The sequence below is a fragment of the Rhizobium sp. AN6A genome (assembly GCF_900215635.1).
Lineage (GTDB): Bacteria > Pseudomonadota > Alphaproteobacteria > Rhizobiales > Rhizobiaceae > Agrobacterium > Agrobacterium tumefaciens.
Genome location: NZ_OCNC01000004.1, coordinates 1969137 through 2024601 on the forward strand (window position 1 = coordinate 1969137; position 55465 = coordinate 2024601).

The 55465-nt window shown below is 61.4% G+C and carries 59 protein-coding genes (2 of these 59 only partly in view); 44 read left to right on the forward strand and 15 right to left on the reverse strand.

Going from position 1 to position 55465, the window contains the following annotated elements:
- A protein-coding gene (locus CRO62_RS22230) for a DUF2336 domain-containing protein (RefSeq protein ID WP_179784596.1) crosses the window boundary here: on the reverse strand, positions 1 to 335 show its start. It extends 574 nt beyond the left edge of the window; only the first 335 of its 909 coding nucleotides appear in the window; its start codon is at positions 333 to 335; its stop codon lies off the left edge, out of view.
- A gap of 555 nt (positions 336 to 890) precedes the next feature.
- Here CRO62_RS22230 and CRO62_RS22235 point away from each other — a divergent pair.
- Entirely contained in the window at positions 891 to 1079 is a 189-nt protein-coding gene (locus CRO62_RS22235) for a hypothetical protein (RefSeq protein ID WP_013635714.1), read from the forward strand.
- A 20-nt stretch (positions 1080 to 1099) separates the two neighbouring features.
- Here the strand turns inward: CRO62_RS22235 and CRO62_RS22240 are convergent, their stop codons facing one another.
- Positions 1100 to 1648, reverse strand: coding sequence for a DUF1254 domain-containing protein (locus CRO62_RS22240; protein ID WP_097101931.1), 549 nt, complete (start codon positions 1646 to 1648; stop codon positions 1100 to 1102).
- A complete protein-coding gene (locus CRO62_RS22245) occupies positions 1641 to 2228 on the reverse strand; it encodes a DUF1214 domain-containing protein (protein ID WP_097101933.1) in 588 nt (195 codons plus the stop codon). The genes CRO62_RS22240 and CRO62_RS22245 overlap by 8 nt, the downstream gene beginning before the upstream one ends.
- A 108-nt stretch (positions 2229 to 2336) precedes the next feature.
- Between CRO62_RS22245 and CRO62_RS22250 the strand changes: the two genes are divergently transcribed.
- Positions 2337 to 3725, forward strand: coding sequence for a M20 family metallopeptidase (locus CRO62_RS22250; RefSeq protein WP_097101935.1), 1389 nt, complete (start codon positions 2337 to 2339; stop codon positions 3723 to 3725).
- Here CRO62_RS22250 and CRO62_RS22255 read toward each other — a convergent pair.
- Positions 3722 to 4330 (reverse strand): LysE/ArgO family amino acid transporter, encoded by a 609-nt coding sequence (locus CRO62_RS22255; RefSeq protein ID WP_097101937.1) that lies wholly within the window; start codon positions 4328 to 4330, stop codon positions 3722 to 3724. The genes CRO62_RS22250 and CRO62_RS22255 overlap by 4 nt on opposite strands.
- Before the next feature lie 385 nt (positions 4331 to 4715).
- Here CRO62_RS22255 and CRO62_RS22265 point away from each other — a divergent pair, with 385 nt between their 5' ends.
- Entirely contained in the window at positions 4716 to 5615 is a 900-nt protein-coding gene (locus CRO62_RS22265) for a LysR family transcriptional regulator ArgP (protein WP_097101939.1), read from the forward strand.
- 6 nt (positions 5616 to 5621) lie between these two features.
- Here CRO62_RS22265 and CRO62_RS22270 read toward each other — a convergent pair whose 3' ends face one another.
- Positions 5622 to 6080 carry a VOC family protein gene (locus tag CRO62_RS22270; RefSeq protein ID WP_097101941.1) on the reverse strand — a complete coding sequence of 153 codons (459 nt, stop codon included), beginning with the start codon at positions 6078 to 6080 and terminating at the stop codon, positions 5622 to 5624.
- A gap of 181 nt (positions 6081 to 6261) precedes the next feature.
- Positions 6262 to 8457 (reverse strand): transglycosylase domain-containing protein, encoded by a 2196-nt coding sequence (locus CRO62_RS22275; RefSeq protein WP_097101943.1) that lies wholly within the window; start codon positions 8455 to 8457, stop codon positions 6262 to 6264.
- A gap of 255 nt (positions 8458 to 8712) precedes the next feature.
- Here CRO62_RS22275 and CRO62_RS22280 point away from each other — a divergent pair, with 255 nt between their 5' ends.
- The 4 genes from CRO62_RS22280 to cueR all read left to right on the forward strand — a co-directional run bounded on the left by CRO62_RS22280 (position 8713) and on the right by cueR (position 11372).
- The gene (locus CRO62_RS22280) at positions 8713 to 9192 is read left to right on the forward strand and encodes a YcgN family cysteine cluster protein (protein ID WP_019564095.1); all 480 of its coding nucleotides are present in this window, start codon (positions 8713 to 8715) and stop codon (positions 9190 to 9192) included.
- Between the two features lie 150 nt (positions 9193 to 9342).
- On the forward strand, positions 9343 to 10164 hold the full coding sequence (gene blaOXA, locus CRO62_RS22285) for a class D beta-lactamase (RefSeq protein ID WP_003512067.1): 822 nt from the start codon (positions 9343 to 9345) through the stop codon (positions 10162 to 10164).
- 34 nt (positions 10165 to 10198) lie between these two features.
- A complete protein-coding gene (locus tag CRO62_RS22290) occupies positions 10199 to 10807 on the forward strand; it encodes a class I SAM-dependent DNA methyltransferase (RefSeq protein WP_097101945.1) in 609 nt (202 codons plus the stop codon).
- Positions 10808 to 10946: 139 nt separating this feature from the next.
- Positions 10947 to 11372: a Cu(I)-responsive transcriptional regulator gene (cueR, locus tag CRO62_RS22295; RefSeq protein WP_003512071.1), complete on the forward strand. Its 426-nt coding sequence runs from the start codon at positions 10947 to 10949 to the stop codon at positions 11370 to 11372.
- 28 nt (positions 11373 to 11400) lie between these two features.
- Here the strand turns inward: cueR and CRO62_RS22300 are convergent, their stop codons facing one another.
- Positions 11401 to 11649 carry a hypothetical protein gene (locus CRO62_RS22300; RefSeq protein ID WP_097101947.1) on the reverse strand — a complete coding sequence of 83 codons (249 nt, stop codon included), beginning with the start codon at positions 11647 to 11649 and terminating at the stop codon, positions 11401 to 11403.
- Between the two features lie 176 nt (positions 11650 to 11825).
- Between CRO62_RS22300 and CRO62_RS22305 the strand changes: the two genes are divergently transcribed.
- The gene (locus CRO62_RS22305) at positions 11826 to 13214 is read left to right on the forward strand and encodes an MFS transporter (RefSeq protein WP_179784657.1); all 1389 of its coding nucleotides are present in this window, start codon (positions 11826 to 11828) and stop codon (positions 13212 to 13214) included.
- A 22-nt stretch (positions 13215 to 13236) separates the two neighbouring features.
- Here CRO62_RS22305 and CRO62_RS22310 read toward each other — a convergent pair whose 3' ends face one another.
- The 3 genes from CRO62_RS22310 to CRO62_RS22320 all read right to left on the reverse strand — a co-directional run bounded on the left by CRO62_RS22310 (position 13237) and on the right by CRO62_RS22320 (position 16353).
- Positions 13237 to 13410 carry a hypothetical protein gene (locus tag CRO62_RS22310; protein WP_097101950.1) on the reverse strand — a complete coding sequence of 58 codons (174 nt, stop codon included), beginning with the start codon at positions 13408 to 13410 and terminating at the stop codon, positions 13237 to 13239.
- A gap of 57 nt (positions 13411 to 13467) precedes the next feature.
- Complete coding sequence (locus CRO62_RS22315; protein ID WP_097101952.1) at positions 13468 to 15186, reverse strand: glycoside hydrolase family 32 protein; 1719 nt, start codon at positions 15184 to 15186, stop codon at positions 13468 to 13470.
- A 63-nt stretch (positions 15187 to 15249) separates the two neighbouring features.
- Positions 15250 to 16353: an HWE histidine kinase domain-containing protein gene (locus CRO62_RS22320; RefSeq protein ID WP_097101955.1), complete on the reverse strand. Its 1104-nt coding sequence runs from the start codon at positions 16351 to 16353 to the stop codon at positions 15250 to 15252.
- 144 nt (positions 16354 to 16497) lie between these two features.
- Between CRO62_RS22320 and CRO62_RS22325 the strand changes: the two genes are divergently transcribed.
- Positions 16498 to 17958 (forward strand): protein adenylyltransferase SelO, encoded by a 1461-nt coding sequence (locus CRO62_RS22325; protein WP_097103211.1) that lies wholly within the window; start codon positions 16498 to 16500, stop codon positions 17956 to 17958.
- Positions 17959 to 18098: 140 nt separating this feature from the next.
- Here CRO62_RS22325 and CRO62_RS22330 read toward each other — a convergent pair whose 3' ends face one another.
- Positions 18099 to 19199 (reverse strand): saccharopine dehydrogenase family protein, encoded by a 1101-nt coding sequence (locus CRO62_RS22330; protein WP_097101957.1) that lies wholly within the window; start codon positions 19197 to 19199, stop codon positions 18099 to 18101.
- Positions 19200 to 19346: 147 nt separating this feature from the next.
- On the opposite strand from CRO62_RS22330, the gene CRO62_RS22335 reads away from it, so the two are divergent.
- The gene (locus CRO62_RS22335; protein WP_097101959.1) at positions 19347 to 19778 is read left to right on the forward strand and encodes an Lrp/AsnC family transcriptional regulator; all 432 of its coding nucleotides are present in this window, start codon (positions 19347 to 19349) and stop codon (positions 19776 to 19778) included.
- A gap of 103 nt (positions 19779 to 19881) precedes the next feature.
- Here the strand turns inward: CRO62_RS22335 and CRO62_RS22340 are convergent, their stop codons facing one another.
- Positions 19882 to 20253, reverse strand: a complete 372-nt coding sequence (locus CRO62_RS22340) for a winged helix-turn-helix transcriptional regulator (RefSeq protein WP_019564087.1) — start codon at positions 20251 to 20253, stop codon at positions 19882 to 19884.
- A gap of 143 nt (positions 20254 to 20396) precedes the next feature.
- On the opposite strand from CRO62_RS22340, the gene CRO62_RS22345 reads away from it, so the two are divergent.
- On the forward strand, positions 20397 to 21236 hold the full coding sequence (locus CRO62_RS22345; RefSeq protein ID WP_097101962.1) for an SDR family oxidoreductase: 840 nt from the start codon (positions 20397 to 20399) through the stop codon (positions 21234 to 21236).
- A gap of 26 nt (positions 21237 to 21262) precedes the next feature.
- On the opposite strand, the gene CRO62_RS22350 is transcribed toward CRO62_RS22345, so the two are convergent.
- Positions 21263 to 22903, reverse strand: a complete 1641-nt coding sequence (locus CRO62_RS22350; protein ID WP_179784658.1) for an alpha/beta hydrolase — start codon at positions 22901 to 22903, stop codon at positions 21263 to 21265.
- Between the two features lie 253 nt (positions 22904 to 23156).
- On the opposite strand from CRO62_RS22350, the gene CRO62_RS22355 reads away from it, so the two are divergent.
- The 11 genes from CRO62_RS22355 to CRO62_RS22405 all read left to right on the forward strand — a co-directional run bounded on the left by CRO62_RS22355 (position 23157) and on the right by CRO62_RS22405 (position 31607).
- Positions 23157 to 23684 carry a hypothetical protein gene (locus tag CRO62_RS22355; RefSeq protein WP_097101966.1) on the forward strand — a complete coding sequence of 176 codons (528 nt, stop codon included), beginning with the start codon at positions 23157 to 23159 and terminating at the stop codon, positions 23682 to 23684.
- Positions 23681 to 24940: a DNA-packaging protein gene (locus CRO62_RS22360; RefSeq protein ID WP_179784597.1), complete on the forward strand. Its 1260-nt coding sequence runs from the start codon at positions 23681 to 23683 to the stop codon at positions 24938 to 24940. Before CRO62_RS22355 ends, CRO62_RS22360 begins: the two co-directional genes overlap by 4 nt.
- Positions 24941 to 25389: 449 nt before the next feature.
- A complete protein-coding gene (locus CRO62_RS22365; protein WP_097103215.1) occupies positions 25390 to 26028 on the forward strand; it encodes a hypothetical protein in 639 nt (212 codons plus the stop codon).
- A 43-nt stretch (positions 26029 to 26071) separates the two neighbouring features.
- On the forward strand, positions 26072 to 26395 hold the full coding sequence (locus CRO62_RS22370) for a Dabb family protein (protein WP_003512096.1): 324 nt from the start codon (positions 26072 to 26074) through the stop codon (positions 26393 to 26395).
- A gap of 186 nt (positions 26396 to 26581) precedes the next feature.
- On the forward strand, positions 26582 to 27748 hold the full coding sequence (locus CRO62_RS22375) for a phage portal protein (protein WP_097101968.1): 1167 nt from the start codon (positions 26582 to 26584) through the stop codon (positions 27746 to 27748).
- A 187-nt stretch (positions 27749 to 27935) separates the two neighbouring features.
- A complete protein-coding gene (locus CRO62_RS22380) occupies positions 27936 to 28256 on the forward strand; it encodes a DUF6107 family protein (protein ID WP_003512100.1) in 321 nt (106 codons plus the stop codon).
- Between the two features lie 41 nt (positions 28257 to 28297).
- Positions 28298 to 28888, forward strand: a complete 591-nt coding sequence (locus CRO62_RS22385; protein WP_097101970.1) for an HK97 family phage prohead protease — start codon at positions 28298 to 28300, stop codon at positions 28886 to 28888.
- Between the two features lie 37 nt (positions 28889 to 28925).
- The gene (locus tag CRO62_RS22390; protein WP_097101972.1) at positions 28926 to 30194 is read left to right on the forward strand and encodes a phage major capsid protein; all 1269 of its coding nucleotides are present in this window, start codon (positions 28926 to 28928) and stop codon (positions 30192 to 30194) included.
- Positions 30195 to 30306: 112 nt separating this feature from the next.
- On the forward strand, positions 30307 to 30876 hold the full coding sequence (locus tag CRO62_RS22395; RefSeq protein ID WP_097101974.1) for a head-tail connector protein: 570 nt from the start codon (positions 30307 to 30309) through the stop codon (positions 30874 to 30876).
- Between the two features lie 3 nt (positions 30877 to 30879).
- Positions 30880 to 31215 carry a phage head closure protein gene (locus tag CRO62_RS22400; protein WP_097101976.1) on the forward strand — a complete coding sequence of 112 codons (336 nt, stop codon included), beginning with the start codon at positions 30880 to 30882 and terminating at the stop codon, positions 31213 to 31215.
- Entirely contained in the window at positions 31212 to 31607 is a 396-nt protein-coding gene (locus CRO62_RS22405; RefSeq protein ID WP_097101978.1) for a DUF3168 domain-containing protein, read from the forward strand. The genes CRO62_RS22400 and CRO62_RS22405 overlap by 4 nt, the downstream gene beginning before the upstream one ends.
- A gap of 7 nt (positions 31608 to 31614) precedes the next feature.
- On the opposite strand, the gene CRO62_RS22410 is transcribed toward CRO62_RS22405, so the two are convergent.
- Positions 31615 to 32814, reverse strand: coding sequence for an MFS transporter (locus CRO62_RS22410; RefSeq protein WP_179784598.1), 1200 nt, complete (start codon positions 32812 to 32814; stop codon positions 31615 to 31617).
- 107 nt (positions 32815 to 32921) lie between these two features.
- On the opposite strand from CRO62_RS22410, the gene CRO62_RS22415 reads away from it, so the two are divergent.
- The 21 genes from CRO62_RS22415 to CRO62_RS22515 all read left to right on the forward strand — a co-directional run bounded on the left by CRO62_RS22415 (position 32922) and on the right by CRO62_RS22515 (position 52927).
- Positions 32922 to 33329, forward strand: coding sequence for a phage major tail protein, TP901-1 family (locus CRO62_RS22415; protein WP_097103217.1), 408 nt, complete (start codon positions 32922 to 32924; stop codon positions 33327 to 33329).
- A complete protein-coding gene (locus CRO62_RS22420; protein ID WP_097101980.1) occupies positions 33329 to 33685 on the forward strand; it encodes a gene transfer agent family protein in 357 nt (118 codons plus the stop codon). Before CRO62_RS22415 ends, CRO62_RS22420 begins: the two co-directional genes overlap by 1 nt.
- Entirely contained in the window at positions 33682 to 33903 is a 222-nt protein-coding gene (locus CRO62_RS22425; protein ID WP_179784659.1) for a rcc01693 family protein, read from the forward strand. Before CRO62_RS22420 ends, CRO62_RS22425 begins: the two co-directional genes overlap by 4 nt.
- 98 nt (positions 33904 to 34001) lie before the next feature.
- Complete coding sequence (locus CRO62_RS22430) at positions 34002 to 34583, forward strand: phage tail tape measure protein (RefSeq protein ID WP_097101984.1); 582 nt, start codon at positions 34002 to 34004, stop codon at positions 34581 to 34583.
- Positions 34584 to 34673: 90 nt separating this feature from the next.
- Entirely contained in the window at positions 34674 to 35312 is a 639-nt protein-coding gene (locus CRO62_RS22435; RefSeq protein ID WP_097101986.1) for a TIGR02217 family protein, read from the forward strand.
- The gene (locus CRO62_RS22440; protein ID WP_097101988.1) at positions 35309 to 36193 is read left to right on the forward strand and encodes a DUF2163 domain-containing protein; all 885 of its coding nucleotides are present in this window, start codon (positions 35309 to 35311) and stop codon (positions 36191 to 36193) included. Before CRO62_RS22435 ends, CRO62_RS22440 begins: the two co-directional genes overlap by 4 nt.
- On the forward strand, positions 36190 to 36624 hold the full coding sequence (locus CRO62_RS22445) for an NlpC/P60 family protein (RefSeq protein WP_097101990.1): 435 nt from the start codon (positions 36190 to 36192) through the stop codon (positions 36622 to 36624). Before CRO62_RS22440 ends, CRO62_RS22445 begins: the two co-directional genes overlap by 4 nt.
- 17 nt (positions 36625 to 36641) lie before the next feature.
- Positions 36642 to 40445, forward strand: coding sequence for a baseplate multidomain protein megatron (locus CRO62_RS22450; protein ID WP_097101992.1), 3804 nt, complete (start codon positions 36642 to 36644; stop codon positions 40443 to 40445).
- Positions 40446 to 40479: 34 nt separating this feature from the next.
- The gene (locus tag CRO62_RS22455; protein WP_003512133.1) at positions 40480 to 40686 is read left to right on the forward strand and encodes a hypothetical protein; all 207 of its coding nucleotides are present in this window, start codon (positions 40480 to 40482) and stop codon (positions 40684 to 40686) included.
- 139 nt (positions 40687 to 40825) lie between these two features.
- Entirely contained in the window at positions 40826 to 41080 is a 255-nt protein-coding gene (locus CRO62_RS22460; RefSeq protein WP_003497070.1) for a hypothetical protein, read from the forward strand.
- A gap of 96 nt (positions 41081 to 41176) precedes the next feature.
- Entirely contained in the window at positions 41177 to 41848 is a 672-nt protein-coding gene (locus tag CRO62_RS22465) for a response regulator transcription factor (RefSeq protein ID WP_003512135.1), read from the forward strand.
- Positions 41838 to 43238, forward strand: coding sequence for a sensor histidine kinase (locus CRO62_RS22470; protein WP_097101994.1), 1401 nt, complete (start codon positions 41838 to 41840; stop codon positions 43236 to 43238). The genes CRO62_RS22465 and CRO62_RS22470 overlap by 11 nt, the downstream gene beginning before the upstream one ends.
- 107 nt (positions 43239 to 43345) lie before the next feature.
- A complete protein-coding gene (locus CRO62_RS22475; protein ID WP_097103221.1) occupies positions 43346 to 43774 on the forward strand; it encodes a hypothetical protein in 429 nt (142 codons plus the stop codon).
- A gap of 136 nt (positions 43775 to 43910) precedes the next feature.
- Positions 43911 to 45065, forward strand: a complete 1155-nt coding sequence (gene ccmI / locus CRO62_RS22480) for a c-type cytochrome biogenesis protein CcmI (protein ID WP_179784599.1) — start codon at positions 43911 to 43913, stop codon at positions 45063 to 45065.
- On the forward strand, positions 45062 to 45574 hold the full coding sequence (gene ccmE, locus CRO62_RS22485; RefSeq protein ID WP_097101999.1) for a cytochrome c maturation protein CcmE: 513 nt from the start codon (positions 45062 to 45064) through the stop codon (positions 45572 to 45574). The genes ccmI and ccmE overlap by 4 nt, the downstream gene beginning before the upstream one ends.
- The gene (locus CRO62_RS22490; RefSeq protein WP_097102001.1) at positions 45571 to 47565 is read left to right on the forward strand and encodes a heme lyase CcmF/NrfE family subunit; all 1995 of its coding nucleotides are present in this window, start codon (positions 45571 to 45573) and stop codon (positions 47563 to 47565) included. The genes ccmE and CRO62_RS22490 overlap by 4 nt, the downstream gene beginning before the upstream one ends.
- A gap of 122 nt (positions 47566 to 47687) precedes the next feature.
- Positions 47688 to 48152 (forward strand): cytochrome c-type biogenesis protein CcmH, encoded by a 465-nt coding sequence (locus tag CRO62_RS22495; protein WP_179784660.1) that lies wholly within the window; start codon positions 47688 to 47690, stop codon positions 48150 to 48152.
- Between the two features lie 156 nt (positions 48153 to 48308).
- A complete protein-coding gene (locus tag CRO62_RS22500; RefSeq protein WP_003512147.1) occupies positions 48309 to 49862 on the forward strand; it encodes a Do family serine endopeptidase in 1554 nt (517 codons plus the stop codon).
- A 270-nt stretch (positions 49863 to 50132) separates the two neighbouring features.
- Complete coding sequence (locus tag CRO62_RS22505; protein ID WP_013635754.1) at positions 50133 to 50891, forward strand: response regulator transcription factor; 759 nt, start codon at positions 50133 to 50135, stop codon at positions 50889 to 50891.
- Positions 50892 to 50900: 9 nt separating this feature from the next.
- Positions 50901 to 52310, forward strand: a complete 1410-nt coding sequence (locus CRO62_RS22510) for a sensor histidine kinase (protein WP_097103223.1) — start codon at positions 50901 to 50903, stop codon at positions 52308 to 52310.
- 191 nt (positions 52311 to 52501) lie between these two features.
- A complete protein-coding gene (locus CRO62_RS22515; protein WP_097102005.1) occupies positions 52502 to 52927 on the forward strand; it encodes a thiol-disulfide oxidoreductase DCC family protein in 426 nt (141 codons plus the stop codon).
- Positions 52928 to 53040: 113 nt separating this feature from the next.
- On the opposite strand, the gene CRO62_RS22520 is transcribed toward CRO62_RS22515, so the two are convergent.
- Positions 53041 to 53904 carry a MipA/OmpV family protein gene (locus CRO62_RS22520; RefSeq protein ID WP_179784600.1) on the reverse strand — a complete coding sequence of 288 codons (864 nt, stop codon included), beginning with the start codon at positions 53902 to 53904 and terminating at the stop codon, positions 53041 to 53043.
- A 323-nt stretch (positions 53905 to 54227) separates the two neighbouring features.
- On the opposite strand from CRO62_RS22520, the gene CRO62_RS22525 reads away from it, so the two are divergent.
- A protein-coding gene (locus CRO62_RS22525) for a bifunctional [glutamine synthetase] adenylyltransferase/[glutamine synthetase]-adenylyl-L-tyrosine phosphorylase (RefSeq protein WP_097102007.1) crosses the window boundary here: on the forward strand, positions 54228 to 55465 show its beginning. Its footprint extends 1732 nt past the window's final position; 1238 of the gene's 2970 nt are visible here — the first part of the coding sequence; its start codon is at positions 54228 to 54230; the stop codon falls past the right edge of the window.

The following is a 55465-nucleotide window of genomic DNA, read 5'->3' on the forward strand; positions in this document are numbered from 1 at the left end:
CTGACAAGCGCGTCGATGACGGTCGGTGAAAGGTCCTCGCGCCGCACGATGGCGCGGGCATGGGCGGCCCCTTGCGTGCGGGCAATGGTGATCAGCGTGTCGTCATCGAGGCACTTCGACGAAATCAGGAAGGGGGCGGCAATGGAAATCGGCTGGCAGGCGATGAAGAAGGCAACCGCCGAAGGCACGTTTGGATGCTGGGAAAGCGCTGCAATGGCTTCCCGCTTGGCCTCTTCGGTGGAAGCGTTGAAAAGCGGCATGAAAAGCTCGGCAAACTGCCGAAGGTCCGTTTTTGACGGATGGGGAACAGTCTCAAAATTCGTGACAGTGGCCATTAGCACCACATCTTTCTTCCTCACGGCTCTTGGCCTCTCAAGTTCTCGAAACCGGTCGGTCAACGCACTACCCAACAAAAACGCAAACACAATATCGGTTCAAATTAGAGCAAATCCGTTGACACCCTGTTAACTATGGGGGGTGGCAAGCGTTATTGTGCGTTTATCAACAAGGAAATTTTAAAACCTTCGTGACGGACAAAACGTCATGGAACCTTGCCGTCTCGCCTTTGTTTTCAACGGGTGCAGCTTTATGAAGGATAAGTTGGCGCCCGGCGATTAGGGTTAACGGATCATTAACCTCTGTCTGTTTCTAATTTCATGGGCAGTATTAGGATTCCATGTTATTCTGATTGATAGAATAATTTCGAAAATGGCATGCCGAAGCCTTGATATGCGCATGACACCTTGCAAAATCGCCATCGATTTTTGGGTCGTGCGAAAACCAGTCTGTGGGCTGGATTATGCGCAATGTGATGGTGATGAAATTCCCGACGCAAGACGAGGCTTGCGCGGTTCCCATGGGCAACATTGACTCCCGAAGAGGAGACGAGCATGGCAGTTATTATTCCAATCGCCGAAGCCCGACGAAGCCTGCGCCCGGCCGGAATGTCCGGCAAGGTTATGGGCCCGGCAAAGGTCGTGCTGTTTACCGGCGTGCGTTATGAAAAACGCGATACGGAACCGGCTGGCAAGGATGCGCGCAAGCGCAAGCCCGCACCGGAAACCGCCTTCAAATCCTGATTACGCTTGGTTGACCGGCGCTATTTCCAGGGTGTCGGCTGGCATTTCGCCTCGTTCAGGAACCGTTCCGCTTCCTCCCCGAAGCTCGGCTGCGGCACCATGGTCCGCAACACCACATATCCTTCCGTCTGATCCGATTCCGCCAGAATGGCCTGTGAGAGCGATGGCGGCTGCGCCTTGCGAATGGCCGCGATCTGCACCGAATCCGCCACCAGAATATCCATCACCCCGCCTGCGGACGTGCGGTCGTTCATGCTGAACACCTCGTTCGACGCCTTGTCGTAAACCGCGACCGACCAGAAGGGCACCGCGCCGATGGCCGTCAGCCTGACGGGCTTTTCCTCGATATTGAAGGTGCAGACGGCAACCCGCATGAAGGGATCGCCGCTTCCCAGCGTCTTTTTCTCCGTCGTCTCTTCGAGAAGATGAAACTGATGCGGCTTACCTTCCGCCACCGCCCTGGTATAGGCGTCGCGATTGCTGAAATGCGGTATCGCCAGAAGAATGACGACATGCAGCACGGCGGCGGCGACAAGGCCGGTGAGGATGGCGAGCAGGGTCCTAAGCATTGCCACACCCCAGTTTGCGGATTTGCGGCATGGCGATGTCGATAAGGCCGGAACTGCCGGCAACCGGCGTGTCGAGCAGCGTCATGACCAGCTTGAATGTCTGCCCCTGCGGCACGGCCAGCCAGTTATAGGTCTGGGCATCGGGTGCAATGGTGATGTCGATGCCGCCATCGGCGCTGCGCAACAGCGTGCGCGAATTGAGCGCAAACGGTCGTCCGGCATCTTCCGCCAGAACATTGCCCTGCTGGTCTGCGGTATAGAGCGTCCAGAACCGCGAGGGCGGCACGGCGCCCGCCAGCTGGTAACGGCATTCGCCGGTCAGGCGCTGGCCTTCGTTGTCGACGGAGGCGGTGAAGGCCAGCCCCTCGGCCGTTCCATAAAGCAGCTTGCCGGCATCGGCGCGGTGCGACTTGGCGTAGGGATCGGCCTCGATCGTCTGCGCTTCCGGAAAGGCATCCCATGAGCCGATGCGGATCGAGCCGAAGCCGGATGTCGCCTCAAGTGCTGCCAGCGTCGCGGCAATGCCGCCGCCAAAGGCGATCAGAAGGGCGATGCCGACAAGGAATGGAACTCGAAACACGCTGTTTTCCCGTTTTTGAACAGGTCGAGGACTATCACTGATTCCCTGTTTGGAAAATGGTACGCCTTGTTTAGTCTTGATGGAAATGACCAGAAGAGGGATTCCACCATGTCGCGACAAGCCGCCATCGACCACGCCACCCGCTTTTTCGACGATGGCAGGTTCGAGCAGGACTTGGCGCGGCGCGTTTCGCTGCGCACCGAAAGCCAGGATGAGGCGCGCGGTGCCGAGCTGGCGCTCTATCTGGAGCTGGAAATGCAGCCCGCTTTCACCGCCATGGGGTTTTCCTGCACGATCTTGCGCGACCCGGCGGCGGATTTGCCGTTTCTGATCGCCGAACGTTTCGAGGGTGAAAACCTGCCGACCGTGCTGGGTTATGGCCACGGCGATGTGGTGCGTGGTCTTGACGACGGCTGGGCAGAAGGCCTTTCGCCTTTCGTGATGTCAGAGCGCAATGGCAGGTGGTACGGGCGCGGCACCGCCGACAATAAGGGGCAGCATTCGGTCAACATGGCGGCGCTGAAAGCGGTGCTGGAGACGCGCGGAAGACTTAGATTCAACGCCAAATATCTGATCGAGATGGGCGAGGAGAGGGGTTCTCCCGGCTTGAGGGAAGTTTGCCGGGACTATAGCGAGCGGCTGAAAGCCGATCTTCTGATCGCCTCCGACGGCCCGCGCCTGAATGCGGAGCGGCCGACCGTTTTTCTCGGTGCGCGCGGCGGCATTACCTTCGATCTGGTGATCGAGGCGCGGGAAGGCGGCCATCATTCCGGCAATTGGGGCGGGGCGCTGTCCAACCCCGGCGTGCAGCTGGCGCATGCCATGGCAAGCCTCGTTGGCCCATCCGGGCAGATCCGCGTGCCCGAACTGGTGCCGGAAGAACTGCCGCAGGCGGTGCGTGACGCTCTTGCCGATTGCGAGATCGATGGCGGCCCGGATGGTCCGAAAATCGATCCTGACTGGGGCGAGCCCGGCCTTTCCACCGCCGAGCGTGTGTTCGGCTGGTGCGCGTTGGAGGTGCTGGCCTTCGAGACCGGCAATCCGCGCGCGCCCGTCAACGCCATTCCGCCACGGGCATGGGCGCGGCTGCAATTGCGCTTCGTTGTCGGCATCGATCCGGAAACGGTGCTGCCCGCCATCCGCCGCCATCTCGACCGGCAGGGGTTCAGCATGGTGCGGATCGTACCCGCCGGCGACGAGATTTTCCACGCCACGCGGCTTGATCCGCAGGACCCATGGGTCGGCTTCACGCTGAGTTCCATGGCCCGCACGACGGGCAAGAAACCGGCACTTCTTCCCAATCTGGGTGGCTCGCTGCCCAACGATATCTTTGCCGATATACTGAAACTGCGCACCATCTGGGTGCCGCATTCTTATCCCGGCTGCTCGCAGCATGCGCCGAACGAACATCTGCCGAAAGAGATTGCCCGCGAGGCGCTTGCCATCATGGCCGGGCTTTACTGGGACCTTGGAGAGGGAGATACCCCTCCGCTTTAAGCGCCCATGACCAGCTTGAAGGCGATGGCCCACATGGTGATGGCGATAACCCCTTCGAGGATGCGCCAGGCGGACGGCTTTTCGAAGATCGGGCGCAGCCAGCGCGCGCCGTAACCCAGCGAAAAGAAGAACAGCAGGGAGCCGGTGGCGGCACCCGCCGCGAAGGTTTTTTCAAAGCCGGGAAATTGCGTGGAGATGGTGCCGAGCAACACGACGGTATCGAGATAGACATGCGGGTTGAGAAAGGTCAGCGCCAGGCAAATGGCAAGCGTTTGCCACAGGCTCGCCTCCTGCCTTTCCGCCACCGAAAGCACCTCCGACGAACGCAGGGCCGAATGCAGGCTTTTCGCGCCATACCAGATGAGAAACGCCGCACCGGCATACCGCATGATGGGATCGAGCGCCGGCATGACGGCGCTTATCCGCTGAAAACCGAAGACGCCGACGGTGATCAGCAGCGCATCGGAAATCGCGCAGGTGGCGCAGACGGCAAAGACATGGGAGCGCGCCAGCCCCTGCTTCAGAACGAAAGCATTCTGCGCGCCGATGGCAACGATGAGGCTGAGACCCATCGTCAGGCCGGTGAAGAAGATCTGAATGTCCATGTGCTGGCTGCTGCCTTTTTGTCTCTCCCTGTGCGGATGGATGATGCCACCGCTTCCAGACCGAGTGCTTTGATATTTCCCTCACATGGTTTAATCAAATTAAACAAACTCAGTTCAAGTAAGTAAAACTAATGACGGGCAAAAACGATGCGACAGGGCGGTTTCATGTGCCGGCACCTCGCCTGACCCTCACTCCTGTGCTCGTCGCGGGAATCCAGTCGACGTGCGTCTGCGCGGCGGAAGAGTCGTTTCAGCCCAAGGACTTGGTCTGGCTGGATTCCTGTGACAAGCACAGGAATGAGGGAAGAGGAGAGTACTACTGCTACTGCTACTGCCCGGCCGCTTCCCGCCCACGCCCATATCAACCTTTACAAGGAGGCCTTTGATGCTGGACTATCCTTCCATGCGCGCCGTGGCGCTCGTGGCCCAGACCGGCAGCTTTGAGAAGGCGGCACAGGTGCTGTGTGTCACGCCCTCGGCCGTTTCCCAGCGCATCAAGCAGCTGGAGGAGCGCCTCGGCGTGGTGCTGATCGTGCGCGGTAATCCTTGCGTGGCGACGGAAAAGGGCGAATGGCTCTGCCGGCACATGGACCATGTCGGCATGCTGGAAACCGAACTGTTTCGGCAGCTTCCGGTTCTTTCGGAAGCGGGCGCGGCGGCGGAGCGTGTCACGCTCAACATTGCCACCAATGCCGATAGTCTCGGCACATGGTTTCTCGACGCGGTTTCGAAATTCACCGGTGGCAGCGACTATCTCGTCAACATCGCGGTGGACGATCAGGACCATACGGTGGAATGGCTGCGCGGGGGCAGGGTGCTCGCCGCCGTCACCGCCCATGCCAAGCCTGTGCAGGGCTGCCGGGTCTTGGCTCTCGGCGTGCTCAGATATCACGCCACCGCCAGCCCGGCTTTCATGGCGCGCCATTTCTCCGATGGCGTCACGCCCGCCACGCTTGCCCGCGCGCCGGGGCTTACCTTCAACCAGAAGGACAGGCTGCAGGCCAGCTGGATCAAAAAAGCGCTGGGTGAGGATATATCCTATCCCACCCACTGGCTGCCCTCGACCGACGGTTTCGTGAAGGCAAGTCTTGCCGGCATGGGCTGGGGCCTCAACCCGGTGCAGCTGGTGGGAGAGCACCTTCAGGCGGGGCGGCTGGTGGATGTCGTTCCCGGTACGCCGCTCGATATCCCGCTCTACTGGCAGGTGAACCGTCTTGCCGCTGAACGCCTCGGCACGCTCACCGCCCATGTGGTGGAAGCAGCACGGGCGGCGCTTCTTTCCTGAGGCAGATCAAATAGTCTGCCATTCGCTCCAGTTCAACACGCGCGGAATCTGCGGTTTTGCTTCGCCGCCAAGAAACGCGATATATTCCAGCGAGTGGCCGTCGGGATCCTTGAAATAGACGCTGGCTGCCGGCATCCATGGAAAGACGACGGGCTCGTCGATCTCCTTTTCGCCGTCAAAACCGAGCGGAGTTACGCCGTTCCGGCGTAGATAGTCCGGTGCGGCGAGAAGCTGATCAAAATCGACGCTGAAGGCGATGTGCAGTCTCATATTGATGGGTGCGGAATGGATGGACCATAGGCCAAGCATCGAATGCCCACGTTCGCCGGTCCAGAAGAACGCCACATTCCGTTCAGGGAATCGTTGTGCCAGCTCCAGACCGACAACATTACGATAAAACTCAACCGAGCGTTCCAGGTTCGAAACCGTCAAATGCGTCTCGAACAATGCTTTTACTTTCACCATTTCCTGTCCTCAATTGCCTTAGCGCTGCGCCTTTCGGGCATTCGCTTTCTTGCAACCGGACTGTGCAACCTCGACCACGATTGAGGTCAAGCACCAAATGTGGATTTTTCTAAAGCCGAGTGCAGGCAGCAATCTGGAGGGAAAAACGCCTTCAGCATTATGAGCCAAGGTTGCCAACCCGTCACCGCCGGGCCGCATCCCCCGGGCCATCCCGCAACGACGCATCCGCAACCTTCTGCGTCGTGACAGTCAAAGGCGCGGCTTCCTTCATCTTCTTGGCGATGGAACGGATGACGCGGGTTGCTTCGGCCGAGAGCGAGCGTGGGCGGGTAAGTGCCGGCATGGCGGGTGCAGCGGTGGCGGATGCGGCAGCGACCTGGGCCGAAGGCTGCGGGCGCGCGCCTGTCGGCAGCGGGTTCTGGATGCCGGGAATGGGGCGCAGCTCCATGCCTTGATGGGCGTAGTCCATAAGCCGCTTGAAGGTCATGGCGGGAAGCGCGCCGCCGGTCATGTTGTTCATCGGCGTGAAATCGTCGTTTCCGAACCAGACCGCCGTGGTGTAGTTGCCGGTGAAGCCCACATACCAGGCGTCACGGTAAGCCTGCGACGTGCCGGTCTTGCCGCCGGAAACGATGCCGTTTTCGAGCGCGCCGCGCCGGGCCGTTCCCATCACGGGAATGGTGACCAGCATCTGGTTCATCTTCGAATTGGCCTCTTCGGAAAGCACCCGCTTGGCAGGCTCTTCGTCACGGCCGAAATCGTAGAGAACCTTGCCCTCGTAATCCAGCACCTGCTCGATGCCGTGGCGGCGCGATTGCATGCCATCGGCCGGGAACACGGCATAGGCCGTCGCCTGATCGAGAACCGTCAGTTCCGATGTGCCGAGCGGAATGGTCTTGTCGCTGCGCAACGGCGTAGCGACGCCCATCGCCTTGGCGGTGTCGACGATCACCTGCGTGCCGAGCACGTCCTTGGCGAGCCTGACCGGCACGGTGTTGTACGATTTGGCAAGCGCCACCTGCAACGTCACCTTGCCCGCGTAGGAGCGGCCATAATTCTGCGGCGACCAGCCGCGCCAGGTCACAGGCGCGTCGGAAATCAGCGTCTCCGGCTTCATGCCCTTTTCCATGGCGGCCGAGTAGGTATAGACCTTGAAGGAGGATCCCGGCTGGCGCAGCGCCGCCGTCGCGCGGTTGAACTGGCTTTCGCCGTAGTCACGCCCGCCGACCATGGCGCGCAGCGCACCGCCGTTTTCGATCATCACCATCGCGCCCTGCTTGACGCGGTAGCCCTCGCCATACTCGCGCAGCTCCATTTCCATCGCCTGCTCGGCTGCCTGTTGCAGCCCGGTATCGATGGTGGTGCGCACGACGACGGTATGGTCCTTGAACCTGCCCTGCGCCGCCAGCCGCTGTACCTCGTCAAACGCCCAGTCGAGGAAATAATCCGGGGCTTTCACATCGGCGCGGTCGATGACGGTGGCTGGATTGCGCCGCGCGCCGATCACCTGACCCTCGGTCATCAGCCCGCTCTGCACCAGGTTGGAAAGCACGGTGTTGGCGCGCGCACGCGCGGCGGGCAGGTTGACATGCGGTGCGTATTTGGCCGGCGCCTTGAACAGGCCGGCGAGAATGGCGGATTCGGCAAGCGTGACATCGGTCAGATTCTTGCCGAAGTAAAATTGCGCCGCCGCTGCCGCCCCGAACGTGCCGCCGCCCATATAGGCGCGGTCAAGATAGAGGCTGAGGATTTCCTTCTTCGACATGTTGGCCTCGAGCCACAGCGCGAGGAAGGCTTCCTTGATCTTGCGCTCCAGCGAGCGCTCATTGGTAAGGAACAGGTTCTTGGCAAGCTGCTGCGTCAGCGTCGAGCCGCCCTGCACCACGCCGCCGGCGCGGGCATTCTCGCTCATGGCGCGGGCAAGGCCGATGAAATCGATGCCGAAATGGTCGAAGAAACGCCTGTCTTCGGTGGCCAGAACCGCCTTGATGAAATGATCCGGCATCTGGTCGATCGGGACGGAATCCTCATGGATGATGCCGCGATGGCCGATGGTGTTGCCGTAACGGTCAAGGAAGGTCACGGCAAAATCGCCGCGATAGCGCCAGTCCTTCTTGGTTTCCTCAAAGGCGGGCATGGCAAGCGCCAGAAGCACGACACAGCCGGCCGTTCCGAAGGTCAGCGCGTCGCAGGTCAGGTTGACGAGAAGCTTCTTCCAGCCGCGCACATGCAGTTTGCGCGAGGCAATGGTGACGTCTTCCCAGAAATCCACCAGCCTTGCCGCAGCCGTCCACAGGCCGGAGTCGATAAAGCTATCGATTCTCAGCAGGATGTGCCGCTTTTTGCGACTGTTTTTATCGTCTTTTTCTTCCTGCACCTGGCGATGTTTTCCTGTTCAACGCAACGCGGATTGTCGATGTTTCTGTGCTTCATCCAATTCCGGACGCAAAACCATGACATGGTTCTGCTGGAATTGCTTGACGCGGCGGCCTCTCGCGGGTCAATGACCCTTTGCCACTCGCCAAAATGCTAAAATATCGTACAAACCAGCCCTTGGCGATACGATATTAAGGATTAGCGATCGGTTAAACCTTGCCCTCCAAGAGATCAAAATGGAACGGAAATGTTAACGATGAATGACGCGCCGTTCTGGAAAACCAAATCACTGGAAGAGATGAGTGGCCAGGAATGGGAAAGCCTGTGCGACGGCTGCGGCCTGTGCTGTCTGAACAAGCTGGAAGATTGGGACACCGGCGAAGTGGTGTTCACGTCGGTCCGCTGTCAGCTGCTTGACGGTGAAAGCTGTCGGTGTTCCGACTATGAGAACCGCCGCGCCACCGTGCCGGACTGTATCCAGCTGGATTTGAAAAAGGTGCACGAAATCGGCTGGCTGCCGCCCACCTGCGCCTACGCGCTGGTACGCGATGGCAAGGACCTGTACTGGTGGCACTATCTCGTCTCCGGCGACGTGAACACGGTGCATCAGGCCGGCATTTCCGCGCGCGGCCGCACCGTCAACGAGCTGGACGTGGAGGTTGACGATTTCGAGGATTATGTGGTGGACTGGCCGCTCACCGTGGGTGAGACGGCGGGCGAAAAAGAGAATAGCTGACGGAAGTCGCCAATTTTCGTGTTGGTCCTATTCCTGCCCCATCGTTTTCTTAAGGCATGTTTCGGAAGAACGGCATGCCTGAAACAAGGGCCGCCGTTCATCCATTCCGGCATATGATCCGCAGAATGCGGACGAGGGACATCAAAACGCATGCGCTATCGGCTGCCCGCCATCGTTCTTTCGTGCATTGCCCTTCAGGGTATTCTGCCGCTTTCCGCCTCCGCACAGCAATCGCAGGCTTTTGAATGCACGCTGGTCACCTCCATCGAGACCGGCGCTGTCATCAACCAGCAGGGCGCCTGCGATCAGCGCGTGGCGCCGGCCTCCACCTTCAAGGTGCCCTTGGCGCTGATTGGTTATGACGCCGGCATCCTGCTGGATGACAAGACCCCCGCATGGGACTGGAAACCCGGGACGGAGGCCCGCGCGCAGGACCGCAAGACGGTTGATCCGACCATATGGGAGCAGGATTCGGTGCTGTGGTATTCGCGCGAACTCACCCGCCGCCTCGGCCCGGAAAAATTCGCCGCCTATGTCAAACGTCTGGGTTACGGCAATGCCGATGTATCCGGTGAACCCGGCAAGAATAACGGTCTCACCCATTCCTGGCTCGGCGCTTCCCTGACCGTTTCCCCGGTCGAGCAGGTGGGCTTCATCCGCCGCCTTCTGGCCGGAAATCTGCCGGTTTCGCGCGACGCGCAGGCAAAGACGCGGGCGATCGTGCCGGTGTTCGATGCGCCGGAGAGCTGGAGCGTGCACGGCAAGACCGGCACGGGCTTCATGCGCGACGAAAAAGGCAACCCCGACCGAAGCCGCCCCTTCGGCTGGTTCGTTGGCTGGGCGGAGCGCGAAGGCCAGCACATCGTCTTCGCAAGGCTTCGCGTTGCCGACAAGCCCTCGAGTGAACCGCTCGGCCCCGCAGTGCGCGACGCCTTCCTGCGCGATATTGCCCGGCTGGCGGTGCACAGATGATTACACGGCTGGCCAGCCCCAAGGAAAAGCGGACATGGCGGATGCCTCCAACGATGTGATCAAGCTCTACACCGACCATGGGGCCGATTTCGACAGGCTGCGCGGTCGTTCACTCGCCGAAAAACCCTGGCTGGATCGGTTCACGTCGCTTTTGCCGCAGGGCGGATCCATCCTCGATATCGGCTGCGGTTCAGGCGAGCCGATCGCCGGCTACTTCATCGGCAACGGATATGACGTGACCGGCATCGATACGTCATATCCCCTGATAGAAATCTGCCGCACCAGATTTCCGGAAAAGCGCTGGGTGGTCGCCGATATGCGTGAACTCGTGTTGAGTTGCCGCTTCGACGGGTTGATTGCCTGGCATAGTTTTTTCCATCTGAAGGCCGACGATCAGCGCCGCATGTTCGGTATTTTCCGGGAGCACGCCAATGACGGCGCCGCACTGATGTTCACGGCCGGGCCGGGACACGGGGAAGCGACTGGGACCCTTCAGGGAAAACCGCTTTACCATGCCAGCCTCGCTCGCGAAGAATATGAAAGCCTGCTTGCCGCGCACGGGTTTCGACTTCTCGACCACATCGTCAACGATCCCGATTGCGGTGCGGCGACGATTTATCTCGCCAGACGTGTGGCGGCGTAACCATCGAATTCAGAGCCCTGCCAGGCACTCACGATTGTGTGTGCGATAAAAAATGTCCTTATCCCTTGACCTTCCCATGATGGGAATCCTTACATGGTAGCCATAAACGGGCGAAAGTCGCCCCGAGGGAAGTGGCATTATGAATATCGGACAGGCTTCGGATGCATCCGGCGTTTCCGCCAAGATGATCCGTTATTACGAGCAGATCGGCCTCATCACGCCCGCCGCCCGCACCGGCAACAACTACCGGGTCTATGGCGAGCAGGACGTGCATAATCTCCGCTTTATCAAGCGGGCGCGCACGCTTGGCTTCTCGCTGGAGGAGACCGAAACGCTCCTGAAACTCTGGCAGGACAAGAGCCGCGAGAGTTCGGCGGTGAAGGACATTGCGCTCGGCCATATCGCCGATCTCGAACAGAAGATTGCCGAGATGAAGGGCATGGTGAAGACGCTGTCCCACCTTGCCCATTGCTGCGGCGGCGACCACCGGCCGGATTGCCCGATCCTCGATGACCTAGCGGCAGGCGTCGAAAAGGCCGCCCACAAGCCTGCGAAGGCCCACTGACGGCCGCATCCCGCCCCGCCGCCAGTCCCTAAACCTCGTCGAACGCACCGCCTTCGCGCGAGGGATTGCGGTCGATCACGCGCTCTTCCTCGTCATCGGGAAGGGCCTCGTCGCTTTCCTGATAGGGGTCGTCCTCGCTCTCGGCCTCTTCTTCCTCGATTTCATGTTCGATGGACTGCGGAATTTCTCCCTTCGCCGGAAGGGCGTCGATATCGAGATCGAGCAGTTCCTCGTCCATGGCGTCTTCGTTGAGAGGTGTGATTTTCTTGCGGTCCATGGTGGTATCCTTTCTGTCTGGTCATTGCGCAAACGACCGGGGAGGCAGAGGGTTCCTGATGCCTGCAAGTTCGCTCGAGCGGAATAGGTGAAAAAGGCGCCTTGACCTCAATGGCGCTTGAGGTTCTAGTTTGCCCGCCGTATCGCAAAAATGGAAAGGATACGGCTTTGACGAGTATGGAAATGACGGAGAAAAATAGCTGGTCTGAATTGCTTGGTGGGGCGAACCTCTCGCTTCTGACCGTCATTTCCTCCGGTATCGGCCTGCATGCCTTCAACCAGTTTGCGGTAGTCACGGCCCTGCCGGTCGCGGTGCGCGAGATTGGCGGCGCGGCCTTCTATAGCTGGGCCTACAGCCTATACTTCGTCGGTTCCGTGGCAGGCGGTGTCACTGCCGTTCTGTTTCGCGAGCGTTTTGGCGCACGCAGCGTTCTATTCCTGTGCTGCCTTATCTTTTCCTTCGGCTCCGTCATGTCGGCGCTCGCCGACAGCTTTTTATGGGTCGTCATCGGCCGGGCGTTGCAGGGACTTGCCGATGGCCTGATCGTAGCCGTGTGTTACAGCCTCATACCTGCCGGCTTTCGCTCGGCTCTGCTGCCGAAGGTCTTTGCCATCGAGGCGGCCATCTGGGCGGTCGCGTCCTTCGTCGGGCCGCTCACCGGCGGGTTTGCCACGGAGCACATCTCCTGGCGCGCCACATTCCTGCTGTCTGCGCCGCTGATCGTGCTGCTGCTGGCCTATACGGCGATTGCGGTCTCGGCGGAACGGTCGGTCGCGACCTCGCGCAAGCCGCTAGTGCCGCTGCTCCTTTGCCTCGTCGGCGCATTGGCTTTCTCCGCACCCTCCGCCTTTGAGGATACGGGTCTGCGCATCATGTCGCTGCTGGTCGGTGCGGCACTGTTGTGGGCATCTCTGAAGGCGGGCATCCGGCCTTCCACCGGCCTGTTTCCGAGGGATTCCTTCCGGTTGAAAACGGTACTTGGCAGCGGTTTCTGGGTGCTGTTCCTGATGTCCTATGCCCATGCACTCGGCAGCGTCTATCTCGCTTATGTCGCCATCAATCTCTGGCACCATGAGCCGACCTTCGCCGGTTTTATTGTCGTGACGATGCCGCTTGCCTGGAGCTTCGTGGCAATGCTGATCGGCAGCCTGCGTTCGGGCCGCCTGCGGGAGCTTTGCCTGCATTACGGACCCTACCAGATGGTGCCGGGCTGTGCGCTGCTCGGGCTTGGGCTGGCGACGGGGAACTGGCCGGAAATGCTGATCGGACAGATATTGATCGGTTCGGCTTTCGGCATGTCCTGGGCAGGCATCAGCCAGGCGGCCATGGAAGCCGCGCCGGAAGAGGAGCGCAAGATGACCGGCGCGCTGCTGCCTACGGTCGCGACGCTGGGTGCCGCGGCCGGTGCGGGTGCAAGCGGCACCGTCGCTGCCGCGAGCGATCTCGTTCTGCAGATCGATCGTGCGGATGTAACGATGCCGATGGTCTATCTCTATGGGCTGGGTGTCATCGTCTCGCTGCTGGCGATCCTGACAACCCGCGGCTTGCGAAGCGCACAGCGCTGACGCCTCCGCGGCATATGCGCGGTTAAGATTGCGTGGTGGCGATGGTGATCGCCGCCAGATAAACCACGAAAGCCATGATCGCGACTGCGCCGATAATGATGACGACACCCTTGCCCGCGCGTTTTTTCTCGGCCTTGTTTTCGTTGGCTTCTGTCGGAAACAGGATGGGATCGCGGGAATCGCTGATTTTTGTCATGCCGTTTCTCCTTTGAGCGGTTGCTGCTTATCAACAGCAGATCCGCCAAAAGGTTCCTCACGGACGCAGCGCCCAGCTGGTGGCATGCACTACAGCCCCCGGCGCTGCCTTGAGAAGTGCCGAACGCACGGGTTCGAAACCCTCTATGCGTTTTGTGCCCACATACCGGCCCCGGTTGGCGAACACCTCGATGGATCCGTAGTCCAGAAAGACGCGGATGTGCGAGGCCCTTGCTCCTCTGGCGATATAATGCGGCGAGGGGCCATCGCGCCCGTCCTCGTGGCGAATCCACAGACCGGTTTCATCGGCGATAAGGCCCAGTGTGACCACGGGATGATCGAGCACCAGCTCGAACGGTGCGCCGGGCGAGGCAAGCTCGATCAGCATCTCCACCGCACCGTTGATGAAGGTGACGCGCTCCCCGGCCGCCAGCCGCGTGCGATCGACAATATGGCTTCGCAGGCTTTCCGCCGCACCGATGGGCGGGGTCAGTAGCTCGCCGTTCGAATAGTGGATCCGGCGCGGCAGCGTCATGGATGTCGGGAAATCGATCTCCGGATTGGCATCCGCCCAATTGGCCAGCCAGCCGATGCCGATGATGCTGTCGCCATCCAGAAACGCCTGGAAGGCGTAATTGTCGGTGCCGAAATCCAGCTCCTGCCCGAATTCTTTGGTGAAAATCTTGCCGTCGAACCAGCCGACATCGGCCATGGTCAGGTTCTTGCGGCCGGTTTCAGGGTCTTCGGAATGCATCAGCCCATAGACCAGAACCCAGCGCGTGGAGCGGGCATTGGCCGGGCCGTCGAGGGGCAGAAGGCAGGGGCATTCAATGGCCGTGGTCTTGTAGCGCGTTTCCACCCAAAGCTTGCCCACATAGGTCCAGCCTGACGCCGCTGTCGGGTCCAGCGTCTCGTAAAGCAGGATGACGCCGCCACCGTCGCTCTGACTTCCGAGCAGCATTTTCCAAAGTCCATCCGGGCCGCGAAAGACGTAAGGATCGCGGAAATCCGGCGTCAGCCCCTGTCCGTCCGGACGATGGCCGAGAATGACTTCGGCCTGTCCGGCCATGATGAGATCGGAAGAAGTGGCGGTGAGCTGGATCTGCTGTTCGGGAATGCGATCCTGCACCTGCTCGGTGAAGAACACGCGGATGCCCGAACCTTCGACCAGCGGAATGGTCGAGCCGGAATAAGCGCCGCCGCGCTTGTCCGGCCGCGTCGTCAGGTCCTCGGAAGGGAAGAGGAAGATCGGCAGATGCCGCCAGCGCAGGTAATCGGAGGAAACCGCGTGGCCCCAATGCATGGTGTTCCAGCGCAGCCCGTGTGAATAATGCTGGTAGAACAGATGCGGCCGGCCTTCGAACCGGCCAAAGCCGTTCGGATCGTTCATCCAGCCGAAGGGCGGGCGGAAGTGGTAGCTGTCAGGCAATTCCGGTGCGGCATTGTCCGGCTTGGTATGGACGACGGTTATGCCGGTTTCCAACACGTCGGCGGCGGTGAACCAGTAGATGACGGAAACGGCTGTGGTAACCGTGTCGTAGCTCAGTTCCACATGGCCGCCGCCGAACACCTGATAGATTCTAAATCCGAACTCTTCCGTGTTGAGGCTTGAAACCTCAGCGAATTTTCCATTCGCATTGGAAAAGGAGACGGCGCCGGGCTCCGCCGGTTTTTTCGCCTTGAGCCACACATGGAAAGTGGCGTTAACAGGCAGATCGGTGTGCAGGATGCGGATTGCGCTTTCCGGCTCGGCGGCTACGGCTTCAACGACGGTCATTCCCGTTCCTTTCGTTGCGGCTACTTTGGTTCAGGAAACGCAACGAATGGGACGAAAGAAAGTTCAACCGCCAGAGGTTTCGCCGTCGCCAGCCTCATATTTGCCATCCAGCTCGAACAGCAGCCCGTCTGGATGATAGAAGGTGCGGCCTTCTCCGGAGAAGTAAGCCGCAACGATCTGGTTGGTCAGCCGCGAGCCGAAACCCGTACGCGTCGGCGTCCTGACCGCAGGTCCGTCCGTCTCGCGCCAGCGCAGTTCGAAGTGGTCATCCTCGTCCAGCGTCCACACGATTTCGATTTTGCCGCTCTCGTTGGAAAGTGCGCCATATTTCAGCGCATTGGTGGCCAGTTCATAAATGGCCAGAGACAGGCCCAGCGCCTGTTGCGGCGCGATTTCCATGTCCGGTCCGGAAATCGTTACGCGCGCCTTGTCGTCGAGATGCGGATAAACGGAATCGCGAACAAGCGCGGAGATGCTGGCCCCCTTTCCCGAAGCGTGAATGAGGTTTTGGGCGTTGCCGAGTGCTGCGATACGCCTTTTGATGGTGTCGCGCGCATCCTCAAGCGTCTGCGAGTGGCGCAGGGTGGCGCTGACGACCGCCGTAGTGATCGCCATCGTATTCTTGACCCGGTGGACGAGTTCGCGCCGCAGAACCTCTTCCCGGCTGCGGCTCTGGACGCTGTTCGTGGTATCCACCGTGATGTTGATCAGTCCAGCCACCTTGCCTGCATCGTCATAAAGCGGGCTGTAGGAAAAGGTCCAATAGGTGTCCTCGGGATAGCCGTTGCGCTCCATGACGAGGTGCAGGTCCTCGGCAAATGTGCCCCTGTCTGAAAGGGCTGCGTCCACGAACGGTTTGACATCGTCCCAGACATCGGACCAGAGAATGTGAAACGGCTTGCCGAGCGCATCCTGTTCCTTCAGCCCCAGAAGCGGCCGGTAGGCATCGTTATAGATGATGTTCAGGTCAGGACCCCAGAACAGGCAGATCGCATGACCTTGCTTGAGAATCATTTGCACGGTGGCTTTGAGCGATACCGGCCATGTTTCTATCGGCCCCGTGCTTGTCGACGCCCAGTCGAATCGGCGGATGGCCTCGCCCATTTCACTGTCGTCATAGGGGAACTCTGGCACGAATTTATCCTGCTTGTACTGCGGCTCATTCATTGGATGTTTGTATGTTCAAATATACCTGTAGTTCAAATTGATTTTTCCAAACTTCGCTGCGGCTTCCCGTAATTGTGGCTTTTCACCCCTCGCAACCGGGCGGAAAAAGCGCCATATCAGGCAAAAGCAGGGAGTTTACCCGTGATCACATTCGACAATTCCTATGCCCGCCTGCCGGAAAGGTTCAGCGCCGCCGTATTGCCGACGCCGGTGAAGGCGCCACGCCTCATCGCCTTCAACCGCGCGCTGGCAGACGAGCTTCTTCTCGACGTCTCAGGCCTCGACGACGAAAGGCTGGCGGCGATCTTTTCCGGCAATGTGGTGCCGCAAGGGGCCGAGCCGCTGGCCATGGCCTATGCCGGCCACCAGTTCGGCGGTTTCGTGCCGCAGCTCGGCGATGGCCGCGCCATTCTTCTCGGTGAAGTCATCGACAAAAACGGAAAACGCCGCGATATCCAGTTGAAGGGCTCCGGCCCGACGCCGTTTTCGCGAAGGGGCGACGGGCGCGCAGCACTCGGCCCGGTGCTACGCGAATATGTCGTCTCCGAGGCAATGTTCACGCTCGGCATTCCCGCGACAAGGGCTCTCGCCGCCGTCCTGTCCGGGGACAGGGTGCAGCGCGAGGTGGGTCTGCCGGGCGGGGTTTTCACCCGTGTTGCGGCAAGCCATATCAGGGTCGGCACCTTCCAGTTCTTCGCCGCGCGCGAGGATGAAGAGGGGATCAGAAATCTCGCGGATTATGTGATCGACCGGCACTATCCCGAAGCGAAAAGCGCGGATAATCCCTATCTTGCCCTGTTGCAGGGCATCGCCCAGAGGCAGTGCGAACTCATCGCCCGCTGGATGATGGTTGGCTTCATCCACGGCGTGATGAATACCGACAATATGGCGATCTCCGGCGAGACGATAGACTTCGGTCCCTGCGCCTTCCTTGACGAATACAATTCGAACAAGGTGTTCTCCTCCATCGACGCACAGGGGCGCTACGCCTTCAACAACCAGCCGGGCATCGCCCAATGGAACATTGCAAGGCTGGCGGAATGCCTGTTGCCGCTGCTTGACCCTCAAGTGGAGAAAGCAGCCGAACTCGCAAACGCCGTGCTCGCTGATTTCGCGGCCGCCTTTCCCAAGCGCTGGCTTGCCGGCATGCGCGAAAAGCTTGGGCTGACGGGCGAAGAAGAGGGCGATATCGAGCTGGTGCAGGCGCTTCTTTCGCTGATGCAGGCATCGGAAGCCGATTATACGCTGACCTTCCGGCGTCTTTCCCACGCGGTAGAGGGCGATGCCGAGCCGTTTCGCGGCATGTTCATCGATATCGCGGCGGCGGATGAATGGCTGGCGCGCTGGCGCGAGCGGGCCGGGCGGGAAGAAGTTTCTGCCTCCGAGAGGTCGCGGGCGATGCTCGCCGTCAACCCGGCCATCATTCCCCGCAACCACCGCATCGAGGAACTGATCGAGGCGGCGGTGGAGGACGGCGATTTCGAACCGTTCCACGCCATGCTGGCGGCGATCGCCACGCCATTTGAGGAACGGCCGGACAATTTCGTCTACATGCAGCCGCCGATGAGCGATGAGAAGGTGTTTCGGACCTTTTGCGGGACGTGATTTGGGTGCGGCATTCCGCCGCTCGCCGTCATGCTCGGGCCTGTCCCGAGCATCTGCGACCTATCGATTTCGTGAGACGTTAGCAGATCCTCGGGACGAGCCCGAGGATGACGGTGTCGGGGCCGATTGCTCCCCTTAACTCACCCAACCCGGGCCAGCGGCTCATGCGCGCCGTAATATCTTCCAAACCGGTTTTCCAGGAATTTCGGCAGGGCGACTTCTTCCTGCCGGACAAACCCCTTCTGCGGCAGGGCGCCTTCCGCAAGCAGATCGAGAACCGTGCAGATGCCGGCTGCGGTGGTGATCTGGATTGCGCTCATCATCCGGCCGGAAACGGGGCCGGCATAGACCTTGTTGGCATAGGTTTCCTGTAGGAAACGGCCGTTGCGGGTGCCGCAGACGGTAACGAAGACAATGACCACGTCCTGCATGGTGCCGGGAAGGGCGTTTTCGAACAGGTCCTTCAGCACATCGCGGCGGTTGCGCAGGTTGAGGTCGTTCAAAAGCGCCTTCATGATCGCGACATGGCCGGGATAACGGATGGTGCGGTAATTCATCGTCCGCACCTTGCCTTCCAGCGTCGCACATAGCGTGCCGAGGCCGCCCGAGGTGTTGAAGGCCTCATAGGTCACGCCGTCAAGCGAGAACTCCTCGCGCTCTTCCAGCGCCGGAACGGCGGTGAGGCGGCCTTCGACGATGGCTTCGCAGGGCTCGATATACTCGTTGATCAGCCCGTCCGTGCTCCAGGTAAGGTTGTAGTTGAGCGCATTGGACGGATATTGCGGCAGCGCGCCGACACGCATGCGCACGCTGTCCAGCTTGTCGAACCGGGCGGCAAGATCTGCGGCGACGATGGAGATGAAACCGGGCGCGAGGCCGCATTGTGGAATGAGCGCGGTCTCAGCCGTTTCCGCCAGTGCCTTGACCTTGCGGGTGGATTCGACGTCTTCAGTCAGATCGAGATAATGCGTGCCGACGGCAACCGCCGCCTCCGCAATGCCCGCCGTCAGGTGGAAGGGGGCAGCGGAAAGCACGGCGAACTTGCCTTTCAAAAGCGCTTCCAGCGCCGGACGGTCACCAATGTCGACGATTTCAGTATCGACACGCTCATGCGCCGGCACATTCGTCAGCTGGTCTGCCGAGCGATCGGCAACCGTGATGCGATAATCGCCGGTGACAGCCAGCATCCATGCAATGGCTGAACCGATATTGCCCGCGCCGATGACGACGATGTTTTTCATGTTTTTGTTCCCCGCAGTAAATTTATATGCCTCTGCGCACCGGATGCGCTTCATAGACAGAATGCCAGCTTTTTTGGACGATTCGCAGCTTCACTATGTGCGGATAGCGGGTTAATATTGGACAATTAGACGACAGGATTGGTCATTATGACGATTGCCGACAAGGACCGGGCGCTGCTCGCCCTGCTTTCCGAAAACGCCCGCATGCCGGTGGCGGAACTGGCCCGCAAACTCGGCCTTTCGCGCACCACCGTGCAGGCCCGCATCGAGCGGCTCGAGGCCGATGGGGTGATCGCCGGTTATGGCCTGAGGCTTTCGGAAAGCTATCTCTCCGGGCTGGTGCGCGCCCATGTGCTGATAACCATCGGGCCTAAGGCGCTGCCCGGTGTGACGGCGGCGCTCACCGCCATCAAGGAGGTGACAACGCTGCATTCGGTCAGCGGCACTTTCGACCTGATCGCCATTCTGGCAGCACCTTCCATCCTCGACCTTGACCGGTTGATCGACAGGATCGGCGCGCTGGACGGCGTGGAACGCACGCTATCGTCGATCATTCTTTCCACGCGGATTTCGCGGTAGGCGTTGGGGGGTGTGGCAGGCGAAAGGTGGACGAGTGCGCGCGATGCTCTCGTCTCCCTCATCCCTTTGGCAAGCACAGGAATCAGGAAGGCGGGGGTCTGCCTTACCCTAACCCACCCCTCTCGTCATAAGCCTTCTGCGCAGCCAGCACCGCGTCCATGTTGCCCTCCGCCCAGTGGGCCAGTGCCGCAACCGTGTCGGTCAGCGTGCGCCCGAGCGGCGTCAGGGAATATTCGACCGTGACCGGCACCGTCGGAAAGGCCTGCCGCGAAATCAGGCCGTCGCGCTCGAGCTTTTTCAGCGTCTGCGACAGAACCTTCTGCGAAATGCCCTTGATTTCCCGCCGCAGCAGGTTGAAGCGCACCGCGTCCACCCGCAGCTTGTCGAGGATTAGCAGCGCCCATTTGTCAGCGATCCTGTCCAGCACCATGCGTGTGGGGCAGCGATCCTCGTAAACGTCGTAGACATGTTCCATGGGTCTCATCCCGTTCTCAAAAGCCCGGGTCGGTTTCCTTGAGGATACCAGATAACCGGAAAGTGCTCTCTTTTCATGATTTCGAATACGCAGTACGTATGTTTTCGAAACATGGTTTCTATTGGATACTACGGAGATTTGAGATGACTGGCAAGATACTCGTAATCGGTTCCACCGGCACCATCGGCACGCCGCTGGTAAAGGCGCTTCTGGCCAAGGGCGAAAGCGTGAAAGCGGCCTCGCGCACCGGCAAGGCAGCCGAAGGCGCGGAAGGGGTGCGCTTCGATTATACCGACGCCTCGACCTACACGGGTGCCTTCGATGGCGTTGATCGTTTGTTTCTGATCCTGGCTGGCGGGCGTCTGGATGCAATCGACGCGCTGACGCCGGTTGTCGAGGAAGCTGCCCGCCGCAAGGTGAAGATCGTGTTCCTCAGCGTCTTCGGCGTCGATGCCGACGATTCCATTCCCTATCGCCGGGTGGAACTGAAGATCATCGCTTCCGGCGCGCCTTACGTCATCCTGCGCCCCAACTGGTTTGCCGATAATTTCCACACCTACTGGAAGGCCGGCATTGAACACGGCCAGATCGCCGTGCCGGCAGGCGAGGGCAAGTCGAGCTTCATCGACGTGCGCGATATCGCCGACAGTGCGGCGGCAGCGCTGACCTCGACGGCTTTCGATGGCAAGGCGTTCAATCTGACCGGGCCGAAAGCTTTGGGTTACGGCGAGGCGGCCGCGATCATCTCGCAGGCAATTGGCAAGCCGGTCAGCTATAGCGCGGTTTCGGACGATGTCTTCATCAGCATTCTGACCGGCGCTGGCGTTCCGCAGGATTACGCCGCCTTCCTCGCGTCGATCTTCTATCCCGTGCGCGAAGGCTGGACGTCGGCGGTCACCGGTGATGTCGAGACTTTGACCGGCCACGCACCGCGCTCGCTGGAAACCTATGTGGCCGACCATGTGGACGCGCTGAAGGACTGACGCTCAGAAACGACACGCCCGTCGCGTCACGCCGGATCGGTGGAGCCGCGGCGGGCCTTGAACAACATCTTGAGCCGCTGGATATCATCCGCATTCCAGCCCTGCGGTGCGGTTACCTCCATCCACGCATCGATATAGTGCTCCGGCGCATAGACATGGCCGTAACCGATCGGCGCCGTGGTGGCGGCGGCAACATCAAGACCGAGTTGCAGCAGGGTCACGACCGGGAACCAGCGGAAGGATGTGGAGACGTCAGGGCCGTGATGAACCATCCATTGCGGTGGCCGGTAAAGCGATGCGGCCTCGAAGAAGGTGATCGGGTCGCTGGCATATTGCAGATAGACGATGCGCATCGGCCCCCACTTCGCATCAGGCATATGCGCGGTGGTATATTGGTTGGCGAAGCGGATGACCGAGGAATCGCGGAAACGCGGCAGCCATTCCGGCGTACCCGCCACCCGCCCATTGGTGGCCATGCGCCATGTGGGGCTGGAAAAGGGCGGACCGCTCCACAGCGCACCCTGGAACGGGTCGGAGAGCACGTCGTAAAGATCGGATGATTTCTGCGAGTTCAGCGAACCGAGGCTCAGCCCGTGCAGATAGAGTTTCGGGCGCGTCTCCTTCGGCAGGGTGGTCCAGTAACCGTAGACGGCCTGAAACAGCGCGCGCGCCGTTTCCACGCCGTAATCCGGTTCGGTCAGAAGCGCGATCCAGCTGGAAAGATAGGAATATTGCACGGCGACGCTGGCGATATCGCCGTCATGCAGATACTCGACCGTATCAAGCGCTTCCGGATCGATCCAGCCGGTGCCGGTGGGAATGACGACCAGCAACACCTTGCGCTCGAACCCGCCAACCCGCTTCAGCTCCTCCAGCGCAAGTGCTGCCCTTTCCTCGGGCGTTGCCGCAGAATTCAGGCCTGCATAGACCCTGAGCGGTTCTCTGGCCGGGCGATGGGTGAAGGTGGAAATCTCCTGTGCCTCCGGCCCGCTGGCCACGAATTCGCGGCCTCTGCGGCCAAGCGATTCCCATGTCATCAGGGAAGCGCTGCTGCCGGTTTTGAGCGCATCGGAAGGGCGCGGTACATCCGGCTCGATCAGCGCATCCACCTGTTTCAGCGAGGAATCGGCAAACTTCAGGCCGATATCGAAGATCAGACCGTTCAGCAGCATCCATGACAGCACGATGGCGGCGGCGATACCAAGGACATTTGCGAGCCGGCGCGGCAGGAAGTGACGGCTGCGCACCGAGAAGAATCGCCGGATGAGCTGGAAAAGCCGTCCAGCGCCGATGAGGAGGGCGGAGACCAGCACCGCAACGCCGCCGGTCTTGGTGGGGTGGGCGCTGGGCAACGGATCGAGCTCCATCAGGATACGGATGGAATTCTGCCAGTCTTTCGCCTGCCAAAGAAACGCGATCGCCGTTATCGCGCTGGCAAGGGCGATGAGAAAGCGGATGCTGCGCCGGTTATGGCGCGAGGGGTGGGGCAATTCCAGATAGGTCCAGATGGCGGTGAGCGCCACGCCGATCAGATAACCGATGGCAAAGGAAAATCCGCACAGCACACCCTGCATCAGCCATGTGCGCGGCAGAAGAGACGGCGTGAGCGAAGCGCAGAACAGAATAGTGCCGAAGACGATGCCGGTTGCCGAAAGACCTGCAAACAACCGCCCAACCCATTGTTTCAACAACTTGACTTGCCCCTTTTTCCCGCTGTCTGGCACGAGTGTAGTATGCGGCGGGCGAGGGTGCAAACCCTGTTCGAAGGATAAAAATCACAATAATAGGAAAATAATCCTTTACACCGTGACGGTGGTTTGATAGGTTTAGGTCACAGTCGGAGATTTGCGGCTGAGCGGCAAAGGTCGGTTTAGCCGATGCTCTTTGCGCGACACGTCATTTCTCTCGCAGGTCCACCTCATGGCAAATATCCGCAATTGCGATCTGGCGCTCCACGGCGTCTGGCAGGAAAGCTGCGCCTATGGCAACGAGGGCAGGCTGGAGGCCGCACCTGAGATAAAATCGCGGGCCGACAAGCTGGCTGCCGAAGATGCGGCGCGCAATGGCAATCTGCGGCAATTGCTGAACGAGCTGACGGTAGAGATGCGCGAACAGTTCTGCATGTACCGCAATCTGCGGCAGACAAGCGAAGCGGCATTTTTATCAACGGTGGAGGATGCCTCGGGCAAACAGGCGCGCGCCGACGTGAAGGCCGCAACGGATCAGCTTTCGCTGATTGTGCGCACACTGGAACGGATCGACGCCCTGCAACGGGTGCTGGCAGAAGAGAGGCAATCTCTTGCCGGTGAGGACGAAGCCGATACCGAAGATTACGACGTGGCGGTGGCGCATTTCCTCAAACGCATCGACGAACTGGCGGAACAGAAATGCCGCGCGAGGCTGGAGGCCGATCTGGCCCGCATCACATCCGCAGAAGCTGACACATGACGGATGTTTCGAGCGAACCCCAACTGCAGAAGCAGGTCTTTACCCTTCTGCGCGACTGGCGTTTCATCGGCAACCTGCCGCAACAGCCGCCTGAGGGTGACTGGCGGACGTGGCTTTTGATCGGCGGGCGCGGATCCGGCAAGACCCGCGCCGGGGCCGAATGGGTGCACAGGATTGCGTCCGCCGGCAAGCAATCTGATTTGCGCATCGCGCTTGTTGCGGAAACGCTGGGGGATGCCCGTGAGGTGATGATCGACGGCATTTCCGGCATCTGCCGTATCGCCCGCCGTTGCCGCCCCGCCTTCGAGGTATCGCGCCGCCGGCTCATATGGCCAAACGGTGCTATGGCGCAGGTGTTTTCCTCGGAAGACCCAGAAAGCCTGCGCGGCCCGCAATTTCACATGGCCTGGGCCGATGAACTTGGAAAATGGAAATATCCGCAGGAAACCTGGGACATGCTGCAATTCGGCCTGCGTCTGGGTGAGGCTCCACGGCAATTGGTGACGACGACGCCACGGCCCATTCCGCTCCTGAAGGCGCTTCTCGCCGACCCTTCGAGCCGGGTGGCCAGAATGCCGACGGCGATGAATGCGCAAAATCTCTCACCGGGTTTCCTGAAAGCCATGCACGACCGTTACGGCGGCACGCGGCTGGGGCGTCAGGAAATCGGCGGCGAACTGATTGATGAGCGCGAAGGCGCGCTGTGGAAACGCGCCGATCTGGAAGCGATTGTGGAAACCGACCATGAGCCGCTGGTGCGGATCGTCGTCGCGGTAGACCCGCCCGCCGGTATCGGTGAAAATTCCTGCTGCGGCATCGTGGCGGCCGGGCTTGGCATATCAGGCAAGTTGGTCGTGCTTGCGGATTGTTCGGTGGAAGGTGAAACACCGGCTGGCTGGGCGCGCGCCGTTGTCGCTGCCGTTCGCCGCCATGAGGCCGACCGGGTGGTGGCCGAAGTCAATCAGGGCGGCGAGATGGTGCGCGCAATGTTGCAGAGCATAGACGCCAACCTGCCGCTGACCCTGGTGCGGGCAAGCCGGGGCAAGTTCACCCGCGCCGAGCCGGTGGCGGCACTTTACGAACAGGGCAGGGTACGCCACGCCGCACGGTTTGAAAAACTAACCGACCAGATGGCGGATTTCGGACCCAACGGTCTTTCATCCGGACGCTCGCCCGACCGGCTGGATGCGCTGGTCTGGGCAATAACGGCGTTGACGACGACTGTGGCGAGTGAGCCGAGGGTGCGCGGGATGTAACGTCGGCGATTGTTGGCCCCGTTATGAAAGCCAATTGCCTATCTAGCCGATGCCGAATGTTTCTTCTCCCCGGCGGGGAGAAGAAATTCGGGGCACCGTCAACGTCCAAAATCGGGCGTTTGGCAGATGCTACTTCTTCGGAGACTGCGCGGGTTTCGGCTGAGAACCGGTTTCGCGCATCTGGCGCCACTCGTTTTCGAGCCGGTCATAAACGGTCTGGGGGATTGTCGCTGTCATGGTGGCATTCCTCCTTGAATGGTCAACGCTGCGGAAGTGCGCGGTGAATGGAGTTAGCGCGCTAAGGTTCCGCAACTCAAGGAATTTTTTACCTCAAAACCCCGGTCAGCGGATTAAAATCGATTAGGATTTTTTCAAATCGATTTAGTTCTGACGGCCGTCATGTGGAAAAACCCGAGGGTGATATCGCCCCCGATTTTCAGGAGCCGGCTATGGCCTATGAAGAGGCGCGATTCTTCGCGTCGGTGCGAATTTCCATCTACGGTGGTCGCCTGCGAGCTGCACAGCTTGCCGGGACCAAGACGATCCTGGCCGGCTTTGGCAAGGCCCTGCCGGGCGGTGATCCCCGCTGGCTCGCCTACATGCTGGCCACCACTTTTCACGAGACGGCTGCGACCATGCAGCCGGTGCGCGAGACATTGGCGGCAAATGATGCCGAGGCGATCGCAAGGCTGGACCGGGCCTTTGCGGCAGGCAGGCTGCCCATGGTGCGCAAACCCTATTGGCGGCCAGACGCCGACGGCAAAAGCTGGCTCGGGCGCGGTTTCGTGCAACTGACGCATCGCCGCAATTACGATGCCATGTCGCAGCTGACCGGTGTGGACCTTCTGGCGCGCCCAGAACGCGCCATGGAACCGGAGGTGGCAACCGCGATCCTGATCCACGGCATGGTAGCCGGCAGCTTTACCGGCCGGAAGCTTGCCGATGTCTTCGAGGGCAGGCGTGAGGATTGGGAGGGTGCGCGCGCCATTATCAATGGCCGCGACCGGGCGCGGCTTGTCGGGGACTACGGCCGGGCATTTCATCGCGCCCTTTTGGCGGCGCGGATTGAACCGGCGCGGGCCAGATGATAACCCGTTAGCAAACGCCGCAAGGGCCATATTCGAATTTTGCATGACAGGTGACACCGTGATCCGCCATATCGTTTTTTTCACCGTTCCCGAGGAAAACCGCGACGCCGTGCGCAAGGGGCTCTCCGGCCTTACCGCGATACCGCATTCGCTGAAGCTGGAAATCGGCGAGAATGTGAAGAAGGACCAATGGGGCAATTCGGTCGATTTCATCGTCTATGGAGAGTTCGAAAACGAGGCGGCGCTCGCGGCCTACAAGGCCGACCCCGCTTATGATCTTTCGACGCGTACGGTGAAGCCGCTGCGCGAGACGCGGGTTGCCGCTGATTTCAACAGCGATACGGCAGTGAAAGCGCCAATCCGGTAAGTTTCGTCAAGACTCGGGCCCTCCACCCTCATTCCTGAGCCTGTCACAGGAATGCAGCCGACGCGCGTCTGCGCGGCGAAAAGAGTGCTTTCAGCCCAAAGACTTGGGCTGGCTGGATCCCTGTGACCAGCACAGGGATGAGGGCCTGGCGGGAAACTGAGCCCGCATTAAAACAAGGACAATTCCATGCGATTTCCGTTTTCCCTGCCGTGGCTGCGCCCGGCGGATGGCAGAGCCGTGCCTGAACGCAAGACAGCGGCGGGCAGCTTCATGGCGGTTGCGGCACAGGGCGGGCAGGCATTCTGGTCCGGCCGCTCCTATGCCGCACTCGCCCGCGAGGGCTTCATGAAAAACCCGGTAGCGCACCGCGCCGCCCGCATGGTGGCAGAAGCCTCCGCATCGGTGAGCTGGCTGCTTTACGATGGCGATGAGGAGATCGGCGATCATCCGCTGCTCGCACTTTTAGGCAAGCCGAGCGCTCATATGGGCGGGCCGGACTTTTTCGAGACGCTGTATGGCCATCTGATGTTGGCTGGCAACGCCTATATCGAGCCGCTAGTGGTCGGCGAACGACTGCGCGAGCTGCATCTTCTGCGGCCGGACCGGGTGAGCATCGTCGAAGGCGCGGATGGCTGGCCCGTGGGTTACGATTATCGTGCCGAAGGCCGCGCCATCAGGCGCATTGCCGCTGAACGTGACGGGCTGGGGCTGCTGCACCTGAAGGTTTTTCATCCGCTGGACGATCGGGCCGGGTTCGCGCCACTTGCTTCGGCGGGCGCGGCTCTCGATCTGCACAATGCCGCAAGCCAGTGGAACAAACGTCTGCTCGACAATTCCGCCCGCCCTTCCGGTGCGCTGGTCTATCAGCCGAAGGAGGGTGGCAATCTCTCCACCGAGCAATACGAGCGGCTGAAGCGCGAGCTGGAGGAAGGTTATCAGGGCGCGATGAATGCAGGCCGGCCGCTTCTTCTCGAAGGCGGTCTCGACTGGAAGGCCATGGGGCTTTCGCCGCGCGACATGGATTTTCTGGAAGCACGCAACGGTGCGGCTCGCGACATAGCGCTTGCACTCGGCGTGCCGCCGATGCTGATCGGCATTCCCGGCGACAATACCTATGCCAATTACCAGGAGGCAAACCGCGCTTTTTATCGTCTCACCGTGCTGCCGCTCGTCAACCGCACGGCGGCACGGCTCTGCGGGTGGCTATCACCGATTTTCGGCTCCGGGCTGCAGCTGGAACCGGATCTCGACAGGATCGCCGGGCTTGCCGGTGAGCGGGACGCCCTGTGGACAAGGATCGGCGCAGCGTCGTTTCTGACCGACGAGGAAAAGCGGGAGGCGGTGGGGTATTAGCCGCCGTGCTTGAGCCACCGGACCGCGTCTTCGACCAACTTCTGAACCAGCGGAATCGTTTTGTGAGGTTCGCCGTTCAAGCGATTCTGAAGACTCGCGAAATGGCGTTTTGAAACTGCACACCCGACCTGCGGGCGACGCGGCGCGTCTGTCCGATTTTTCACATCCTAAACCGGAATGATTACCCATGTCTGAATTCGCCAATGAAGGCGGCATCTGGGCCGCCCGCATCACCGGTGCCGTCGCAGGCGCGGGTGTGTCGCTCGTCTACCTCCTGCCGAAAAGCAAACGCGAGGCGGCGAGCCGTTTCGTGACCGGCGTCTCCTGCGGCATGATCTTCGGCGGCCCCGTGGGCCTGTGGATCGTGCAGCAACTCGAGATTGCCGGCGCGCTTTCCGGCCGGGAAATCATGGTGGCGGGCTCTGCCGCTGCCAGCATGGTGGCCTGGTGGGGGCTTGGCCTGCTGGTGCGCGTGGCCGACCGTTACAACGCCCGTCCGCGCGCTTAGCCTCCACGCGGCACCCCCTTTTCACATCGCAGGAGTTTCCCATGCACGTCTATCGCGGGCCGTGCCCCGCCACGCGCAAATTCGCCAATCTGGAACTGCGCGGCATAGCTGGCGACGGCACGTTTTCCGGTTATGCCAGCGTCTTCGGCGAGGTCGATCTCGGCCGCGACGTGATCGAGCGCGGCGCTTTCCACCGCTCCATCGAGGAACGCGGTGCGGGCGGTATCCGGATGCTCTACCAACACGATCCGGCCGAGCCGATCGGCGCATGGCGCACCATCCGCGAGGATGAGCGCGGGCTATACGTGGAAGGTGTTCTCGCCCCCGGCGTCGCCCGCTCGCGCGAGGTCCATTCGCTGATGAAGACAGGCGCGCTGGACGGGCTGTCGATCGGTTTTCGCACGGTACGTTCCAGCAAGGAGGGGCGCTCCGGCAAGGCGGCACGCTCTGGCGTCAGGCGCATTCTGGAGGCCGATCTCTGGGAAATCTCGGTGGTGACCTTTCCGATGCTGCCGTCCGCGCGGGTCTCGGATGTCAAACACGCCCGCTTCTTCCGCGACCGCGAAACCGAGCTGGTGCGCACCATGCGCCGCGCGGCGCGTTCGCTTTTCGACACAGCCTTCAAACGCTGACTTCCTCCCAAACACTTCCGAAAAAAAGGATGGCTACATGACAGACCAGATGACAAAACCGGCCGCAATGACGGTTGCACCGCAGGTGAAGGCCGTGCCCGATACGATGACGGCGGCCTTCGACGAGTTCATGGAAGCCTTCGAGGCCTTCCGCGACACCAACGACCAGCGGCTTTCCGATATCGAACGCAAGATGGGGTCCGACGTCGTGACCCGCGACAAGCTCGACCGCATCGACAAGGCGCTCGATGACAACCGCAAGATCATGGACGATCTGGCGCTGAAGAAAGCGCGCCCGGCGCTCGGCCGCAAGCAGGCGCATTCCCTCGATACGGATGAGCACAAGGCCGCCTTCGAGGCCTATATCCGCCGGGGTGAGGAGGGCGCGCTGCGCGATCTGGAGGCCAAGGCCTTTGCCGGATCGACAGGCGCCGATGGCGGTTATCTGCTGCCCACCGAAACGGATGGCGAGATCGGCCGCCGCATGACGGCGATTTCACCGATCCGGTCGCTTGCGACCGTGCGGCAGGTTTCCACTGCCGTGCTGAAGAAGCCGTTTTCGCCGGGCGGATTTGCCACCGGCTGGGTCTCTGAAACGGCGGCTCGCCCCGAGACGACGACACCGAAGCTCTCCGAACTTTCCTTCCCGACCATGGAACTCTACGCCATGCCTGCCGCAACCCAGGGGTTGCTGGATGATGCGGCCGTGGATATCGAGGCCTGGATCGCCTCGGAAGTGGACATTGCCTTTGCCGAACAGGAGGCAGCGGCGTTCATCACCGGCGACGGCACCAACAAACCGAAGGGTTTCCTCTCCTATACGGCCGTAGCCAATGACAGCTGGAGCTGGGGCAATATCGGTTATGTCGCCACCGGTGTTGCGGGTGGCTTCGCCTCCGCGGGGCCAATGGATGTGCTGCTGGATGCCGTCTATGGACTGAAGGCAGGCCACCGCCAGAACGGCAACTTCGTGATGAACCGCAAGACGCAAGCGGCGCTGCGCCGCTTCAAGGATACCAGCGGCGCCTATCTCTGGCATCCGCCCGCTGCCGCCGGGCAACCCGCCTCGCTGATGGGCTTTCCGGTGATGGAGGCCGAAGACATGCCGAATGTCGCGGCAAACAGCTTCGCCATCGCTTTCGGTGATTTCCGCGCCGGTTACCTCGTGGTGGACCGCACCGGCGTACGCATCCTGCGCGATCCCTATTCGGCAAAACCCTATGTGCTGTTCTACACCACCAAGCGCGTGGGCGGCGGCGTGCAGAACTTCGAGGCGATCAAGCTCGTGAAGTTCGGGGTGAATTGACCACAATCTTCCCCGTCACCCCGGACCAAGTCGGGGGTGACGGCGTGCGGATGCTACATTTTCGCCAAACGCTTTCGGCCGGAATTCTTTCTGCCCCATCTCCGGAGACCCCATGACCTATGCCCTCATTCATCCGCCGCAGGCGGAGCCGCTGACGCTTGCCGAGGTGAAGGCGCATTTGCGTCTCGACGGCGACGACGAGGATGCGCTGCTTGCTGCGCTGATCCGCACTGCCCGCGAGCATCTGGAACGTACGACGGGACTTTGCCTTATACGCCAGACCTGGCGGCTCTATCTCGACCGGTGGCCGCCGAGTGGCATGATTCTGATTGGTAAGGCACCGGTGCAAACCATCGAAACGATTCTGGTTTTTGACGGTCAAGGGCGAGCGGACGACATCACAGCCGCCGACAGATTGCTTGACGGCGAGGCGCGCCCGGCGCGGCTGTGGCTGCGCGACCCGCCAGCCCCCGGACGGGTGATGAACGGCATCGAGATCGACTTCATTGCCGGTTACGGTGAGGCGGGAACCGATGTGCCCGATACGCTGAAACGCGCCATGCTGATGCATGTGGCCCAGATGTTCGCCTTCCGCGGTGCCGTTGCTCTGGAAAATCAACCCGCAGCGGTTCCTGCCGGTTACGAGCGGTTGGTGTCGCCGTTCTGCCGTGTGGGGCTCTGAGCCATGAACCTCGTTTTTCTCGACCCCGGCAAGCTGACGGCGCGGTTGGAGCTGGAGGTGCGCAGCGAGGCACCGGACGGGCAGGGTGGGGCCGCGGAAAGCTGGAGTTTCCTGCGTTCGCTTTGGGCGGCTATCGAACCTGTTTCGAATGCCTCGCATGAGCGGGCCTCGGCTGAGGGCGTAACAATTACCCACCGCGTCTGGCTGGTCTGGCGCAGCGACATTGCCGCCGGCATGCGCTTTCGCAAGGGACGGCGCATTCTGGCAATCCGGGCCGTGATGGATCCGGACGAGACCCGCCGTTTCATCGTCTGCCGCTGCGAGGAGGAAAGCCCGTGAGTGCCGCAAACGTGCTTCTACAGGCGATTTTCGCAAGACTTTCCGGCGATGCCGCTCTGATGGCGCTTATCCCTGGCGGTATCGTCGACCGGCTTTTGCCGCGCGCCGTCCTGCCCTTGATCGTTATCGGCGAACTTGAAAGCCGCGACTACTCGACGGCGACGGAAAAGGCCGAAGAACATTTTCTGTCGCTGGACATCTGGAGCGATGCCAATGGCCGCAGGTGCGCGGGTGAGATTGTCGGGCGGGTGAAAACCCTGCTCGACGATGCCGCCCTTCCGCTCGCCGGTATCTCGCTCGTCAATCTGCAGCTTCTCTCCAGCCGTTCGCGGCGGGAGCCGAAGACACGGAACTTCCTCGCGGAAATGCGTTTCAGGGCGGTAACGGAATAGGGTCGGTTCAGGAATTCTGTTTGCGCACGGTGCGCCAGAGCACGATCAGCAGCAGAAACGAAATGCTGATCAGCACGGCGGCGATGGTGAGCATGGCCGATACCCCGCCGCGATCCAGCGCCAGCGTGAAAATGACGGGCGCCACGGCAATGGCAAGGTTCTGCGGCAGGGAGATACGCGCGGCCTGAAGGCCATATTGTTCCGGTGAAAATACCGCGAGCGGCAACACCGCGCGACTGACGGTGAGCACGCCCGCGCCAAAGCCGAAGAAAATGATGAACCCGATGAAAGCGGGCATGGCCGGGGCAAAAACGAGCAACAGCACGAAGGATGCGAGCAGCATAGCTAAGCCGATCATGCAGGTGACAAAGGGATTTCCGTGTTTTCCAAGCAGAAAATCCAGCCCGCGCGCCATGATCGCAAGCACGCTGCGCACGGCTGCCAGTTGCACGGCGAGCGATTGCGATGCGCCGGCATGGACCAGCAGCAGAGGCAGGAGTGGCGAAAAGCCAAAGGCTGTGAAGGCGCTAAGCGTCGTCATTGCCGCCAGAAGCAGAAAGGCGCGCCGCGTATCGACAGGCGATGTCGAGACCGCAGCGGTTTTCGAAGTGCCCGGAGTATTGCTCGTCCTTCGTCCGGGAAGGACAAAAACATAGAGTGGCAGAAGCACGAATATCTGCAGACAGCCATATACCAAAAGGGTGCCGCGCCAGCCCAGGTGCTGATCTGCGACGGTGGTGACGGGCAGGAAAACCGCTGCCGAAAGCCCGGTAAACACCATCAGAAGCGTCAGCGACCGGCCACTTTCCGCGCCGACACGTTCCACCACAGCCGTATGGGCCGCCGTCGTCAGGCCGCAGGTCGCGGCCAGACCCATCACGACCCAGCCGAGGACATAGCTGATCACGCCGCCCGCAGAGGCGAGCACGACAAAACCCGCCGTGAACAGCAACGAACCCGCCACAAGAACGGGGGCGGCACCACGGCGCACGAGCGTTCTTCCCAGAAGCGGGCCGCAGAGGGCGCTGATCGTCATCATGACGGTGAGACCGGCAAAAACGACCTCGTTTGCGATGGCCAGTTCCTGTCCGATGCGTGGTCCCAGTATGGCCAGCATGTCGAAACCGGTGCCCCAGCTGACGACCTGCCCAACCGCAAGCACGCCGATAAGGCGCGCGCGAGACGTGAAGGGGGTGGCTTCAGACATGATGAAAATCGCGGGTGCGAGATGCGGGAATGCTTTTGGTAGCAGGCCAGTTGCGACCCGGCAACATCAAACGAGACGACATCAATCGAAACAAGAGGGAGAACACCATGGTGGCGCAGAAGGGCAAGGACCTGCTGCTGAAGTTCAACAACGCCGGCTCCTATGTGACCGTGGCGGGGCTCAGAACCAAGCGTCTGGCCTTCAACGCGCAGGCGGTCGATATTACCGACGGCGAAAGCGCCGGGCGCTGGCGTGAGCTTCTGGCCGGCGCCGGCGTGCAGCGGGCGTCGCTGACGGCGTCGGGCATCTTCAAGGATCAGGCAAGCGATGCCCTGGTGCGTGGCGCATTTTTCGCCGGCTCCATTCCGGGCTGGCAGATCGTCATTCCTGACTTTGGCACAATCACCGGGCCATTCCAGATCGTCGCGCTCGAATATTCCGGTCGCCACGATGGCGAGGTGCAATTCGAGACCGCGCTGGAATCGGCCGGTCTCCTCAATTTCGGAGCACTGTGATGCCGCAAGGGCTACGTTACGGGCGGGCGAACCGCCATCGCGGCGAGACCGAGGCGCTGATCGATGGCGAAAGGCGCGTTCTTTGCCTGACGCTCGGCGCTCTCGCCGAACTCGAAACCGCCTTTCAGGCCGATGATCTCACCGCGCTCGCCGAACGTTTCGCAACCGGACGTATGAAGGCGGCCGATATGATTCGGGTGATCGGCGCAGGTCTGCGCGGCGCGGGCAACATGTTTTCCGATGAAGACGTGGCCGCAGCCACGGTGGAAGGCGGCGTTGCCGGCCACGCCGCCATCGTCGCCGATCTCCTGACAGCCACCTTTGCCGGTTCGAGGGGCACGCCGCCGGACCCCTGAGTGCCGCAGCAGGTGAGGTGGGCGATCTGACGCCGCGTCCTTTTCCCTGGGAGGCGGTAATACACACCGGCTTCCACCTGCTGCGGCTTTCCTCCGAAACCTTCTGGCGGCTGACGCCAAGGGAATTCTTTGCCATGACCGGCGGCATCCGCCCCGCTTTCCACACCCTCGACCGCCCGGCGATGGAGGCGATGATGCGGCGGTTTCCGGATGGGTGAGTGTGGTTTGCTGTTTTGGGGGACGTGCACTTTTTCGTAAAAACCACCAGGTAATTCAAACATTTACGGTTCCGTTTTGAATCAGAAAGGCAAGGGTGATGGCAGGCGAAGGATCGATTGCGGACAGTCGCGAGGAAGCGGAAGCGCTCTCGGAGGTGATGGGTGATCTCGAACGGCGTTCCGAGCGGTTTGGGGCGGCGTTGACTTCTGCCATGCAGGCAGCGGTGACGGGCGGCAAGGGGCTGGATGAAGTGTTGCGCGGGCTTGGCGAACGGCTCTCCGGCATTGCGCTTTCCGCCGGGCTGAAGCCGCTTGAGAACATGATCGGCAATGCCGTGGGCGGGCTTTTGAATGGCGGCGGTTCGCTATTTGCCTTTGCCGATGGCGGGGTGCCGGGACGCAGCATCACGCCCTTTGCCGATGGCGGTGTGGTCGCAAGCCCGGCCTTCTTCCCGATGGGCGGCGGGCTTGGCCTGATGGGCGAAGCGGGTGCCGAGGCGATCCTGCCGCTGAAGCGTGGTTCGGATGGGGCGCTCGGTGTTGCCGCACCGGCGGGTGGCGGCGGCGCGCAGATCGTTTTCAATGTGACGGCGACGGATGCGGCGAGCTTCAGAAAAAGTGAAGGCCAGATCGCCGCCATGCTGGCGCGCAGCGTCGGGCGTGGCCAGCGCGGCCTGTGACGGATTGAACCTCCTCCCTGCACGACCTCTGTGTCGAGCGTGACCCTTCCATCTTTCCCAGACTATCAAAACGAATCCAGGAACAACGACATGGCGGCATTTCATGAAGTGCGGTTTCCGCTGAGGCTGGCGCTTGGCGTAAGCGGCGGGCCGGTAAGGAGAACCGATATCGTCAACCTTTCCAATGGGCGGGAGAACCGCAACCAGCGTTGGAAGAATGCCAGACGCGCCTATGACGCAGGATCGGGCATTCGCTCCGTTGCCGATCTTTACGAGGTGCTGTCCTTTTTCGAGGCGCGGCGCGGTGAACTCCATGGTTTTCGGTTTCGCGACCCGGTGGATTTCAAATCATGTCCGCCGGGCCAGACACCTGCTGCAAGCGACCAGAAGATCGGCACCGGTGACGGCACGACGACGGCTTTTCAGCTGGTGAAGACCTATGTCGATGCGGGCGGTTCTTTCACCCGGCGGGTGGAGAAGCCGGTCGAGGCTTCGGTCATCGTCTCAGTCGATGGGGTGAAAGCCGTTTTGTCGGATGTTTCGGTCGACCATGCGACCGGTACGGTGACGTTTCGCGCCGGTAAGGCGCCGCCTGCCGGTGCCGCAATCCGGGCCGGTTTCGAATTCGACGTGCCGGTGCGATTTGCAATCGACCGCATCGACGTGAACCTTACCGCCTTCGAGGCGGGCCGCATTCCCTCCATTCCATTGAAGGAAATCCTGCCATGAAGACCATTCCTGCCGCTTTTGCCGAACATCTGGCGGGCGAAGCCACGACCACCTGCCATTGCTGGAAAGTGACGCTGAAGGACGGCGAGGTCATCGGTTTCACCGACCATGACGAGACCCTTTCCTTAGCCGGTACTGCCTATCTGGCCGCAAGCGGCTTTGGCGCGAGTGATAGCGACAGCGAGGCCGGACTTGGCGCGAGTGCGGGCGACGTGACGGGCGGCTTTTCCAGTGAGGTGATTTCCGAAAGCGATCTGGCCGCCGGACGTTTCGATGGTGCGCAGGTGGCGCTCTACCTCGTCAACTGGCAGGTGCCGGAACAGCATGTACTGCTGAACATGCGCGAAATCGGTGAGGTGACACGGGCGGGCGGGGCGTTTCGCGCTGAGCTGCGCAGCATCGCCCATCGTCTTTCCCAGCCGCAGGGCAGGGTCTATGGGCGGCGCTGCGATGCCGCCCTTGGTGATCGGCGATGCGGCGTCGATCTCAATCGATTCACCGGTACCGGCAGCGTTGCGGGCGTGGATGCGGCGGGCAACCTGCTGGTGACAGGGCTGGACGTTTTCGCCGATGGTTTCTTCAGCCGTGGGAAATTGCAGTTTCTGAGCGGCCAACTTGCCGGCAAGGGTTTCGATCTCGACGGCCACGAGAAACGCGATGGCGGCACGCTTCTGTCCTTGTGGCTCGCTCCGGAGCAACCGGCGCAACCGGGTGATGTTTTTTCCGTCATCGCCGGCTGCGACAAGAGTTTTGCGACCTGCAAGGCGAAATTCGCCAATCACCTGAACTTTCGTGGCTTTCCGCATCTGCCGGGGGCGGATTTCGCCTATTCCTACGCCAGCGGCGGCCAGACCCATGACGGCAAGGCGTTGTTTCCATGAATAGTACCGGAGAAAAAGTGCTGGCGCTCGCGCAAGGCTGGATCGGCACGCCCTACCGGCATCAGGCGTCGTTGCAAGGCGTTGGCTGCGATTGCCTCGGCCTTGTCAGGGGTATCTGGCGCTCGCTTTACGGCGAGGAACCGGAACTGCCGCCGCCCTACGCATCAGATTGGGCCGAGCGCGGCGGCGAGGACCGGTTGCTGGATGCCGCGAAACGTTATTTTTCGGCGGTGCCTGATATGGAAGAGGCGATGCCGGGCGACCTGCTGCTGTTCCGCTGGCGGGCGGATGCGGCGGCGAAACATCTCGGCATTCTCGCCGGGCCGCAGCATTTCATCCATGCCTATGAACAGGCGGCAGTGGTGCGCTCGGCGCTGGTGCCGGGCTGGAAGCGGCGTATTGCCGGCGTCTTCCGTTTTCCCGAACCCTGACATTTTTCGAGGCAAGCATGGCGACCATTCTCTTTCAGGCGGCGGGTGCAGCACTCGGCGGCGTTTTCGGCCCCGTCGGTGCCATCATCGGCCGCGCGGCCGGCGCGCTGGCGGGCAATGCCGTTGACCGTGCGCTGCTTTCCAGCGGCCGCACGGTGTCGGGTGCAAGGCTTTCTACGGCACGGATTCCGGGTGCGGATGAGGGCGCGACCATCAACCGGCTTTACGGCACGGCGAGGATCGGCGGCACGCTGATCTGGGCGACGCGCTTCGAGGAAAGCGTCGAGGTGACACGTCGCGGCGGCAAGGGCAATCGCGGCGCGAAGGTGGAGACCTTTCGCTACTTCGCCAATCTCGCTATCGGGCTTTGCGAAGGCGAGGCGGCCATGGTGCGGCGCGTCTGGGCCGATGGGCGGGAACTGGACCTGAGCGCCATCGAGATGCGCTTTTATCCCGGTAGCGAGATGCAACTGCCCGATCCGCTGATCGAGGCGAAACAGGGCGCAGGCAATACGCCGGCCTTTCGCGGGTTGGCCTATGTCGTGTTTGAACGCCTGCCGCTTGACAGCTATGGCAACCGCATTCCGCTGATGCAGTTCGAGGTGGTGCGACCGGTCGGCCGGCTGGAAAAAGCCATCCGTGCCATCACCGTCATTCCTGGTGCGACGGAACACGGTTACGCCACAGCTCAGGTTTCGGAACGAACCGGCATGGGCGAAAGCCGCATCATGAACCGCAATTGCCTGACGGCCTTGACCGACTGGCAAGCCGCGATCGACGAATTGCAGGCGCTGTGCCCCAATCTGCAAAGCGTGGCGCTGGTGGTGAGCTGGTTCGGCACCGATATGCGCGCGGGCGAATGCCGCATTCTGCCGGGTGTGGAAGTGGCAGGTCGCGACAGGGAAAGTGCGGCATGGTCCGTCGCCGGTGTTTCGCGCGGGCAAGCGCATCTCGTCAGCCATCACGGCGGTGGCCCGGCCTATGGTGGCACGCCGGATGATCGAAGCGTTGTGCAGGCGATAGCAGACCTCAAGGCGCGTGGTCTGAAGGTCTGCCTTTATCCCTTCGTGATGATGGATGTACCCGCTGGCAACGGCCTGCCGGACCCCTACGGCAAAGGCGAGCAGGACGCCTATGGCTGGCGCGGACGCATCACCTGTTTTCCCGCACCCGGCAGGGCCGGTTCTCCCGATCGTGGCGACGGCGTGCGCACGGAGATTTCCGCCTTCTGCAACCGCACTGAGGGGTATCGCCGCATGGTGCTGCATTATGCGGCGCTGGTGGCGCAGGCGGGTGGGGTGGATGCCTTCCTGATCGGCTCGGAGCTTCGCGGGCTGACAAGCCTGCGCGACCATAACGACGTCTTTCCTTTCGTGGAGGAACTGGTGCGGCTGGCGGCGGATGTGCGCGCCGTTGTCGGGCCGGCAACGAAACTGACCTATGGCGCGGACTGGAGCGAATATTTCGGTTATCAGCCGGCGGACGGTTCCGGCGACGTGTTCTTCAATCTAGATCCGCTGTGGGCAAGCCCTGATATCGATGCCATCGGTATCGACAACTATATGCCGCTTTCCGACTGGCGCGACGAGGATGCCGCAAACGGCAATCCTGATGGTATGAGCGGCCCGGACGATGCTAACGCCTTCCGTCGCGCCATCACCTCGGGTGAGGGTTTCGACTGGTATTACGCCAGCCATGCTGACCGCGCGGCGCGGCGGCGCACGCCCATCACCGATGGTCTCAAGGGCAAGCCGTGGGTATTCCGCTACAAGGACCTGCGAAGCTGGTGGCAGAATACCCATTACGACCGGGTGCGCGGTGCCGAGAAATTGACGCCAACCGCATGGGTGCCGGGGTCGAAACCGATCTGGTTCACCGAACTCGGCTGCCCGGCGGTGGACAAGAGTGCGACGCGCCCGAATGTCTTTCCCGATCCGAAATCGGCGGAAAACGCTTATCCCTATTTTTCCCGCAGAAGCCGCGCCGACAGCCAGCAGCGACGGTTTCTGGAGGCGCATCTCGACCACTGGAGGGGGAAGGGCGATGCGGCGATGGTGGATCAGAACCGCGTCTATATGTGGACCTGGGATGCGCGGCCGTTCCCCGCCTTTCCGCAGAACGGCGCGGCCTGGAGCGATGGGGCCAACTGGCGTACCGGCCATTGGCTGAACGGCCGGCTTGGGACTGCTACACTTGCCGATACAATCGCCGCAATCCTGACGGACCATGGCTTTTCCGGTTTCGACATCTCGGCCGTCAGTGGCGATCTGACGGGATATGTGCAGGGCGACGTGACCTCGGCCCGCAACCTCCTCGAGCCGCTGATGGCGGCGTTTCAGGTGGATGTGGCAGAGGATGGCGGAACCCTGCGCTTCCGCTCCCGCAATACGGCGGTTCTGCCCGTGCATGACGCTGCCGTGCTGGCCGATCTGGACGACGAACCGCTGTGGTCGGAAAATCGCGGCCATGACAGCGATTTCGCCGCAGAGGCCGTGCTGACCTCGTTCAATCCGGCGCTGGACTACGAGCAGGCGAGCGTGCGTTCGCGCCGTATCGATAATGCCGGCAGCCGCGTCATGCGGCTAGACCTTAACGCGGCACTCCCGGCGGAAACGGCGGAAGCCGCGGCGGAGGCCCTGTTGCGTGACAACAGGCAGGCACGGCGCACGCTGCGTTTTGCCCTGCCGCCCGCAGATATCGCTCTGGAACCCGGCGATTGCATTCGCCTCCCGCAGAGTGTGTTTTCGGAGGCTCCGGCGGGGAGGTTTCTGGTCAGCCGGATTGAGGACGGTGCTGTGCGGCAGGTGGAGGCGCGTGCCTTTTCCGCCGCATCCGCCGCCTTTGCGGGCGCTGTGGATGAGCGTCGTGTTGGCGGGGCAAACGGCGCGGAAGGCTTTGCCCCGGAGGTGCTGTTTCTCGACCTGCCGCGCCATGACGGCACAGCATCTGAAAATTCGGCGCGGATTGCCGTTTTTGCACGGCCATGGCGGCCAATCGTCGTTTCGTCCTCCGCAGGCACGGAAGGCTACCGGCAGCGCGCCGTGCTTGACCGGCCCGCGATGATCGGCACGTTGGCGATGCCGCTGACATCAGGCCCCTCCGGCCGTTTCGACCGGCAAAACACCATCCTGATCGATCTGCCATCCGGCGAGCTTTCCTCGGCCACGGAGCTTTCGGTGCTGAACGGCGAGAAACGCATGGCGGTGAGGGCCGCAAACGGTGTTTGGGAGATCATCGCTTTCGCGCGCGCAGAGGAAATTGCGCCTGCGCGCTGGCGGCTTTCCGCTTTGTTGCGGGGGCTTGGCGGCACGGAAGATGCGTTGGCCGTTGGCGCGCCGGTGGGCGCCCCTGTTGTGGTGCTGGACGCGGCGGTGCAGCCGCTCGGTCTTGCCGCGACCGAGCGCGGACGGCGTCTGAACTGGATCGCCGAGGCGGCGGGAACGGCGGGCGCTCCCGCCGGGCCTTTCGTCTTCGAGGGTGGCTTGCGGTCTGAAACGCCGCTTGCGCCGGTGCATCTTGCGGCCGAGCGGCGCAGGGACGGCGTTTTGCTGCGCTGGGTGCGCCGAGGCCGGATGGAGGCCGATGGCTGGGACGCGAGCGAGATACCGCTGGAAGAGCCGTTCGAGCGTTACCGCGTGGAGGTGCTGGATGGCGAGGCCGTGCGACGCACGGCAGAGGTCTCCGAACCCTTCTGGCTGTACCCCAAAGCGGGCGAACTCACAGATTTCCCGACCTTGCGGGATCACATTTCCGTGCGTGTCCGTCAGCTCGGCCGCGCGGTGCCTCTGGGAGTGGCGGCGCAAGCCGTTCTCCCACTCTGACAACTACCTGAAAAACAACGCAAAGGACGAGATTATGGAGAGTACCAAGGCATGGTATCAATCGCGCACGATCTGGGGCGCCCTGGTTGCGGTTTTCGCACCGCTTTTCAGCGTCGCCGGACTTGATCTTCCCGCCGGCCTGCACGGCGAGCTGGCAGAGGGACTGGTGACCGTTGCGGGCGGAATTGGCGGCCTCGTCGCACTTTACGGCCGCCTTTCGGCAACCCGTGCCATCCGCTGACGCCAATAGCGCCCATACCGTCCCCGCCGTGCGTCGTGGCGTCGGGGGCGGCATTCATTTGCCATTCAGACGCTTTGCGCTACATATTCGGTCACAATACGGTTCGAGACGCAGCCGATTTTTTTGGAAGATTTGTGCAATGGCATCACCTCTCATCATCGCGACGCTTGCAGCCGGGCTTTCCGGTTTCACGGCGCCCGAGGCTGATTTGCAGGGCCATTACATTCTGGCTGCAAGCGATTGCGGCGCGGCCGTTGCCCGCGTGGTGCGCGAAACCGGTGGTCAGCTTCTTTCGGTCTATCCCTCCGGTGACGGTCAGTCCTGTGTCGTTACCGTTCTCGTCCAGGGGAATGGCGAGCGCCCGCGCAAGGTAACGATGCGCGTGCCGATGTAGCCTTGCCCGCATCGCCGAAATATCGGAAAACAATCCGAGACAGTTAGCATGACCGGCGACGCGCGCGCGGGCCGGGACGTAAGGAAAGGGCGGATAATGCGTATTCTCGTGGTTGAGGACGATGCCAATCTCAATCGTCAGCTGACCGACGCGCTGAAAGAAGCCGGTTATGTTGTCGATCAGGCATTTGACGGCGAGGAAGGCCATTATCTCGGCGATACCGAACCCTATGACGCGATCGTTCTCGATATCGGCCTGCCGCAGATGGACGGCATCACCGTCGTCGAGAAATGGCGCGCGGCGGGCAAGGCCATGCCGGTGCTCATTCTCACCGCCCGTGATCGCTGGAGCGACAAGGTGGCGGGCATCGATGCCGGCGCCGACGATTACGTGACCAAGCCCTTCCATGTGGAAGAAGTTCTTGCCCGTGTGCGTGCGCTCATCCGCCGCGCCGCTGGCCACGCTTCCTCCGAACTCGTCTGCGGACCGGTCAAGCTCGATACCAAATCCTCCAAGGCAACGGTCAACGGCGTGACGCTGAAGCTCACCTCGCACGAGTTCCGCCTGCTTTCCTATCTCATGCATCACATGGGCGAGGTCGTCTCGCGCACGGAGCTGGTCGAACATATGTACGATCAGGATTTCGACAGGGATTCCAACACGATCGAGGTGTTCGTCGGACGTTTGCGCAAGAAGCTCGGGGTTGATCTGATCGAGACCATCCGTGGCCTCGGTTACCGGATGCAAGCGCCGGCAGATGCGAAGTAGCTCTCTTACCGCCCGCGTTCTTCTTCTCGCCTCCGCCTGGTCGGCGCTGGCGCTGGTGGTCATTGCCGTCGTGATCTCGACGCTCTACCGGCAGGGCGTGGAGCGCAGCTTCACCGATCTTCTGCGCGCGCAGCTTTATAACGTCATCAATTCCGTGACGATTTCGAACGAGAATACGCTGGCCGGCAGCCCGCAGCTCGGTGATCTCCGGTTTTCGCAGCCCGATACCGGCTGGTACTGGGTGGTGGAGCCGCTCGGCAATTTCCAGACCGCACCGCTGGTCTCCTCTTCGCTCGGCGTCGCGTCCTTGCCGGTGCCGAGCATTATCGATGCTCCCTTCGATAACAGATACGAGCGGTTTTATGCCGTGACGGATGAGGCGGGCAACAAGGTGCGGGTGGCGGAAACGGAAGTCGTGCTGGATGGTGAAGGCCGCGCGGCGCGTTTCCGCGTTTCCGGCAACCTCAACGTCGTTGAGGACGATGTGCGCAATTTCTCCAACAGCCTTTATCTGGCGCTCGCCGTCTTCGGCGTCGGCAGTCTGGTCGTCAATGGCCTTGCGATTCTCTACAGTCTACGGCCGCTCGATCAGGCCCGTCTGGCGCTCGGCAAGATCAGGGGCGGGGAGGCGGAAAGCCTCGAAGGCGAATTCCCGCGCGAAATCCAGCCGTTGGCGAACGAAGTCAATGCGCTGATTGACAGCAACCGGCGCATCGTCGAGCGCGCCCGCATGCAGGTCGGCAATCTCGCACATTCGCTGAAAACGCCGATTGCCGTGCTTCTGAACGAGGCCCGCACGCTGGAGCCGCAGCATGGCGATCTGGTGCGCGCGCAGGCTGACGCCATGCAGGCGCAGGTGCAATCCTATCTTTCGCGCGCTCGAATCGCCGCCCAGCGCGGCTCGATCCTTGCCCGTGTCGAAGCGGAGCCGGCGCTGGAACGGCTGGTGCGCGTCATGCGCCGCCTCAACCCCGACAAGCAGTTCGAGCTGAATTTCGAGCATCCAGGAGCGGTGCTGGGTATGGAACAGCAGGATCTGGAGGAGATCGTCGGCAATCTTCTCGAGAATGCCGCACGTTTTGCGCAGACCAAAGTCGTCGTCACGCTTGCGACCGGCACTCACCCGTCCTCCGACCCCGAAATGGGCCGACGCTCATGGGTGGAGTTGATCGTGGAGGACGACGGGCCGGGGCTGGAGCCCGGGCAGATCAGCGAAGCGATGAAGCGCGGCAGGCGGCTGGACGAAAGCCGTCCGGGCACCGGCCTCGGATTGTCGATCGTTTCCGAAGTGGTGTCTGAGTACCATGGCCACTTTTCCCTCTCGCGCAGCGCGATAGGTGGCCTGAAAGCCGATCTGATTTTGCCTGGCCTCTCGAAAGAGCTTGCGTGAGGCAAGAAAAAAGGCAAGAAATTCAATGCCGATATATTACGTGCGGTGCGGTAAGGAAAAGAGGACAGGGTTTGGTTGACGTGTATGATGGCTGCCGCTCCGTGACGATGCGTTCGCTGGTGTCACGCCCGGCACTTCTCTCGATCCTGTGCGTATCGATGCTGAGCGCCTGCACCACCACGGGCACCCGCTCGGCCGGTGGCAGCCTGTTCGGCGGTTCGGCACAACCTTCAACGCCGTTCCTTGCCAACATGCAGGGCGGCATTGTCGGGCGAAGCGGTCTGGATCTCGAAAAGGGCGACCGCACCAAAGCGCTGGAGGCCGAATATCGCGCACTGGAAACCGCCCCGGTCGGTACGCCGGTGTCATGGACCGGCGAAGATGCCAGCGGCCAGGTGGTTGCCAATGCGCCCTATCAGGTGGGCAACCAGAATTGCCGGCAATATTCCCACACGCTGACTGTCGATGAAAAGGAAACCCGGGTACGCGGTGCAGCCTGCCGCAATGCCGATGGCAGCTGGTCTCCTTTGACGTAAATCAAGGTCATGGACCTTTCCGAGTGACAGGAAGGGCTATAGCGGTGCAGCCGGGCGGTGCGGCGTGATGTCTCAAATTCGCGTCATCTCCGCGCTTCATGTTTCCATGTGCCGTGCATTCGAGTAATTGAGCCTTATGTTCTGGATTGTCGTTGCGATATTGACGGCGGCTGTCGCCATCGTCCTGATGTACCCGCTGATGCGGAAGACCGAGGTGTCGCAGACGCGCCGCGACGGCGAGGTTGCAGTCTATCGCGACCAGCTTGCCGAACTGGACCGCGAGCGTGCCGCCGGCCTTATCGGCGAGACGGAGGCCGAATATGCCCGCGCCGAAATCGGCCGCCGGCTGCTTGCCGCAGCCGATACCCATCAAGACGCTGAAAGCAGCGCCCGGCCGCTGCGGCACAATCTCGCCGTAACCCTGATTACCGTTTTGCTGCCTGCACTTGGCCTCTGTCTTTACATCTGGAAGGGAAGTCCGGAAGTGCCGGACATGCCGCTCGAGGCACGTCTGGAGCAACCCGGCAACGACATGAACCTTCTGGTCGCCCGGGCCGAGCGGCATCTGGCCGAAAACCCCGACGACGGTGCAGGCTGGGATATTCTGGCGCCGATCTATTTCAAGACGATGCGGCTTGGCGATGCCGAGCTTGCCTATCGCAACGCGCTTCGTCTGCAAGGGCCGAGCCCGGAACGGCTGACGGGACTTGGCGAAACGCTGGTGGCGAGCAATGACGGCATCGTCATCGAGGCTGCGCGTGACGCCTTTGCCGAGGCCGAACGGCTGAAGCCCGGCAATCCACGTGCCCGCTTTTATCTGGCGCTGTCACTGGAGCAGGCGGGCAAGGCGCAGGAGGCGCGTGCGGCCTTTGCAGCACTGGCGGCGGATGCACCCGCCGGTGCGCCATGGTTGCCGCTGGTGCGGGAACATATCGCCAGAACCGGCGGCGAGGCAGCGCCCGGCCCGACCGCAGGCGACGTGGCAGCGGCGAAAGACATGACGCCCGCCGACCGGCAGGCGATGATCGAGGGCATGGTGGCAAGCCTCGACGCCAAGCTCAAGGAAAATCCCGGTGATTTCGAAGGCTGGATGCGCCTCGTGCGCGCCTATTCCGTCTTGAACAATGCAGCGAAGGCGGGCGAGGCACTGAGAGCCGGTTTGCAGGTTTTCCCGCCTGAGGGCGAAGAGGGTAAGCAGCTTCTGGCGCTGGCGAAGGAATTGGGAGTTTCCGCCGGACCCGTTCGCATGGACGGGCAAGGGCGCGCGATGCCGCAGGGAGTGACGCAATGACCCGCAAACAGAAACGGCTCGCAATCATCGGCGGCGGCATGAGCTTCATCGTCGCGGCCGTGCTGCTCGTCATGTTCGCCTTCGGCCAGTCCATAGCCTATTTCTACATGCCGGCCGATCTGGAGAAGACGCCGGTCAATCCCGGCACCCGCATCCGCCTTGGTGGGCTGGTGGCGGAAGGCTCCGTCAAGCGCGGGGAGGGCCGCACGGTCAGCTTCACGGTGACTGACGGTGAAGCAAACGTGCCCGTCAGCTATACCGGCATTCTGCCCGATCTTTTCCGCGAGGGGCAGGGTGTGGTGACGGAAGGCGTTTTCGATGCCGCGACCCATGGCTTCGTCGCCGACAGCGTTCTGGCCAAGCATGACGAAAACTATATGCCGAAGGAAGTGGCCGACCGGCTGAAAGACAGGGGCCTGTGGCAGAACACCGGAGAGGGTGGGCAACCTTCCGGCGCAGCGCCTTCTCCTGCGGGGGCTTCAGCCGACAAGACCGGAGCGATAAAATGATCAACGAGATCGGCCACTACGTTCTGGTTCTGGCACTCGCCGTGGGGCTGATCGTCTCGACGCTGCCGGTGATCGGCGCGCGCCGCAACGACCGGGCGCTGATGGATATCGCCTCGCTCGGCTCCGTCGTGATGTTCCTGCTCGTGGCCTTGTCCTTTGCGGCGCTGACGCGGGCCTATGCGGTCTCGGATTTCTCCGTGCGCAACGTCTGGGAAAACTCCCATTCGCTGATGCCGATGCTCTACAAGTTGACCGGCGTCTGGGGCAACCATGAAGGCTCCATGCTGTTGTGGCTGCTGATTCTGCTGTTTTTCAGCGCGCTCGTTGCCGTCTTTGGCCGCAATCTGCCGGAAACGCTGAAAGCCAATGTGCTGTCCGTACAGGCCTGGATTTCCGTCGCTTTCCTGCTGTTCATCCTGCTCACCTCCAATCCGTTCATGCGCCTGGAGCGGGTGCCGGCCGAAGGGCAGGACCTGAACCCTATCCTTCAGGACTTCGGCCTCGCCATCCATCCGCCGCTGCTTTATCTCGGCTATGTCGGGTTTTCCGTCTGTTTCTCCTTCGCCGTCGCTGCACTTCTGGAGGGCCGGATCGATGCGGCCTGGGCGCGCTGGGTAAGGCCGTGGACGCTCGCCGCATGGACCTTCCTGACGGCAGGTATCTCCATGGGATCCTACTGGGCCTATTACGAACTCGGCTGGGGCGGCTGGTGGTTCTGGGATCCGGTTGAAAACGCCTCCTTCATGCCATGGCTAGCGGGCACCGCGCTGCTGCATTCGGCACTCGTCATGGAAAAGCGCGAAGCGCTGAAAATCTGGACCGTGCTTCTGGCGATCATGACCTTTTCGCTGTCGCTGCTCGGCACCTTCCTCGTGCGCTCCGGCGTCTTGACCTCCGTGCACGCCTTCGCCACCGATCCGAGCCGCGGCATCTTCATTCTCGGCATCCTCACCGTGTTCATCGGCGGAGCTTTCGCGCTGTTCGCATGGCGGGCGCCCTCGCTGAAGGTGGGTGGATTGTTTGCGCCGATCTCGCGCGAAGGGGCGCTGGTCCTCAACAATCTGATCCTGACGGTCTCGACCGCGACAGTACTGATCGGCACGCTCTATCCGCTCATTCTCGAAACGCTGACAGGCGAAAAAATCTCGGTCGGCGCGCCGTTCTTCAACCTCACCTTCGGCCTCCTGATGATCCCGGTCCTGATCGTCACGCCCTTCGGGCCGATGCTCGCTTGGAAACGCGGCGATCTTCTCGGCGCTTTCCAGCGGCTTTATGTGGCGGCCGCCATTGCAGCCCTTGCCGGGCTGACGCTCTGGTACGTGGAGAACGGCGGCCCGGTGCTGGCGGCACTCGGTATCGCAGCCGGTTTCTGGCTGATCTTCGGGGCGCTTGCCGATCTCTGGTATCGGGCCAATTTCGGCAAACTGGCCTTCGGCATCGCTTTTCGGCGCCTCAAGGGCCTGCCGCGTTCGGCTTTCGGCGCTGCACTTGCCCATATGGGGCTTGGCATCACCGTGCTCGGCATCGTCACCGTCACCACCTTCGAGACCGAAACCGTTCTTGAAATGAAGCAGGGCATGGAGGCGAAGGCGGGCGGCTACAGTCTCACCTTCGACGGTATTCGCCATGCCGTCGGCCCTAATTTCACCGAGGATCGCGGCCATTTCACTATACGCAAGGCGGGTGTGGAGGTGGCCGACGTCTGGTCCTCCAAACGGCTCTACACCGCACGGCGCATGCCGACCACGGAAGCGGGCATTTTGACCTTCGGCCTCAGCCAGCTCTACGTCTCGCTCGGTGACCCGATGGCGGATGGCGGCATGGTAGTGCGCATCTGGTGGAAACCCTTCATCCTGTGCATCTGGGGCGGCACGCTGTTCATGATGGCCGGCGGTTTGATATCGCTCTCCGACAGACGGTTGAGGGTGGGCGCACCGAGCCGCAAGGCGAAGCCGGCAAAAACGGCCGCGATGCCGGAGGCGGCGGAATGAGTGGCGAACTCTCCTCATTCCTGTGCTTGTTACAGGAATCCAGTCGACGTGCGTCTGCGCGGCGGGAGAGCCTTTTCAGCCCAAGGACTTGGGCTGGCTGGATTCCTGTGACAAACACAGGAATGAGGGAGGTTGTGGCGGGGCTCACGCTCCTTCTCGTCCTCATGTTTACGTCATGGCCGGCCTTCGCGTTCAATCCCGACGAAGTCCTCAAAGACCCGGTGCTGGAACAGCGCGCCCGCAATCTCACGTCTCAACTGCGCTGCATGGTCTGTCAGAACCAGTCGATCGATGACAGCAATGCCGAACTGGCACGGGACCTGCGCGTTCTGGTGCGGGATAGGCTGGTGGCAGGCGATAGCGATCGGGCTGTAGTCGACTACGTCGTGTCTCGTTATGGCGAATTCGTGCTGCTGAAACCGCGTTTCAGCTTGCGCACCGCACTTTTGTGGGCCGCGCCCATCGTTCTGGCGCTTGCGGGAATATTCGCCATCCTCGTTTTTTCGCGTCGGCGCGCCACCCAGGAGCGGCCGGAAAAACTGAGCGCGGACGAAGAAGAGAGAATTCGTAATCTCATTGAAAAATAACCGATTTTCATATCTGTCCTCGGTTCTTTTTCAACATTACGGTTTTTTCATTCGTCAGACACTTCGCTGTAAGGTGTCGCCTCCTATATCTTCATCATCCACCGCTTCTCCCCCGGTCAAACGGGTTCCAGTCTGAATGAAGAAAGAAGGTACACCATGTCTCACTCGCAAAACGGACGCTCCTCGCTGAAGACGGTTCTGAAGGCAACTACCGTTGGCGGTCTTGCCGCGCTGATGCTTTCCACAGGCATCGCCGCACCGATCGTTCATTCCTTTGCCGCTCCGGTCGAGGTGACTGCGCCGCAGGTTCCGAGCTTCGCCAATGTGGTCGAGGCGGTTTCGCCCGCCGTCGTCTCCGTTCGCGTCCAGTCGAACGTGCAGCCCGCTTCCGATGATTCCAGCAACTTTTCCTTCAATTTCGGCGGCCGTGGTCTCGACCAGCTGCCGGACGACCATCCCCTGAAGCGCTTCTTCAAGGAATTCGGCGGCCCCAACCAGGACCGTCCCGACCGTGGTCCGAACCGTCACCGTGACGGCAAGGGTCCGCTGCGCCCCGTCGCTCAAGGATCCGGCTTCTTCATCTCCGAAGACGGTTATGTCGTCACCAACAACCACGTTGTCGATGACGGCTCCGCCTACACGGTGGTGATGAATGACGGTACCGAACTCGAAGCCAAGCTCGTTGGCCGTGATCCGCGTACCGATCTGGCGCTGCTGAAGGTCGATGTGAACCGCAAGTTCACCTATGTGCAGTTTGCCGACGATAGCAAGATCCGCGTCGGTGACTGGGTCGTTGCCGTCGGTAACCCCTTCGGCCTCGGCGGCACGGTAACCTCGGGCATCGTTTCCGCCCGTGGCCGCGATATCGGCTCCGGCCCCTATGACGATTACCTGCAGATCGACGCCGCCGTGAACCGCGGCAACTCCGGTGGTCCCGCCTTCAATCTCAACGGTGAAGTCGTTGGCATCAACACCGCGATCTTCTCGCCCTCCGGCGGCAATGTCGGTATTGCTTTCGCCATCCCGTCGTCCGTTGCCAAGGACGTGATCGCCGACCTGCAAAAGGACGGCAAGGTCGAACGCGGCTGGCTCGGTGTGCAGATCCAGCCCGTCAGCAAGGACATTGCCGAGTCGCTTGGTCTTGCCGAAGCGAAGGGCGCGCTCGTCGTCTCGCCGCAGTCCGGTTCGCCGGGCGACAAGGCTGGCATCAAGCAGGGTGACATCATCACTGCCGTCAATGGCGACCCGGTCAAGGATGCCCGCGATCTGTCGCGCCGCATCGGCAGCATGACGCCAAACAGCAAGGTTGAAATCTCGCTCTGGCGCGGCGGCAAGTCGCAGTCGGTCACCGTGACGCTTGGCGATCTCGCAAGCGACGATGCCTCCAAGGCAACGCCGGGCCAGGAAAACGACAGTGGCAGCAAGCCTTCCAGCGCAAAGGTGCTGTCGAGCCTCGGCCTGACGGTTGCGCCCGCTGACGACGGCAACGGCCTTGCCATCACTGATGTCGATCCGGACAGCGACGCCGCTGCCCGCGGCCTGAAGACGGGTGAGAAGATCACCTCCGTCAACAACCAGCAAGTGGCTTCCGCCGCCGATATCGAAAAGGTTCTCGAGCAGGCGAAGAAGGACGGACGCTCCAAGGCGCTGTTCCAGATCCAGACGGACAGCGGCAGCCGCTTCATCGCACTGGATATCGACCAGGGTTGATAATCTGAGATGCGACGTCGGTTCTTTTTTGAGCCGGCGTCGCTCGGGACTGTGTCTCACCTTGAGGGCGGGACAGAGTATGTGGAACGCGCGCGCCGCTTGTTTCTTCTCCGCTAGGGAGGAGAAGGTCGCGGCAGCGGGATCAAGGGCAAGGCCAGCGATAGATCGCGCCCTTGCCCCCTCATCCGACCCTTCGGGCCACCTTCCCCCCGGCGGGGAGAAGACAAGGACCCACAAAGCCGGTCCAGTCAGCACCGAGGAGGAAATCTCATGGAAAACAAGGTTCAGGAAATGTCTGTCGCATCTGTTTCCGGTTGTGCGGAAAAGGGCGAGGGCGCTATTGTCCCGCACATGAAGATTCTTGTTATTGAAGACGATCTCGAGGCTGCGGCCTATATGACCAAGGCGTTCCGGGAAGTCGGTATCGTTGCCGACCACGCGAGCGATGGTGAAAGCGGCCTGTTCATGGGCTGCGAGAATTCCTATGACGTGATGGTGATCGACCGCATGCTGCCGCGCCGCGACGGACTTTCCGTCATCAGCGAGCTGCGCCGGCGCGGCATCGAGACGCCGGTTCTCATTCTTTCGGCGCTTGGGCAGGTGGACGACCGCGTGACCGGCCTGCGTGCCGGCGGCGATGATTATCTGCCCAAACCCTATGCCTTTTCCGAACTTCTCGCACGCATCGAAGTGCTGGGCCGCCGCAAGGGCAAACCCGAACAGGACATGGTCTACCGTGTCGGCGATCTCGAACTTGACCGGCTGTCCCACGATGTCCGTCGCGGTGGCAAGGAAATCCTGTTGCAGCCGCGTGAGTTCCGCCTGCTGGAATATCTCATGAAGAATGCCGGCCAGGTGGTGACCCGCACCATGCTTCTGGAAAACGTCTGGGATTATCATTTCGACCCGCAGACCAATGTCATCGACGTGCATGTGTCCCGCCTTCGTTCGAAGATCGAAAAGGACTTCGAAAAGCCGCTGCTGAAGACCATTCGCGGCGCGGGTTACATGATGAAGGACGAGGGCTGATTGGCGAAAATGGTCCGCCTCAGAATATTGTTCCGATCAACAGCGGTGCGCCTTTCTGCGCTTTATATCCTGCTGTTTGCGCTATGCGCCGCCTTTCTGGTCTTTTATGTCACCGCCCTTTCCGAACGGCTGCTGAACCAGCAGACGCGTGACGCGGTGCTGCAGGAAGTGTCGGATGTGCAGCGCATCTACAATCGCGGCGGCATCAACCCGCTGTTGCGGATGATGGAGCGCCGTGCCCGCCAGCCGGGGGCGAGCCTTTACATCATCGCCGGGCCCAATGGCGAAATTCTTGCAGGCAACGTCGCTTCCGTGCAGCCCGGCGTGTTTGACAAGGAGGGCTGGACGGGTTTCCCCTTTCGTTACGAGCGTTATTCTGAAAGCGGCGACAGCGTGCAGCATATGGCGACCGCCAATGTCTTCATGCTGGACAATGGCCTGCGCATCCTGATCGGCCGCGATCTCGGCGAACCCACCAAATTCCGGGCGCTGGTGCGCAATGCGCTGATGGTGGCGCTTGCCATCATGAGCGCCGGTGCGCTGCTCATCTGGTTCGGCATCGGCCGCAATGCCTTGAAACGCATCGACCGCATGTCGGCAGCGACCAAGAAGATCATGGCCGGCGATCTTTCGCAGCGCCTGCCGCAGGGCCGCTCCGGCGACGAGTTCGACCGGCTGTCCGGCTCGCTCAACGCCATGCTCGGCCGTATCGAAAAGCTGAACGAGGGCTTGCGGCAGGTGTCCGACAACATCGCCCATGACCTCAAGACACCGCTGACGCGGCTGCGCAACAAGGCGGCCGCCGCTTTGGATGACGACGACGAGACGAAACGGCGCGCGGCACTCGAAGGCATCATCGCCGAATCCGACCAGTTGATCCGCACCTTCAATGCGTTGTTGATGATTTCTCGCGTCGAGGCGGGTTCCATCGCCGCCGAAATGACCGATGTGGACATGTCGGCAATCGCTGCCGACAGCGCCGAACTTTACGAACCGGTGGCCGAGGACGCGGGACTTACGCTTGAGGCTGAGATCGAACCCGGTCTTTCGGTGCAGGGCAACCGTGAGCTGATCGGCCAGGCGCTTTCAAACCTCATCGACAACGCCATGAAATATGCCTGCGAATGCGAGGGCGACAAAAAACTCGTCGTGCGTCTGGTGAGCGAACCGGACGCCATCGTGCTTTCCGTCTCCGACAATGGCCCCGGCATCCCCGCCGACAAGCGCGGCGAGGTGCTGAAACGTTTCGTGCGGCTGGACGAAAGCCGCTCCAAACCCGGCACGGGGCTCGGCCTGTCGCTGGTGGAGGCCGTGATGGAATTGCACGGCGGATCTCTCGCGCTGTCGGACACCGACGCTACAAATTCCGTCTGCCCGGGCCTGACCGTCTCTATGATCTTTCCCGTTTCGACCCTGTAAGCCGCGCTGTCCAACGCCGCTGACACCAGCACCGGTTGGTCACTGCTATTTGTGCGGAAATTCGTTCACCGTCGAGAAATAATCGTCTCTCGAGATTGAATTGAAAGATGATCGGAAGAATATCTTATAAGGTTCTACAGCTGCACTTTATTCGGAGATCGCATCGCGATCGGCAAAAGGACTTATAACGGATGGCAAACATGGCTCCCTTGGTCGGCGACCACCATGGCCCGATCATTCTGTTCGATGCCGAATGTGTGCTGTGCTCCGTGAATGCGCAATTCGTACTGCGGCATGACAAGGCCGGATATTTCCGGCTGGCCTCCATGCAGGGAGCCGCCGGCACGGAAATCTACCGGCGGCACGGAATGGACCCCAAAAATCCGGTCAGCCTGCTCGTCGTGGATGGCGACAGGGTGCGACAGGATAGCGACGGCGTTCTTGCTATCTATGAGGCGCTTGGCATGCCCTGGCGGCTGCTTGGCATGTTGCGCATAATTCCCGCATTTCTGCGCGATCCCGTCTATCGTTTTGTCGCCCGCAATCGCTACCGTTGGTTCGGAAAACGTGAGCAATGCTGGGTGGCACCGCCGGAATACAGGCACAGGATTCTTTGAACTTAGCGACGATCCTCCGCCCAGGGCAGGCGACAATTTCAGGCGGCGGGACAGACACGTGACGGCGTTGCGGAGATGGTTACAGATCCCCGCAACGCCACGTCGCCATCGGCTCAGAACGTATAAGCCACGCCAATCATCGCGAAGGGCTGGATGTCCTTCTTGGAGAGCGGGCTTTCCTTGGCATCGCCGAGCAGGAAGCCAACACCGCCGGCGCCGGTGATCGACCAGTTCTCGGTCATAAGGTAAGTGAGGGAGGCGCTGGCGTCGATGCGCTTGAAGCCTGCCTTGGCGTCATAGCGGCGCAGGCCGGAACGGGCGGATTGGGCTGAGGTGACGCCGAAATAGGATTTCATGTGCTTGTCGTCCGCCCAGGTGGCGGAGAGGTCCGCGCCAAAGATGAACTGGTCGACTTTGTGCGAAACGCTGGCGCCGACGGTTGCGGTCAACCCTTCGCTGCCGCTGATGGTCTTGTCCACCTTCGCATAGACCTCGAAGGGATCGAAGCCATAAGCGATAACACCGCCGACCACGCCGCCCGCCTTTATGTCACCCATTCCGCGAAGATTTTTCTTGTCGTCCTTTTCCTTGCGCCCGGCTTCCCAGCCGCCCTTGACGCCCAGTCTGAAGCCGTTGCTGTTCAGCAGGTTGACGGTGACGCCGCTGAAATCGATGCTCAGCGTATCTCCATACTCAACGGAAACCAGGGGAACCGCGCCTGCTTCCAGCTTGTCCGAGCCCTCATATTTGGGAGCGTAGGCAGCACCCACGCCAAGTGTGATTTTCCACTCGCTGGAACTGCTGTAGCGGGCATTGTCGAAATTGCCCTGCGGTTCGGCGAGCCTGTCCGATTTGCCGAGATCGGCAGCGAGGACGGGCGTGCAGACGGCCTGCGCCAGAGGCAGCGCGGTCAGGCAAAACGCCATCGCACGCAGGTTCTTTTGCCATTTCACTGTAAAAATCTGTTTCATGATCATATCCGTTGCAGCATCAAGCGTTGCAAAACCTGGGAGTCGGGTTTCGTTGAGGAGGACGCTACGTGGGCATAATTGCGGAGACATTACGCGAGATTGCCGGCCACGACTGAAATGGCGCTTCCGCAGGCCGGGCCTCGGAAAAGATCGGCAAAAACGGTTTTCCTGATCGCAAAGCGCCACGCATTTGTTACAACGCGGAGTGTATGCGCCCGGAAGCTTCGACAATGCGTGGCGGCAGGACGATTTTGCGGGGAGCGATCCTTCCTGAGAATCAGGCACGGTCGAAGCGCAAGGATGGGTCGCTCGGGAGAGGGAGAGAGACAGTGACGAAACGGGAAACCGCTGAAAGGCGGCTGAGCGAGGTTCTGCCGGGAGTGATCCGCCCCTATACGCAGACGGAACTGAAATCCGTTCTCTCCACGCTGAAGGATATCGCCAAGGGCGAGCCAGCTGTGGCCGCGCTTCTTGCCGCCGAAAGCCCGCTGAAGGACTTCATCGCTGCGGCTTTCACGCTGTCGCCCTATCTGCGCGACATGGCGGCGGCGGATGAGGGGCTGCTGACGCTCGCGATTTCAAAACCGCTGGAGCCACTGCTGGCCGATCTCGTCCGTGAAGCGCGCGATTGCTGGAAGCCGGGGCAAGAGGGCGGCGTGCCCGTCGAAAACGAGGTGATGTCGCGCTTGAGGATCGCCAAGCGTCGGCTTTCGTTCGTCGCAGCGCTTGCCGATCTGGCGCGCATCTTCACCGCCCGCGATACCACGCGCTGGCTGAGCGAGATGGCGGATGCTTCGCTGTCGGCCGCCATCGACCACCTGCTGCTTGTCGGTCATGAGACCGGTAAGCTCAAACTGAAGAACACTGCCGCGCCAAGCGAAGGTTCCGGCCTGATCGTGCTTGGCATGGGCAAGCTCGGTGCGCGCGAACTCAACTATTCCTCCGACATCGACGCAGTGGTGTTCTTTGAACCCTCTGCTGGCATTATCGACGATCCCTATGCTGCGACGGAGAATTTCGGCCGCATGATGCGCCGCCTCGTGCGTATCATGCAGGAGCGCACGGCAGACGGTTACGTCTTCCGCACCGATTTGAGGCTCCGGCCAGACCCCGGCTCGACGCCGCTCGCCATTCCCGTGGAAGCGGCGCTGCTTTATTACGAGGGCAGGGGCCAGAACTGGGAACGCGCCGCCTATATCAAGGCGCGACCGGTGGCCGGCGATCTGAAGGCCGGGGACAATTTCCTGCGCGAACTGACACCTTTCATCTTCCGCAAATATCTCGATTATGCGGCGATTGCCGATATCCACTCCATCAAGCGGCAGATCCATGCGCATAAGGGCCATGGCGCGATTGCGGTTAAGGGCCATAACGTCAAGCTCGGACGCGGCGGCATCCGCGAGATCGAGTTCTTCGCGCAGACGCAGCAGCTGATTGCCGGCGGCCGTATGCCGGCGCTCAGGGTCCGCGCGACGCAGGAGGCGCTGGCGGCGCTCACCGAAGCGAAATGGATCGATGCCGAAACGCGCGACAGCCTGACTGAAGCCTACTGGTTCCTGCGCGAAGT

Excerpts from the sequence above, each read along its gene's own strand:
- CRO62_RS22235 (WP_013635714.1), top strand. The coding sequence starts at position 891 with ATGGCAGTTATTATTCCAATCGCCGAAGCCCGACGAAGCCTGCGCCCG.
- CRO62_RS22240 (WP_097101931.1), bottom strand. The coding sequence starts at position 1,648 with ATGCTTAGGACCCTGCTCGCCATCCTCACCGGCCTTGTCGCCGCCGCC.
- CRO62_RS22250 (WP_097101935.1), top strand. The coding sequence starts at position 2,337 with ATGTCGCGACAAGCCGCCATCGACCACGCCACCCGCTTTTTCGACGAT.
- CRO62_RS22255 (WP_097101937.1), bottom strand. The coding sequence starts at position 4,330 with ATGGACATTCAGATCTTCTTCACCGGCCTGACGATGGGTCTCAGCCTC.
- CRO62_RS22265 (WP_097101939.1), top strand. The coding sequence starts at position 4,716 with ATGCTGGACTATCCTTCCATGCGCGCCGTGGCGCTCGTGGCCCAGACC.
- CRO62_RS22270 (WP_097101941.1), bottom strand. The coding sequence starts at position 6,080 with ATGGTGAAAGTAAAAGCATTGTTCGAGACGCATTTGACGGTTTCGAAC.
- CRO62_RS22280 (WP_019564095.1), top strand. The coding sequence starts at position 8,713 with ATGAATGACGCGCCGTTCTGGAAAACCAAATCACTGGAAGAGATGAGT.
- blaOXA (WP_003512067.1), top strand. The coding sequence starts at position 9,343 with ATGCGCTATCGGCTGCCCGCCATCGTTCTTTCGTGCATTGCCCTTCAG.
- CRO62_RS22290 (WP_097101945.1), top strand. The coding sequence starts at position 10,199 with ATGGCGGATGCCTCCAACGATGTGATCAAGCTCTACACCGACCATGGG.
- cueR (WP_003512071.1), top strand. The coding sequence starts at position 10,947 with ATGAATATCGGACAGGCTTCGGATGCATCCGGCGTTTCCGCCAAGATG.
- CRO62_RS22300 (WP_097101947.1), bottom strand. The coding sequence starts at position 11,649 with ATGGACCGCAAGAAAATCACACCTCTCAACGAAGACGCCATGGACGAG.
- CRO62_RS22305 (WP_179784657.1), top strand. The coding sequence starts at position 11,826 with ATGGAAATGACGGAGAAAAATAGCTGGTCTGAATTGCTTGGTGGGGCG.
- CRO62_RS22310 (WP_097101950.1), bottom strand. The coding sequence starts at position 13,410 with ATGACAAAAATCAGCGATTCCCGCGATCCCATCCTGTTTCCGACAGAA.
- CRO62_RS22315 (WP_097101952.1), bottom strand. The coding sequence starts at position 15,186 with ATGACCGTCGTTGAAGCCGTAGCCGCCGAGCCGGAAAGCGCAATCCGC.
- CRO62_RS22320 (WP_097101955.1), bottom strand. The coding sequence starts at position 16,353 with ATGAATGAGCCGCAGTACAAGCAGGATAAATTCGTGCCAGAGTTCCCC.
- CRO62_RS22330 (WP_097101957.1), bottom strand. The coding sequence starts at position 19,199 with ATGAAAAACATCGTCGTCATCGGCGCGGGCAATATCGGTTCAGCCATT.
- CRO62_RS22335 (WP_097101959.1), top strand. The coding sequence starts at position 19,347 with ATGACGATTGCCGACAAGGACCGGGCGCTGCTCGCCCTGCTTTCCGAA.
- CRO62_RS22340 (WP_019564087.1), bottom strand. The coding sequence starts at position 20,253 with ATGGAACATGTCTACGACGTTTACGAGGATCGCTGCCCCACACGCATG.
- CRO62_RS22345 (WP_097101962.1), top strand. The coding sequence starts at position 20,397 with ATGACTGGCAAGATACTCGTAATCGGTTCCACCGGCACCATCGGCACG.
- CRO62_RS22355 (WP_097101966.1), top strand. The coding sequence starts at position 23,157 with ATGGCAAATATCCGCAATTGCGATCTGGCGCTCCACGGCGTCTGGCAG.
- CRO62_RS22360 (WP_179784597.1), top strand. The coding sequence starts at position 23,681 with ATGACGGATGTTTCGAGCGAACCCCAACTGCAGAAGCAGGTCTTTACC.
- CRO62_RS22365 (WP_097103215.1), top strand. The coding sequence starts at position 25,390 with ATGGCCTATGAAGAGGCGCGATTCTTCGCGTCGGTGCGAATTTCCATC.
- CRO62_RS22370 (WP_003512096.1), top strand. The coding sequence starts at position 26,072 with ATGACAGGTGACACCGTGATCCGCCATATCGTTTTTTTCACCGTTCCC.
- CRO62_RS22375 (WP_097101968.1), top strand. The coding sequence starts at position 26,582 with ATGCGATTTCCGTTTTCCCTGCCGTGGCTGCGCCCGGCGGATGGCAGA.
- CRO62_RS22380 (WP_003512100.1), top strand. The coding sequence starts at position 27,936 with ATGTCTGAATTCGCCAATGAAGGCGGCATCTGGGCCGCCCGCATCACC.
- CRO62_RS22385 (WP_097101970.1), top strand. The coding sequence starts at position 28,298 with ATGCACGTCTATCGCGGGCCGTGCCCCGCCACGCGCAAATTCGCCAAT.
- CRO62_RS22390 (WP_097101972.1), top strand. The coding sequence starts at position 28,926 with ATGACAGACCAGATGACAAAACCGGCCGCAATGACGGTTGCACCGCAG.
- CRO62_RS22395 (WP_097101974.1), top strand. The coding sequence starts at position 30,307 with ATGACCTATGCCCTCATTCATCCGCCGCAGGCGGAGCCGCTGACGCTT.
- CRO62_RS22400 (WP_097101976.1), top strand. The coding sequence starts at position 30,880 with ATGAACCTCGTTTTTCTCGACCCCGGCAAGCTGACGGCGCGGTTGGAG.
- CRO62_RS22410 (WP_179784598.1), bottom strand. The coding sequence starts at position 32,814 with ATGTCTGAAGCCACCCCCTTCACGTCTCGCGCGCGCCTTATCGGCGTG.
- CRO62_RS22415 (WP_097103217.1), top strand. The coding sequence starts at position 32,922 with ATGGTGGCGCAGAAGGGCAAGGACCTGCTGCTGAAGTTCAACAACGCC.
- CRO62_RS22420 (WP_097101980.1), top strand. The coding sequence starts at position 33,329 with ATGCCGCAAGGGCTACGTTACGGGCGGGCGAACCGCCATCGCGGCGAG.
- CRO62_RS22430 (WP_097101984.1), top strand. The coding sequence starts at position 34,002 with ATGGCAGGCGAAGGATCGATTGCGGACAGTCGCGAGGAAGCGGAAGCG.
- CRO62_RS22435 (WP_097101986.1), top strand. The coding sequence starts at position 34,674 with ATGGCGGCATTTCATGAAGTGCGGTTTCCGCTGAGGCTGGCGCTTGGC.
- CRO62_RS22440 (WP_097101988.1), top strand. The coding sequence starts at position 35,309 with ATGAAGACCATTCCTGCCGCTTTTGCCGAACATCTGGCGGGCGAAGCC.
- CRO62_RS22445 (WP_097101990.1), top strand. The coding sequence starts at position 36,190 with ATGAATAGTACCGGAGAAAAAGTGCTGGCGCTCGCGCAAGGCTGGATC.
- CRO62_RS22450 (WP_097101992.1), top strand. The coding sequence starts at position 36,642 with ATGGCGACCATTCTCTTTCAGGCGGCGGGTGCAGCACTCGGCGGCGTT.
- CRO62_RS22455 (WP_003512133.1), top strand. The coding sequence starts at position 40,480 with ATGGAGAGTACCAAGGCATGGTATCAATCGCGCACGATCTGGGGCGCC.
- CRO62_RS22460 (WP_003497070.1), top strand. The coding sequence starts at position 40,826 with ATGGCATCACCTCTCATCATCGCGACGCTTGCAGCCGGGCTTTCCGGT.
- CRO62_RS22465 (WP_003512135.1), top strand. The coding sequence starts at position 41,177 with ATGCGTATTCTCGTGGTTGAGGACGATGCCAATCTCAATCGTCAGCTG.
- CRO62_RS22470 (WP_097101994.1), top strand. The coding sequence starts at position 41,838 with ATGCGAAGTAGCTCTCTTACCGCCCGCGTTCTTCTTCTCGCCTCCGCC.
- CRO62_RS22475 (WP_097103221.1), top strand. The coding sequence starts at position 43,346 with ATGCGTTCGCTGGTGTCACGCCCGGCACTTCTCTCGATCCTGTGCGTA.
- ccmI (WP_179784599.1), top strand. The coding sequence starts at position 43,911 with ATGTTCTGGATTGTCGTTGCGATATTGACGGCGGCTGTCGCCATCGTC.
- ccmE (WP_097101999.1), top strand. The coding sequence starts at position 45,062 with ATGACCCGCAAACAGAAACGGCTCGCAATCATCGGCGGCGGCATGAGC.
- CRO62_RS22490 (WP_097102001.1), top strand. The coding sequence starts at position 45,571 with ATGATCAACGAGATCGGCCACTACGTTCTGGTTCTGGCACTCGCCGTG.
- CRO62_RS22495 (WP_179784660.1), top strand. The coding sequence starts at position 47,688 with ATGAGGGAGGTTGTGGCGGGGCTCACGCTCCTTCTCGTCCTCATGTTT.
- CRO62_RS22500 (WP_003512147.1), top strand. The coding sequence starts at position 48,309 with ATGTCTCACTCGCAAAACGGACGCTCCTCGCTGAAGACGGTTCTGAAG.
- CRO62_RS22505 (WP_013635754.1), top strand. The coding sequence starts at position 50,133 with ATGGAAAACAAGGTTCAGGAAATGTCTGTCGCATCTGTTTCCGGTTGT.
- CRO62_RS22510 (WP_097103223.1), top strand. The coding sequence starts at position 50,901 with ATGGTCCGCCTCAGAATATTGTTCCGATCAACAGCGGTGCGCCTTTCT.
- CRO62_RS22515 (WP_097102005.1), top strand. The coding sequence starts at position 52,502 with ATGGCAAACATGGCTCCCTTGGTCGGCGACCACCATGGCCCGATCATT.
- CRO62_RS22520 (WP_179784600.1), bottom strand. The coding sequence starts at position 53,904 with ATGATCATGAAACAGATTTTTACAGTGAAATGGCAAAAGAACCTGCGT.